This is a genomic window from Exiguobacterium sp. SL-9 (assembly GCF_004336985.1).
In the GTDB taxonomy this organism is placed as follows: domain Bacteria; phylum Bacillota; class Bacilli; order Exiguobacteriales; family Exiguobacteriaceae; genus Exiguobacterium.
Genome location: NZ_SJUO01000007.1, coordinates 1 through 57,671, shown reverse-complemented (window position 1 = coordinate 57,671; position 57,671 = coordinate 1). Strand labels below are relative to the sequence as shown.

Annotated in this window: 59 protein-coding genes (1 of these 59 running past the window's edge); 29 read left to right on the top strand and 30 right to left on the bottom strand. The window is 43.1% G+C overall.

Annotated features, from left to right (window positions below; all coding sequences use genetic code 11):
- The 5 genes from EVJ34_RS14510 to EVJ34_RS14490 form a co-directional block, all read left to right on the top strand.
- Window positions 1-631, top strand: partial view of a caspase family protein gene (locus tag EVJ34_RS14510; protein WP_161568928.1) — the end only. Its footprint begins 809 nt before the window's first position; the window shows 631 of its 1,440 coding nt (coding positions 810-1,440); its start codon lies beyond the left edge, outside the window; it ends in the stop codon at window positions 629-631.
- A gap of 59 nt (window positions 632-690) precedes the next feature.
- Entirely contained in the window at window positions 691-1,299 is a 609-nt protein-coding gene (locus tag EVJ34_RS14505) for a hypothetical protein (protein WP_131486111.1), read from the top strand.
- Window positions 1,300-1,587: 288 nt separating this feature from the next.
- Window positions 1,588-2,619, top strand: a complete 1,032-nt coding sequence (locus EVJ34_RS14500; protein WP_131486110.1) for a hypothetical protein — start codon at window positions 1,588-1,590, stop codon at window positions 2,617-2,619.
- A 241-nt stretch (window positions 2,620-2,860) separates the two neighbouring features.
- Window positions 2,861-3,433, top strand: a complete 573-nt coding sequence (locus EVJ34_RS14495; protein ID WP_131486109.1) for a lecithin retinol acyltransferase family protein — start codon at window positions 2,861-2,863, stop codon at window positions 3,431-3,433.
- 172 nt (window positions 3,434-3,605) lie between these two features.
- Window positions 3,606-4,232 carry a helix-turn-helix domain-containing protein gene (locus EVJ34_RS14490; protein ID WP_131486108.1) on the top strand — a complete coding sequence of 209 codons (627 nt, stop codon included), beginning with the start codon at window positions 3,606-3,608 and terminating at the stop codon, window positions 4,230-4,232.
- Between the two features lie 116 nt (window positions 4,233-4,348).
- Here EVJ34_RS14490 and EVJ34_RS14485 read toward each other — a convergent pair whose 3' ends face one another.
- Window positions 4,349-5,284 carry a tetratricopeptide repeat protein gene (locus EVJ34_RS14485; RefSeq protein ID WP_131486107.1) on the bottom strand — a complete coding sequence of 312 codons (936 nt, stop codon included), beginning with the start codon at window positions 5,282-5,284 and terminating at the stop codon, window positions 4,349-4,351.
- A gap of 116 nt (window positions 5,285-5,400) precedes the next feature.
- Here EVJ34_RS14485 and EVJ34_RS14480 point away from each other — a divergent pair, with 116 nt between their 5' ends.
- Window positions 5,401-6,705, top strand: a complete 1,305-nt coding sequence (locus tag EVJ34_RS14480) for a M20/M25/M40 family metallo-hydrolase (RefSeq protein WP_131486106.1) — start codon at window positions 5,401-5,403, stop codon at window positions 6,703-6,705.
- A gap of 76 nt (window positions 6,706-6,781) precedes the next feature.
- On the opposite strand, the gene EVJ34_RS14475 is transcribed toward EVJ34_RS14480, so the two are convergent.
- From EVJ34_RS14475 to EVJ34_RS14465, 3 genes are all read right to left on the bottom strand, one after another.
- Window positions 6,782-7,699, bottom strand: a complete 918-nt coding sequence (locus EVJ34_RS14475) for a DNA/RNA non-specific endonuclease (protein WP_131486105.1) — start codon at window positions 7,697-7,699, stop codon at window positions 6,782-6,784.
- Between the two features lie 55 nt (window positions 7,700-7,754).
- Window positions 7,755-8,135 carry a hypothetical protein gene (locus tag EVJ34_RS14470; protein ID WP_131486104.1) on the bottom strand — a complete coding sequence of 127 codons (381 nt, stop codon included), beginning with the start codon at window positions 8,133-8,135 and terminating at the stop codon, window positions 7,755-7,757.
- Window positions 8,136-8,259: 124 nt separating this feature from the next.
- Window positions 8,260-8,541 carry a hypothetical protein gene (locus EVJ34_RS14465; RefSeq protein WP_131486103.1) on the bottom strand — a complete coding sequence of 94 codons (282 nt, stop codon included), beginning with the start codon at window positions 8,539-8,541 and terminating at the stop codon, window positions 8,260-8,262.
- A gap of 143 nt (window positions 8,542-8,684) precedes the next feature.
- Here EVJ34_RS14465 and EVJ34_RS14460 point away from each other — a divergent pair, with 143 nt between their 5' ends.
- The 5 genes from EVJ34_RS14460 (at window position 8,685) to EVJ34_RS14440 (ending at window position 11,503) form a co-directional block, all read left to right on the top strand.
- A complete protein-coding gene (locus tag EVJ34_RS14460; protein WP_131486102.1) occupies window positions 8,685-9,527 on the top strand; it encodes a ComEC/Rec2 family competence protein in 843 nt (280 codons plus the stop codon).
- The gene (locus EVJ34_RS14455) at window positions 9,524-9,748 is read left to right on the top strand and encodes a DUF3006 domain-containing protein (protein ID WP_131486101.1); all 225 of its coding nucleotides are present in this window, start codon (window positions 9,524-9,526) and stop codon (window positions 9,746-9,748) included. The genes EVJ34_RS14460 and EVJ34_RS14455 overlap by 4 nt, the downstream gene beginning before the upstream one ends.
- 13 nt (window positions 9,749-9,761) lie before the next feature.
- Entirely contained in the window at window positions 9,762-10,523 is a 762-nt protein-coding gene (locus EVJ34_RS14450; protein ID WP_131486100.1) for a Nif3-like dinuclear metal center hexameric protein, read from the top strand.
- A 72-nt stretch (window positions 10,524-10,595) separates the two neighbouring features.
- Entirely contained in the window at window positions 10,596-10,781 is a 186-nt protein-coding gene (locus EVJ34_RS14445; protein WP_131486099.1) for a DUF3006 domain-containing protein, read from the top strand.
- Window positions 10,782-10,882: 101 nt separating this feature from the next.
- A complete protein-coding gene (locus tag EVJ34_RS14440) occupies window positions 10,883-11,503 on the top strand; it encodes a Type 1 glutamine amidotransferase-like domain-containing protein (RefSeq protein WP_236636723.1) in 621 nt (206 codons plus the stop codon).
- 116 nt (window positions 11,504-11,619) lie between these two features.
- Here EVJ34_RS14440 and EVJ34_RS14435 read toward each other — a convergent pair whose 3' ends face one another.
- The 19 genes from EVJ34_RS14435 to EVJ34_RS14345 form a co-directional block, all read right to left on the bottom strand.
- Window positions 11,620-13,056 (bottom strand): ImmA/IrrE family metallo-endopeptidase, encoded by a 1,437-nt coding sequence (locus EVJ34_RS14435; protein WP_131486098.1) that lies wholly within the window; start codon window positions 13,054-13,056, stop codon window positions 11,620-11,622.
- Between the two features lie 4 nt (window positions 13,057-13,060).
- On the bottom strand, window positions 13,061-13,348 hold the full coding sequence (locus EVJ34_RS14430) for a hypothetical protein (RefSeq protein WP_131486097.1): 288 nt from the start codon (window positions 13,346-13,348) through the stop codon (window positions 13,061-13,063).
- Between the two features lie 5 nt (window positions 13,349-13,353).
- A complete protein-coding gene (locus tag EVJ34_RS14425) occupies window positions 13,354-13,803 on the bottom strand; it encodes a hypothetical protein (RefSeq protein WP_131486096.1) in 450 nt (149 codons plus the stop codon).
- A 9-nt stretch (window positions 13,804-13,812) separates the two neighbouring features.
- Window positions 13,813-14,967, bottom strand: coding sequence for a MobP2 family relaxase (gene mobP2 / locus EVJ34_RS14420; RefSeq protein WP_131486095.1), 1,155 nt, complete (start codon window positions 14,965-14,967; stop codon window positions 13,813-13,815).
- Window positions 14,960-15,211 carry a hypothetical protein gene (locus tag EVJ34_RS14415; protein ID WP_131486094.1) on the bottom strand — a complete coding sequence of 84 codons (252 nt, stop codon included), beginning with the start codon at window positions 15,209-15,211 and terminating at the stop codon, window positions 14,960-14,962. The genes mobP2 and EVJ34_RS14415 overlap by 8 nt, the downstream gene beginning before the upstream one ends.
- 192 nt (window positions 15,212-15,403) lie before the next feature.
- On the bottom strand, window positions 15,404-16,243 hold the full coding sequence (locus EVJ34_RS14410; protein WP_131486093.1) for a hypothetical protein: 840 nt from the start codon (window positions 16,241-16,243) through the stop codon (window positions 15,404-15,406).
- The gene (locus EVJ34_RS14405; protein ID WP_131486092.1) at window positions 16,244-16,822 is read right to left on the bottom strand and encodes a hypothetical protein; all 579 of its coding nucleotides are present in this window, start codon (window positions 16,820-16,822) and stop codon (window positions 16,244-16,246) included.
- A 30-nt stretch (window positions 16,823-16,852) separates the two neighbouring features.
- Window positions 16,853-17,959, bottom strand: a complete 1,107-nt coding sequence (locus tag EVJ34_RS14400) for a lysozyme family protein (RefSeq protein WP_131486091.1) — start codon at window positions 17,957-17,959, stop codon at window positions 16,853-16,855.
- Window positions 17,959-19,911: a VirB4 family type IV secretion system protein gene (locus tag EVJ34_RS14395; protein WP_131486090.1), complete on the bottom strand. Its 1,953-nt coding sequence runs from the start codon at window positions 19,909-19,911 to the stop codon at window positions 17,959-17,961. The genes EVJ34_RS14400 and EVJ34_RS14395 overlap by 1 nt, the downstream gene beginning before the upstream one ends.
- A 17-nt stretch (window positions 19,912-19,928) precedes the next feature.
- Entirely contained in the window at window positions 19,929-20,549 is a 621-nt protein-coding gene (locus tag EVJ34_RS14390; RefSeq protein WP_131486089.1) for a hypothetical protein, read from the bottom strand.
- 1 nt (window position 20,550) lies between these two features.
- Window positions 20,551-20,850, bottom strand: coding sequence for a DUF5592 family protein (locus EVJ34_RS14385; RefSeq protein WP_131486088.1), 300 nt, complete (start codon window positions 20,848-20,850; stop codon window positions 20,551-20,553).
- A gap of 6 nt (window positions 20,851-20,856) precedes the next feature.
- On the bottom strand, window positions 20,857-22,806 hold the full coding sequence (locus EVJ34_RS14380; RefSeq protein ID WP_368665993.1) for a pLS20_p028 family conjugation system transmembrane protein: 1,950 nt from the start codon (window positions 22,804-22,806) through the stop codon (window positions 20,857-20,859).
- A 20-nt stretch (window positions 22,807-22,826) separates the two neighbouring features.
- Window positions 22,827-23,234 (bottom strand): hypothetical protein, encoded by a 408-nt coding sequence (locus tag EVJ34_RS14375; RefSeq protein WP_131486086.1) that lies wholly within the window; start codon window positions 23,232-23,234, stop codon window positions 22,827-22,829.
- 16 nt (window positions 23,235-23,250) lie between these two features.
- A complete protein-coding gene (locus EVJ34_RS14370) occupies window positions 23,251-23,493 on the bottom strand; it encodes a hypothetical protein (RefSeq protein ID WP_131486085.1) in 243 nt (80 codons plus the stop codon).
- Between the two features lie 16 nt (window positions 23,494-23,509).
- The gene (locus tag EVJ34_RS14365; RefSeq protein ID WP_131486084.1) at window positions 23,510-25,873 is read right to left on the bottom strand and encodes a VirD4-like conjugal transfer protein, CD1115 family; all 2,364 of its coding nucleotides are present in this window, start codon (window positions 25,871-25,873) and stop codon (window positions 23,510-23,512) included.
- Between the two features lie 14 nt (window positions 25,874-25,887).
- Entirely contained in the window at window positions 25,888-26,988 is a 1,101-nt protein-coding gene (locus EVJ34_RS14360) for a hypothetical protein (protein WP_131486083.1), read from the bottom strand.
- Between the two features lie 70 nt (window positions 26,989-27,058).
- On the bottom strand, window positions 27,059-27,283 hold the full coding sequence (locus tag EVJ34_RS14355) for a hypothetical protein (RefSeq protein ID WP_012390467.1): 225 nt from the start codon (window positions 27,281-27,283) through the stop codon (window positions 27,059-27,061).
- A 12-nt stretch (window positions 27,284-27,295) separates the two neighbouring features.
- Complete coding sequence (locus EVJ34_RS14350; protein ID WP_051627825.1) at window positions 27,296-27,478, bottom strand: hypothetical protein; 183 nt, start codon at window positions 27,476-27,478, stop codon at window positions 27,296-27,298.
- Between the two features lie 298 nt (window positions 27,479-27,776).
- Entirely contained in the window at window positions 27,777-28,265 is a 489-nt protein-coding gene (locus EVJ34_RS14345) for a helix-turn-helix domain-containing protein (protein ID WP_131486082.1), read from the bottom strand.
- A gap of 338 nt (window positions 28,266-28,603) precedes the next feature.
- Here EVJ34_RS14345 and EVJ34_RS14340 point away from each other — a divergent pair, with 338 nt between their 5' ends.
- Window positions 28,604-28,822, top strand: coding sequence for a helix-turn-helix domain-containing protein (locus tag EVJ34_RS14340; protein WP_131486081.1), 219 nt, complete (start codon window positions 28,604-28,606; stop codon window positions 28,820-28,822).
- 131 nt (window positions 28,823-28,953) lie between these two features.
- Here EVJ34_RS14340 and EVJ34_RS14335 read toward each other — a convergent pair whose 3' ends face one another.
- Complete coding sequence (locus EVJ34_RS14335; protein ID WP_161568927.1) at window positions 28,954-29,637, bottom strand: YiiX/YebB-like N1pC/P60 family cysteine hydrolase; 684 nt, start codon at window positions 29,635-29,637, stop codon at window positions 28,954-28,956.
- A gap of 72 nt (window positions 29,638-29,709) precedes the next feature.
- Between EVJ34_RS14335 and EVJ34_RS14330 the strand changes: the two genes are divergently transcribed.
- The 4 genes from EVJ34_RS14330 (at window position 29,710) to EVJ34_RS14315 (ending at window position 34,161) form a co-directional block, all read left to right on the top strand.
- Complete coding sequence (locus tag EVJ34_RS14330; protein ID WP_131486079.1) at window positions 29,710-30,072, top strand: hypothetical protein; 363 nt, start codon at window positions 29,710-29,712, stop codon at window positions 30,070-30,072.
- 913 nt (window positions 30,073-30,985) lie between these two features.
- Window positions 30,986-32,215 (top strand): hypothetical protein, encoded by a 1,230-nt coding sequence (locus EVJ34_RS14325; RefSeq protein WP_131486078.1) that lies wholly within the window; start codon window positions 30,986-30,988, stop codon window positions 32,213-32,215.
- A 48-nt stretch (window positions 32,216-32,263) separates the two neighbouring features.
- Window positions 32,264-32,863 carry a tetratricopeptide repeat protein gene (locus EVJ34_RS14320; protein ID WP_131486077.1) on the top strand — a complete coding sequence of 200 codons (600 nt, stop codon included), beginning with the start codon at window positions 32,264-32,266 and terminating at the stop codon, window positions 32,861-32,863.
- 269 nt (window positions 32,864-33,132) lie between these two features.
- Complete coding sequence (locus tag EVJ34_RS14315; protein WP_131486076.1) at window positions 33,133-34,161, top strand: tyrosine-type recombinase/integrase; 1,029 nt, start codon at window positions 33,133-33,135, stop codon at window positions 34,159-34,161.
- A gap of 2 nt (window positions 34,162-34,163) precedes the next feature.
- On the opposite strand, the gene EVJ34_RS14310 is transcribed toward EVJ34_RS14315, so the two are convergent.
- The 3 genes from EVJ34_RS14310 to EVJ34_RS14300 all read right to left on the bottom strand — a co-directional run bounded on the left by EVJ34_RS14310 (window position 34,164) and on the right by EVJ34_RS14300 (window position 38,219).
- Window positions 34,164-35,306, bottom strand: a complete 1,143-nt coding sequence (locus EVJ34_RS14310; RefSeq protein WP_131486075.1) for a hypothetical protein — start codon at window positions 35,304-35,306, stop codon at window positions 34,164-34,166.
- Window positions 35,293-36,993, bottom strand: a complete 1,701-nt coding sequence (locus EVJ34_RS14305; protein ID WP_131486074.1) for an AAA family ATPase — start codon at window positions 36,991-36,993, stop codon at window positions 35,293-35,295. Before EVJ34_RS14305 ends, EVJ34_RS14310 begins: the two co-directional genes overlap by 14 nt.
- A 107-nt stretch (window positions 36,994-37,100) precedes the next feature.
- Window positions 37,101-38,219: a sigma-70 family RNA polymerase sigma factor gene (locus EVJ34_RS14300; protein ID WP_161568926.1), complete on the bottom strand. Its 1,119-nt coding sequence runs from the start codon at window positions 38,217-38,219 to the stop codon at window positions 37,101-37,103.
- A gap of 55 nt (window positions 38,220-38,274) precedes the next feature.
- Between EVJ34_RS14300 and EVJ34_RS14295 the strand changes: the two genes are divergently transcribed.
- The 10 genes from EVJ34_RS14295 to EVJ34_RS14250 all read left to right on the top strand — a co-directional run bounded on the left by EVJ34_RS14295 (window position 38,275) and on the right by EVJ34_RS14250 (window position 50,688).
- A complete protein-coding gene (locus EVJ34_RS14295) occupies window positions 38,275-41,487 on the top strand; it encodes a DEAD/DEAH box helicase (protein ID WP_161568925.1) in 3,213 nt (1,070 codons plus the stop codon).
- A gap of 123 nt (window positions 41,488-41,610) precedes the next feature.
- Complete coding sequence (locus tag EVJ34_RS14290; protein WP_131486071.1) at window positions 41,611-42,465, top strand: HNH endonuclease; 855 nt, start codon at window positions 41,611-41,613, stop codon at window positions 42,463-42,465.
- Window positions 42,466-42,669: 204 nt separating this feature from the next.
- Window positions 42,670-44,004, top strand: a complete 1,335-nt coding sequence (locus tag EVJ34_RS14285; RefSeq protein ID WP_131486070.1) for a hypothetical protein — start codon at window positions 42,670-42,672, stop codon at window positions 44,002-44,004.
- An 850-nt stretch (window positions 44,005-44,854) separates the two neighbouring features.
- Entirely contained in the window at window positions 44,855-45,919 is a 1,065-nt protein-coding gene (locus EVJ34_RS14280) for a hypothetical protein (RefSeq protein WP_131486069.1), read from the top strand.
- A 700-nt stretch (window positions 45,920-46,619) separates the two neighbouring features.
- Entirely contained in the window at window positions 46,620-47,402 is a 783-nt protein-coding gene (locus EVJ34_RS14275) for a ParA family protein (protein WP_131486068.1), read from the top strand.
- Window positions 47,399-48,088, top strand: coding sequence for a hypothetical protein (locus EVJ34_RS14270; protein ID WP_131486067.1), 690 nt, complete (start codon window positions 47,399-47,401; stop codon window positions 48,086-48,088). Before EVJ34_RS14275 ends, EVJ34_RS14270 begins: the two co-directional genes overlap by 4 nt.
- On the top strand, window positions 48,085-48,861 hold the full coding sequence (locus EVJ34_RS14265; RefSeq protein ID WP_131486066.1) for a ParA family protein: 777 nt from the start codon (window positions 48,085-48,087) through the stop codon (window positions 48,859-48,861). Before EVJ34_RS14270 ends, EVJ34_RS14265 begins: the two co-directional genes overlap by 4 nt.
- A complete protein-coding gene (locus tag EVJ34_RS14260; RefSeq protein ID WP_131486065.1) occupies window positions 48,858-49,661 on the top strand; it encodes a hypothetical protein in 804 nt (267 codons plus the stop codon). The genes EVJ34_RS14265 and EVJ34_RS14260 overlap by 4 nt, the downstream gene beginning before the upstream one ends.
- Window positions 49,662-49,747: 86 nt before the next feature.
- Window positions 49,748-50,305 carry a DUF6036 family nucleotidyltransferase gene (locus EVJ34_RS14255; protein ID WP_131486064.1) on the top strand — a complete coding sequence of 186 codons (558 nt, stop codon included), beginning with the start codon at window positions 49,748-49,750 and terminating at the stop codon, window positions 50,303-50,305.
- A 32-nt stretch (window positions 50,306-50,337) separates the two neighbouring features.
- Complete coding sequence (locus tag EVJ34_RS14250; protein ID WP_131486063.1) at window positions 50,338-50,688, top strand: hypothetical protein; 351 nt, start codon at window positions 50,338-50,340, stop codon at window positions 50,686-50,688.
- 111 nt (window positions 50,689-50,799) lie between these two features.
- Here the strand turns inward: EVJ34_RS14250 and EVJ34_RS14245 are convergent, their stop codons facing one another.
- The 3 genes from EVJ34_RS14245 to EVJ34_RS14235 all read right to left on the bottom strand — a co-directional run bounded on the left by EVJ34_RS14245 (window position 50,800) and on the right by EVJ34_RS14235 (window position 54,571).
- Window positions 50,800-51,546, bottom strand: coding sequence for a hypothetical protein (locus EVJ34_RS14245; RefSeq protein ID WP_131486062.1), 747 nt, complete (start codon window positions 51,544-51,546; stop codon window positions 50,800-50,802).
- Window positions 51,547-51,692: 146 nt separating this feature from the next.
- Entirely contained in the window at window positions 51,693-52,481 is a 789-nt protein-coding gene (locus EVJ34_RS14240; protein WP_131486061.1) for a hypothetical protein, read from the bottom strand.
- Between the two features lie 278 nt (window positions 52,482-52,759).
- Window positions 52,760-54,571, bottom strand: coding sequence for a DNA/RNA helicase domain-containing protein (locus EVJ34_RS14235; RefSeq protein ID WP_131486060.1), 1,812 nt, complete (start codon window positions 54,569-54,571; stop codon window positions 52,760-52,762).
- A 63-nt stretch (window positions 54,572-54,634) separates the two neighbouring features.
- Between EVJ34_RS14235 and EVJ34_RS14230 the strand changes: the two genes are divergently transcribed.
- The 3 genes from EVJ34_RS14230 (at window position 54,635) to EVJ34_RS14220 (ending at window position 57,391) form a co-directional block, all read left to right on the top strand.
- Window positions 54,635-55,288, top strand: coding sequence for a hypothetical protein (locus EVJ34_RS14230; protein ID WP_131486059.1), 654 nt, complete (start codon window positions 54,635-54,637; stop codon window positions 55,286-55,288).
- Between the two features lie 126 nt (window positions 55,289-55,414).
- Complete coding sequence (locus tag EVJ34_RS14225; RefSeq protein ID WP_131486058.1) at window positions 55,415-56,323, top strand: protein rep; 909 nt, start codon at window positions 55,415-55,417, stop codon at window positions 56,321-56,323.
- A 417-nt stretch (window positions 56,324-56,740) separates the two neighbouring features.
- Window positions 56,741-57,391, top strand: coding sequence for a hypothetical protein (locus tag EVJ34_RS14220; RefSeq protein WP_131486057.1), 651 nt, complete (start codon window positions 56,741-56,743; stop codon window positions 57,389-57,391).
- The last annotated feature ends 280 nt before the right edge of the window (window positions 57,392-57,671 follow it).

Sequence of the window (57,671 nt, the reverse complement as noted above, 5' to 3'; positions counted from 1 at the left end):
CTACTCTTCCTATCGCTATAACCGTTCTGACAAAACACATATCTTAGTTCTGAAGGCCGAAAACAACTCGAAGAGGGTCGAGGAGACGTTCAAGCAGATGTGGAGAACAGAGCAACCGTTCGCAATCGAGGACTCGGCTGAATTTGTGCGTGTGGACGAAGTGGACATCGAAGTGGTCGGGGGCGAAAAAACAATCAATCTCAAGCTGGTCTCCATTGAAAATAAGCATGGGAATCCTATGTTTGATAACGCTTCGTTCAATGGCATCACACCTGATGAAATTGCCAAACTGAGAATCGACCATTATCTGTTCAACAAAGAAGTGCCAAGCCATATCAAAATCAATCATTCAGCGTCAATCATCTATGGGATGTCATCTGACTATGAAGTGTCCGATCAATTGATCCCTGACCTGCTCGATCAGCACATGGCCTTGGAATGTATCAGACTCCATCTCATCGCGGTTCTCGTCTTTAAATCCATCGTGGCTGAGGTGAACTCTTTGAACTTGTATATCGAAAATCACGCCATCACCCGAATTACTCTTGAAGGCAGACGTCCCCGTGTCTATACAAACGTCACCCCGACAATTATCACGGTGGACCAAGCTGTACACTTTTCATTGAAGTGATTGTGAAAGTGGGAAAACGCGAGACCAACAAGCCAAATCAAAAGAACTGGGGAATCGAGATGAAGCATGCGTTGCCGGACACACAATGGTTATACGAACATCTATTGAATCGAAATCAGAAGACCGCTGTCGACCAGGTCATGTCCGCTGTGAATCGAGACAGCCAGACGGAAGCGATGGCACTTCTTTGGACAATCGATGAAGAAATTGGAGGGGTGGGTGGATATTGTCTTCCCAAAAATCCGGTTCAAAACCCGTTCCCTGGGGGATACGAGCGACCGTTGTTCAGGCCGCTCCAGTATGCGGCGAGCGAGTTGGAGCGGGATGTGGCATATGGGGCGCGATACATCGTCCAATATGCTGGCATGCACCTCGAGGCCGTGACCCGTCAATATTTGAAGCAGGTACAGACGCTTGGAATGATACGACACCAAAACTCCACCTTGGGTAAAGCGGTCCATCAAATCGACAAATTGCGAACGATAGATGAAAAGACGGTGAAAAGCTTACTGGTATTCGTGCGCCTATATAACATGTCGAAACATGAAGTGAACCAGGACGAATCGAGAGACCGTCTATTTAGTACGGAAGACGCCCTGGTTGCTTATCTGTCGGCTAGAATCTTAGGCGCCGGGCTGTTGGCCGAGATTGATTTGGTCCCCTCATGAGCATGGAGATAAAACGATTGATGCCCCGACATCTCCTGATCAATCGTCAAGATGTCCAGACAGTCGTTCATGGAGACCATCAATCCTTTCAATACAGAGACGCTTACAAAATTAAAGAATTAGAGAAGGTGACGATTCACTTTCAATCTAAATATACCGGCCCTTTAGAATCATAATCCTTGGAGTAAACTGAAACTCAAAAAAAGTGATTTAAGAATGATGAAGTAAATGCCGTAAATCCTAGACCCCATCAGATCATCATGTTCAAGATAGAAGGGAATGTGTGACATGTCTCTAAGCAGCAAGTTACTCGGAAAAACGCAACAAGACAAAGCGTTTATGAACGTACTTCTCTCTGTTGCACCTAATAAAAGTGAGTACTACACTCAAAGTGGTAAAAAGGCATTTTCGAATGAGTACATGCTCAAAGTTCCGAACAGCTTAAGTGTGACTCGAAATGCAACGTTGCTAGGAACTGCGTTTGATTACTTGGCGCGCTTTAGGATTGCGAAATTTATTAAATCGAAGTACGTAACGTCTGGATTAGTATCACACAAAGGAATGTATAAGTTAGAAGACGTACCAACAATCAACGAATATCACTTCAATAAGTACTTGTCGTGGGTGGAACAAGTCGAAAAAGTAGTAATGGGAAGGGCACAGTTAGCCGAACTATATGAAGTTGCTGTGCGCTTAGCAATGTTGGAACAAATCGTAAGAGCAAGAATCAATCCGAGTACTGTAGATTTGGATTACTTGTTTAATGATCCAGTACCTGGTGACGTGATACGTGAATTGGAAATGATGATACATCTATTCGAAGAGAACTTTATGATTCCGGAAGTCATAAAAAAGAACAGCAGTGTGTCGTTCAATCCACATTTCGGTGTCTCCTCGCTATTAGTTGAAGGTGCAGATGCTGACATATATATTAATGGAACCTTGTATGACTTTAAAACTACCAAAGACCATTCACTCAAGAGAAAAGACAACCTTCAAATGATTGCCTACTACTTACTAGATGAACTCTCATATTATGCTGGCTCCGAGGAATTTGAATTTGGCGACTATCATTCTATAGACCGTGTTGCATTTTATAAAGCAAGATACGGTGAGATTGAATATTATGATGTGCAGAAGCATTTCACCCCAGAAGTCCTCAAGGAAACATTGATAGAGTTGACTAAAACTTTTGAAGGGAACGAGGGGAACTTAAAAAGGTACGTTGGGATTGGAGATGTGGCTGAAGTATTGAACAGATTAACTCAAGTACGAAACGGCTCTTTTGAAATCGTAACCTTACCTACTACTCATTCGTGAATCATCAAGCAGTCAGGTAATACATAAACTACAAACAGGCATCCTCCCATAAATAAAAAGATGCTTGTCTTCAAATCAACTTCAAATTTACTAGATTTATCAGTCGCGAGCGAATCCATCTTTATCTCAATCCATTAATGTACCTCAGTTTTTATCTTTATACTTTTACTTCATAAAGAATTCGACATCTTAGTTTTTGAATGATATTTGATAAAAAGAAAAAAAGATTGGAGATATACAGTTGAAAAATAGATTTTTAGATAAAATTAAAGTCACGGAATCTAACAAAAAAGCACTAAGAAATGTCGTTACGCCCATGTTATGGACAAGAGAAAAAACTTCAATACATAGACATTCCTCCCTTTTGAATAAATCATATGATTTTGTGCAAGAACCCGCTATTGGTGCATTGGTTTATTGCCAATTAGGTACAGCAGAACATTCTGGTGTATACATAGGAAATAAAAATGTTATCGACTTAAATCGAAAAGGAGAGATTAAAAAAGTTAGTTTGAAAGAATTTACCGGTAACATCTTTAGCACAGATAAAGACATCTTTATTCCAGTGATGAAGCATACAATGCGGCCATTAGGAGATGAAAATATAGCAAAAGAAGCGATTAAAAATCTGTCAGAAAGAAGAAAATACAATCTTCTTGATGATAACTGTCATCAATTTGTAGCAGGCTGTATCATAGGGAAGCTTGAAAATGATTGTAATTTTTTGTTTATGGTCAAAGAAGAGTTTTCAAAATTCTTGAATGTAGATGAATCTAACATTGTTTGGGTTCGCTGGAAGTGGTACTTAAGCTAGGATGGTCAAATCTTCAACCGAGTACATCGATGGATTAATAACTTAAAATTATGGCGTGTTTATCTACTTATGAATCAAGTGTACTTGTTTTATAAAGTATTCCTCTCACTTTTAATACAATGTTTATGGTATTATTTAATAAATTCATCATTGTGTTAAGAGGAGGTTTACCATGTATACAATTGACGAAGCATTTGAAATCTTATCGAAGAACAAGCTCACAAGTCACAAGGAGACGGTCCGCAACTGGGTACGAAAAGGCGTGATCCAGGCAGAACCGCTCGAGTCGCGTAAAAAAGGCTATCGGATCAGTGAGGATTCGCTCGAGCAGTTCATCAAAGAACGGATGCCCGAAGGGTGGGAGATATATCCGGAGTCGGTGAAAGGGGAAGCACGGGATGTCGTTAAGAATGAGGACGAGGTCCCGTATCACGTCGAAATTGACGTGGAAGCAATCAAAGAGCTGGGGCGCATTGAAATGTGGCATCAAGTGGCCGGCCGCTGGCTATGGGAAGGAGATTTTGAAATCAGTCGTACGATGGTGCGGAACGCCGTCGCGCATAGACGCTATTCAAAAGAGTTTGAACAGCTGGTCTGGGAACGTTGTCTAAAGAACAGTGCTCCCCGAAAAAAGCCACGTGTCCTTTATTTGATTGATGCTTTCTTATTTGAAGAAGAACGGGTGCCGTTTCACAAGGATTTTGATATGAAAGAAGACCAAATCATGCAGGCGTTAATCGAACATGTACGTAAGCATGCAAGCATAGGAAAATATAAGAATGAATCTGACACGAAATAAATGAATAGGAAATATGAATGATTGGAATGAAAAGGCGTACTCTCTTTGGCAAAGAGAATACGCTTTTTGCAGTCATTCTCATATTAAATGAAAGGTTATACCTGTATTTTTAAAGATCAGATTTCATTCTTAAGAAAATCATCAGCACGACACAGGATGGTGACCGTCCATTCATCGCTTAACTCGAAGACGTTGATTCGACTTCCTTCCTTGTCAGTCGTAGAGATTGTGTTGAAAAGGGTATCGAAGGAGATTATTTTCTTTTTGAGACGGGATATAGATTGGCGTAGGTTATCATTAGATATTTCTTCTCCATTAAGCTCCGTGAGCTGAGTTTGTAGGGACTGATATGTCGACTGAGAGCGTGTCGATAATAAGAACAACAAGTTAAAAAAAGTCATGTTCAATTCAAGCGGCATCTCCAAATGAATCAGGGCGTATCTCCCTTCTTCTGAACTTTTTAGCACCAGTTCACGGGGAGCAGGTGAGTAGTCATGAAATTCGGTCTCGGTGATGATCTTATCCTCTCCGTTCCGGATTTTTCGATAGTATAACCGATCAAACATCTCCCATTCTTGAACGAGCAGCTCATCCCGATAGCGCTTGATTTTTTCTGCGCCTTCGTCGTCAATCGGCTCGAATACGTTCTCCAAGCCTTCTATCTTGAAGAGCGCTTCGCGTGCGATATGGATACCGCAATTCGCCGAGAACATATGGGCCAGTGTTATCTGGACCTCACTCAACGAATTGGTCGTCTTCCGGCCTAAAGCGATATTGAAATGATGTACCGCACTCGCGTAACGACCGTCCCTGTAGTGGATATAGCCGAGGCGATAGTTCGCGAGCGGATGATCGACTTGTAGCTCGATCGCTTTCTCGAGAATCTGTCGCGCCACCTTGAAATCGGGTCGGTCGGACAGTTTGAAGTGCTCGGCCTGACGTACATAGAGTGCGACAAGTTCTTTCCGAAACTTCATTTTCTCTTCTTTTGATTTTTCATCACGTATGCGTCGTTTTAATGTCAACTCTTCCATATAACCGCTCGTCTCCATTTACAACCCTCTCCTCGTCAACCGTTTCTCTCATCATAGTTTTGTCTAGACCTGTGTGACAAGCTGTCACATCGGTATTGATATATTTGGCTCATCAAAAGAGAAGGAGCTGGATGATGATGAACCAAGCAGAGATGATGGCAAGACATGGATTGAAGGAATGGATGAATGAAACAAATATGGTATTGAACAAATTAAGTTATTCTATTCAAAAAAAAATCGCGGGTGAATTGGTGAAGGACGAACAAATCGTAGCGTATATTGAGAGTCTTCAGAATGAGGAAGGACCTTGGAATTCTGTCAGTCAGGAGCATCTGTTCAATTCGAAGACTGAAGAACTGCCTTATTATGCGTTTGACGCCTATATCCGTGGCATCGTTCGTTGGATGAACGAATTAGGAATGATGACGAGCATGTGTTGTGATGGACACGGAGAACGTCATGCGTACGTTGAAATGGACGGATTTTTGACTGACAAACAAATACATGTATTGAATCTTGCTGTCCCTTCAGATTCAGCGGTTCGTATCCGTATCCGTAAAAGTCGGCGTAGACATACCGTCCTCTTTGACTACAGTCAGACGGAGCGGAAAGCGTTGCTCGATATCGCGGAAATGCTATTCAAGATGTCGAGCGACGAACGGTATATCCAAATGCTTGAGACAGAACGGTTCAAACATCGCCTTCTCGACTGGCTCGAGGTGCCTGGTGAGAGTGGACGGGAACAGAAAGTTCGTCGACGGCTCACATCGAGTTTGAGAAAACTCACGGATGAACAACAAATTGATGAAGCAGGCAATTTACTGGCAACCGTTCGTCACGGAGAAGGGCCGACGATTCTTTTGTCGGCGCACATGGATACGGTCGAGCGTATCAAGAGAGGGCGCGTCATCCATCAGGAAGGTACTATACTCACGAGTTCGGAAGGGATTCTCGGAGCAGACGACCGGGCCGGCATCGCTGCTATTTTGGAACTACTCGAACGTTTGCCGAGAACGAATTTCAGTGGCACCATCAAGGTGGCGTTCACGGTCGAAGAAGAGACAGGGTTATGTGGTGCGCGTGGCATCAATAAAGAATTTATCCGTGACGTGGATGCAGCCATCGTGTTGGACCGTCGGGGTACACGCGACATTGTCACCGGATGTCGAGGCATGTTCGATTTTTGTGAAGCGTCTTATGGAGAACTGTTCGAAAGAGCGGGGCGATTGGTCGGAATGGATGATTGGGAGGCGACTCGTAACGGGGGATCGAGTGATGCAAAAATTTTTGCCGAATTCGGTATTGCATCTGTGAATCTATCTATCGGTTACCGTGACGAGCATACAGACTTCGAGGAAGTTGACTATTGTGCAACATTTGAGACAGTGGTACTTGTCGAGACAGTCCTTAGTCATCGTCTGATTCAACAAAACAGCTGAAAAAATAAGAAGGCAGCACTTGAAAAAATGCTGCCTTCTTATTTGCAATTTTCCTTGTATTAAAATGATTCTATTTTTATTCCCCTACCATTCCGTCATTGTCGTTATCACGCATATAAGGATAAAGCCAATGGTCGCTCATGATCGGCATCGTGTAACCGGCGTCTTTCGCCTCTTGGATCGTCACCTGACCATTGCCGTTCGTGTCTACGCTCGAGACATCGCCTGTGGCTTCGGGTTCCGGCTCACTTTCTGTGAGGCCGAGCGTCTCATTTACCTCGTCCGGGTTCACGTTGTCGAATGAGTCGGTGACGATGTTCCCTTTCACGGTATATGTGTATTCGTAGTGTGAAGGGATATGTGTGCTCGTGTCTGGGTATGTGATGATTGCCTCGAAGTCGGTCGCGCCGCCGGCCTTCCGGATGATGTCTTCCATATAGGCCTGATCGCCGTAACGGTTGAGCGTACTATCCTGTGGCGTGATGTTGTAGGCGTTCGAGACGCCACCTAGTGAGTCGGCGATGACATGACCTTCGTCGAGCTCACTGTGTTCGACACCTGGGACCTTTGCTTCGTCATTATAGTAGCGGCCATCCGAGGTCACGTCTTCCGAATCATCATCTTGCAGGATAATCTGGTCGGCGATGACACGAATCAATTGACCATGCTCGTTCGTGAACGCCCAATACTCGCGATCCCCATATCCGATATCGACGACGACGTTCGCCTCGCGGTAGCCGGACAAATCCCCGCCATCAATGTCAATCAGCTTATAACCAGAGAACAGATCGTTATCCGAACTTGTGACCGTTTCCTCGGCTTCTGCAGTCGTTTCCGTATTTGAATCGTCTGTGCTTGTTTCAGTCGTCTCGACGACTTCTTCTGTCTGAACAGCAGACTCCTCTGCTTTCTCACTTGTAGAAGGTGTGGCTTCACTGGTACATCCGGCCATCAGTAGGATGGCCAAAGGGAAGATTAAGTAGGTAAATTTCATTTTTTCTCCTTTTAGTATGTATATTCATAGATGAGTCAACATTACTGGTATTCAATTATATCCTCCGCATGTTTACGATGCGCCAATCCTTCACGTTTTGTTCACTCATATGCTGGGTCACGCGTTCAATCATACTAAACCGTTCACGCTGACAAAAGTTGTAGGCTTCTTCCGGCAGTGGCAACTCGACTTCAATCGTAACTTTTACTTTTTTTCTTCGTTTGTCGAATCGACTGAGCAAATGATGTTCCAGCTTCGTGACGAACGCGTCGTCGCCAACACCCTCTTCTGACTTCAGTACACCAGTGATTTCGGGACTGATTCCATCAAGGTGGTGTTTGATTTCAAATGGTGTCGCATCCAGGTACTCGCAGAGGTGATCAAACCGCAGTATCTCCGTATTGTGATATTGCTGAATCCAATCTTGAAGTCGCATGAGGAGAACCCCTTTTTAGTTCAAGTGTACCTCGTAGGGTTTTAACAAACAGTGACGAATCAGTGTACAGCGTGTATAAGATACCGCACATGAGACCTGTTCGATTTTATAATTCTATCATTCCTTAAAAACGGACTTTATTCTGAGTCTCCATCTCTATTGACTTTGCCTTTTTCACTTCAGGGTCAGTGGTGAATCGATAGCTGCTTCCCTCATAGATCCAGGTCTCGTCAAAGATGATGCCATTCATAATATGACGATACGGCATGGCCGTGCATAACGTGTGTCCCTTCAGATAGTGTGCGGCTTCCTGAATAGAGACACACTCTTTTAATTCCACCCCGTCTTTAAAAATCAGGACCGGTTTATACTTCTTGTTTATTGCGATGGGTTTTCGTAAATTCATTTCTCTCACTCCTCCTATCGTCACAGCCTAACTATTTATGTATAAGGTCAAACTCAGGAATTAGAAGCAATTTAACAAATAGCGGATTATAATAAAGGTGTGTTGGATAATTTTACAATAATTTTAAAGTGGAGTGATAAAAGATGAATAAATTGATCAAGATTGGGAGTGCCGTTCTATTTAGTGGAGCGCTATTGGTGTCGCCATACGGGGAAGCATCGGCCGCTGCGAGCATCAAAGTCCATTACATCGATGTCGGGCAAGGGGACGCCATCTACATCAAGATGCCAAGCGGTGAGGACGTCATCATTGACGGTGGGAACAAAGGTAAAGGGGATGCCATCGTCGCCTATCTCAAAAAACAAAAAGTCGACGATATCGAAGTATTGATCTCGACGCATCCGGATGCGGATCATATCGGTGGATTGGACGAGATATTGGATGCCTATCGTGTCGAGAACGTCTACGCGCCAAAAGTGAAGCACACGACCCAGGCTTACAAAGATTTTCTACAAGCCGTCAAACGGGAAGGCAAGACCATCAAAAAGGCACAGGCCGGTGTGAAACTGCCAATCAAAGGTGTCAGCGCGAAGTTTGTAGGTCCGGTCAAATCCTACTCGAACAGTGACTTGAACAATTGGAGTGCAGTCCTTCATGTCACGTACAAGAAGAACACGTTCTTGTTTACAGGGGATGCGGAACATGTTTCTGAGAAGGACATGATGGCCAAAAAGCAGACGCTCCGGGCGGATGTATTGAAAGTGGGCCATCACGGTGCCAAGACGTCGACTAGTAGCACGTTCCTGAACACGGTCAAACCGAAGCATGCCATCATCAGCGTCGGGAAGAACAGCTATGGGCATCCGACGTCCGAAGTGGTGACGAACTTGAAGCGACAAAAAGCGAACACGCTTCGCACGGACAAGAACGGTACGATCATCATCACGGGGAACGGCACAAGCTACGCCGTGAAGAAATCAAAATGAAGCGACGCAGAGGCATCATCGATCGATTTGAAGGGGATTTAGCTGTCGTCGAATTTGGGGAAGTGATGGAGGATATTCCAAAGTCACGACTCCCAGAACCGATTAAATCTGGAGATGTACTGTGGTTTTATGAGGATGGGCGAGTCGAGATAGATGCAGAGGAAAAGGAACGGCTATCGAAAGAAATCGATGATTTGATGGATGAGCTTTGGGAAAAATAAAGGGGAATATAGTATGAATTTACATGAGTTTGAGAAAACGATAAAAAAACTTTTCAGCTCGAAATTATTAGAAGAGCATGACGACTATGGTTTTACTAACACTTCAAATGACAACATTAACAAAATCGGCTATGCAACTAACCTTTCGCTTGAAACTATCGAACAAGCAAGTCAACTTGGGATTGATTTAATTGTTACCCATCATGATGCTTGGGATTTTCTTTACGGTTTAAGAGAAGAATGTGTAAAGAAGATGCAAGGACATAACATCAGTCACTTTTGGATTCATTCTCCTTTAGATTTTGTTGAATTCGGAACCTGCACATCTTTAATGAGAGTATTAGAAGTTGATAAAATCACAAAATATTCTTCATACGATAGAGAAGATGGGGAATTGCCTGGTATTGGAGAGTATAGCAATCCGCTTGATTTTGATCACTTTAGAGAACAAATGTGCATTAAATTAAATGAACCAGTACGGGCATGGAAAAACAATAATAAAAAAGTCCAACGAATTGGGGTTTTAACAGGAGCTGGCCATTCTTCGTCAATTATCCAAAAAGCAGTTGATGAGGGTTGCGATACGTATATAACAGGAGAAGCTACTTTATACTCGATTCAGTATGCAGAATTCGTAGGAATTAATTTATTAGTGGGAAGTCACACTTTTACAGAACTCTATGGGGTAGAAACGCTAGTGCAGAAAATAGTAGAATTACATCCGGGTATCATTGCAACAGAACTGAAGGAAGCCCACTTTGAATTAAATCATTAATCGATTATAGAAAATCCATTCCGAAATAAATTATCCTTTTAATTAATTAGAACATAGCATCAATGACCTTCCATGGATTTCAAAATCGGCTTTTCAAATCTGTTGAAGGATATTCCAAAGTCGAGACTCCCTGAGTCGGTTCAACCTGGTGACGTACTTTGGTTTTATGAAGATGGGAAAGTTGAAGTGGACGCCAAGGAACGGGAACGACTATCTGATGAAATCGATGAGTTGATGGATGAGCTTTGGGAAGATTGAATATGAAGGTGGTTGTTAGAAAATATGATTTTAATAAAAACATATAGCCTTTTTTTTTGAAATAAGGAAATTTCAAGAATTGAAGTGAGAAGAGAATGGGGTTGAATATTTTGAAATTGCTATTAACTTCTAATGGCTTTTACACTGACTCTATAAAAGGACACTTTTTAAATCTCGTAGGTGATGAAGTTTACGAATTGAATGTTGCTATTATCACAACAGCCTCACCACATAAAGAAAATAATAAATATGCTCAAAAGGCAAAAGAAGATTTTAAACAAATGGGGTTTCAAAATATTGATTTCATTGATTTAGAATTCGAGAGTCCTGAATGTCTTATACAGCAAGATGTCATATACATTGGTGGTGGAAATCCATTTAATTTGTTATTCCATTTTAAAAATAGTGGAGCAGATAACATCCTTAGACAATTAATCTCAAAAAATATAGTTGTTGTAGGGGTTAGTGCTGGTGCCATTCTACTTGGACCTAACATTGAAATAGTGAATTTTTTTACTCCACAGATGGATAAACTAAATACTCAGGATTATTCAGCATTAGGATTAACGGATAAACTTGTTTTCCCTCACTACGACAGAGAAGATTTATTCAAGAACAGTACAAACAAGACTATCGAAGATAGACTGAAAGAATTTGAAGCTCGCGAAAATTGTGAAGTTACAAGACTTAAAGAAGATGGTTATGTCACCGTACAAAAATAGGTTATTGACTTCAATCACTTAATTAACTTGATGTATCTAGAAAAATTTAAATATCAGCCGTAATTCATTGATAATTCATCTATGAAATTACGGCTTTTCAAATGAGCTTTAGGGCATTAAATTAATCGTTCAGTATTTAAAATGGCTGTCCTTGAAAGAGACTTTTTTTCTTCATCAAGTAGCACTTCATGCCAACGGTCTTCAAGAGACTTTAGAATCGGTATTTCTAACCGTTTGTTTTTTCCAAGGTCGTGTAATGGATGCACAGTTCTTTCAGGGTCGAAGTGACCACTAATCAATGGCTGATTCGGTAAGGCGATTGTGTAGGCGACAAGTGTTTCTTCAGCAAAGTCATGATTGTTGGCGACACCGAATGATTGGAACCCGAATCCTTTATCGTGAATATACATGAGCGGCTCATCGACACGATCCACCTTCAGGTTCGTCTCGAGGGCCGCTTTTGTGTTCAGATAAGGCTCCACCTCCTCGGGGAACAGACTCTGTACGGCATGCACCCGTTCATAAAGACTGAGGTCAGCGTCTTTCCATCCCATGCGCCGCTCCAGCTGTTCAAGGTAATCGAGAGGGCTCCGTTCTTTCTCCTGTTGTAAGGTGTGTACGTTTTCTAGGTGTGACTCGATATGGTTGAGGAAAGTCGCGGATGTCTGGTGGACCTCCTGCAACAACTTTTCCTTGTCGAGGAGTTCCTTGTCTTTCGTCCAACCGGCCAGGTAAGAAAGTGAGAAGTCGTCCGTCGGGAAACCGAGCTGATGCGAGACGACATAGGCGACCATCTCGGCTTGGAACTCTTTCTCGGGTGCGGTGAGCGGTTGGTCTTGTTCGAAGTTCCGCTCCTGGTTGTGCAGCTCCGCGTGGGCGAGCTCGTGGATCAGGACGCTGATGTCCTCGATCGATGTGTTCCGCGGGTTCAAGGCGATCGCATGTAGCTCTGGGTAATAACAGCCCTTCGCCGTCCCGATCTCGTCGAGCGGTTCCTCCAATAGCGTCACATTCCGGGCATCCGCGAGCGTTGTCAAGGCGTCACGGATGTCTTGTTCGTTCTCGAGCCCGCCGTCCCGATGATACCGTTTGAAGATGTCCGAGACCTCGATTCCTTTCTCGCGTGCGTCGGTCTGCGTGTATTCGAAGACGTGACCGATTTTGAAGTACATCATCTTGCGTGACGGAATGCGTCCTTGTTTCACGGCGTCTTTGACTGGCTTCGGTGCCTTGCTGAGCGGTACCCATTCATCTTTGTGTAAGGCGTACGTCACCGGGTTCGGGACGAACACCTTGATGCCACGCTCACCTTTTTGGACCTGCGCGCCTTGCTTCTCCCAGAACGGATAAGAACCGACCGCGATCGCGCCAGGGAACTGTGACTCGATCAAGACCGCGTTCCGCATCGAGTATTGATGGAACTTGCCGAGGAACTGCAGATGTTCCCGGATTTTCTCTGGACTCTCAAAGAAGCTGTCGATCTGTTGTCCCATCTGTTCGGTCAATGCTTCGAGCTCGGCTTTCCGTTCTTCGTTCGTCTTGATGTTGGCCATCGTGTCAGACTCCTTCCTTCAACAAGTCGGTGACAGATTCATCACTATCCGCAAATTCGTTCATTTCACGTTCGAGTTGTGGCGACGTTTCCGGGATGCCGAGTAACAGCCGTGTCCGCTCGAAATTGACGGGAAGCAAGATAATCTCGTCTTGCGCGATGGCAGTCAAAAGTTGATGCTCGGAAACGGACACCGGGATATCGTACCGTTTTCCATAGATGAGGACCGTGACGGTATCGGGTTGAAGCGTCAAAAATTGTCCCATCGTGAAGGGACGGTCAAGTGGTCGCATAGGATTCATCCTCTCTCAAAAGTTAGTGTGTCCTTCTTCTGTTTTTGGTGTTCGATACGTCCTTGGACGACACGTTCCGCCGTCGCGAGGAACGTCGGCTTGAATTGGTCGGTCGTCATGATGTCCTCGATGCCCTCTGTCTGCATGAGTGCCTGCAGGAGCTCAGTCAAGATTTGCCCGTGGCGGTCGGAACGGTTCGCGGCGAGCCGGATCCGCTCGAGTTCCGACGACACCTGCTCGATCATCAACTCCTCGATATGATGAGAGACCTGCGTGCTGATCGAGCGGGTGAGGAACTGCATGTCCCACTTCTCGTCGGCCAGTTGTTTATGCTCGTCTGCGATATGGTCGATGACCTGACCGAGGTGGCCGAAGCGTTTGTCGTCGGCGAACTCTTCTAAATATGCGACCGTCTCCGGCTTCAATCGGAGACGGATCTGTCTCAACTCTTCCATCGTCCTCCCTCACTTTCCATATTCGATGTCCCGTTCCAACTGTTCGAAAGCGCGTTGGTTCTTCAAGTGTTCTAATTCGTCGTTCATATGCCGCTCGATCCGGTAGAGTGATTCGTTGAATATCTTTTGTTGGTTGAATGCGCGTCTGACCGGATGTTTTGGGGCTCCATTTTTCTCAACTATCGTTTGTTCTTTTGACAAGTCGCGCATCTCGGAGAGGATGGCATTCCCCATCCGGGTGTAGAGGTCCTGTCGTTTCGTCGTCCGGTACCGCTCGGCCTTCTCCGTGTCGCCGTAGCTGCGACGATGGAACGACACCTCCTGTTCAAGTCGCTCGTTGAAGGCTTGGAACTCTGATTTGAAGTGAATGTCGATGTAGCGGTCGGTCAGACGGTCGAGCGACTCACGGAGCGGCTGCATCCCGTTCATATTGTAGCGCCACTGTCGTTTGTCTTCCGGCAACCGCTCATAGATGTCCTTGAACTGACGGACGAGCTCGGGATGCTGGACACGGTTCGGGAGCGTTGGGATCCTCCGGTTCCGTTTATGCGCGACCAACTCGTCGCGGATGAAAGCGTTCAGTTTCTCCTGTTCTTTCGTCCGGTCGGCGAGGGAATAGATGACTTTCGACTTCATCAGCTCGATCGATTTTGGTTTTCGTTTGCCTCGCTCGCGCATGTGGCTCGTCTCGACGATGGCGACATGCACGTGGATATTGTCGGTGTTGTAATGCACGGCACCGGTCCAGTAGGCGTGGACCATCTTCTCTTTTTGAAGCATTGAATCGATCGCGTTCCGTGTCGCCTGAATCAGCCGTTTCTCGTCGACGAGGTCGTCATGAAGCACACCGGTCTCTCGTAGCCAGGCGTTATCGAACGAGATGACGTCTTGCCAAAGGATGCTCCCGTTCTCTTGCGCGTTCTTGAAGATGTCGCGGACGGCGCGACGCTTTTGGTCGTCCAACCGGTCGTCCTCACGTGTGAACAGACCGCTCGATTTCATCTCGTCCTCCATATAATCATGGTACGTCTCAAACTGTTCGCGGCTGTCTTTGGCGTCCGGTCGATTGATGTAATCGAGGTACGTCGTGTAGCGACGTGACTTCTTTTTCGTGCCCGGTACCTTGAACTTCGACTTGATGACGACGCCTGGCGTCTCACGCATCCTGCATCACCTCATTCAACAACCGAGTCACTTCGGCGAGTTCGTCCGCGCTCCGTTTCAGGTGGAGCGTGTTCGCCTCGAGCTGTCGTTCGAGGCGCTCGATTTGCGTCGATTGGATGCCGTTCGTGCACCAGGAGGCGAGCAGTTCTTTCAAATATTGTTGCCGTGAGCGTTTGTGTTCCTTCGCCCATTCATCGATTTGCTTCACGATGACGGGGTCGATGTCGCGGAGTAACAGGTCCATCTGCCTGACCACCTTTCTAGAGGTTGTATATTGCCGAGGTCCTAAAAGTTCGTTCAAAGAGCATAAGGGGAAACTGCTATCACTTGTCGTGATAGCCCAGGCAGAGCCTGGGGTTTCCGTGATATCACCAAAAGTCCGAAAACGGCACGAAATGTGCCAGTAAAACCAGCGATTTGGCACGAAATGTGCCACTTAAATCGACAGTTCCCGGAGCCGGACGCGCAACTTGTCGTACTTTTCTTCGAGCGCTGTGACCGACTGTTCGAGCTTCTCGAGTTCCAGTGTGAGCTCGTCATGCTTCCGGCCGAGGTCGAAAATCTGGTTCTCCTGTTCGACCTGTTCGTCGAGCGAGAGGTAGGGGAGTTCGCTTTCAAGTTCCTCTTTGTCACGGTCGAGCCGCTTGATCTGTTGCCGTTGCGCTTCGACTGACTGCTGCGATTTTTCCAACTGTCTCTCGGTCTCTGTGAGCGCGTCCTCAATGAATAGTTTCGTGAAGTATGTCTCGTCAGATGAACTGTGGTTCGCCTGTTCGATGGTCCGACGGTCGGCATAGAGTGACGTCAATAGACCGTTCTCCCATTCCTCGGGTGTGAGTTCATCGATTGATTGTGAGTCGTCGACCCCATAGATCCGGACGGCGAGTTGGTCGAAATCGTTCGGCACGTCCTTCAATTCGAGCACGTATTGGTCGTTCCGTTCATACAGCAACGTGACTTCCTTCTCAGAATCCGGACGCGCCTTATAGACATAGCGATAGAGATGATTATTCGTGTTACCTGGTGTCTCATCGAGTGAGAGGCGGACACGCATCGTCCGTTTATCCATGTCATAATTCCAGGCATGGAGCGTCACGACCTCCCCGTTCGAGAGCCGGATCGCCTCGTTGATTGGCGTCTCATTGACCGGTGCCTCGTCGGCGAAAAAGAACGACGAGGTGCCAAAGAAGAGGAAACCGATGACAAAGAATACGCCGAGTCCGAGGTAGAATCGGGAGACGTTCTGGGTGAGGCGTCGTCGCGTTTGCCGACGCATCTAAATCCCTCCTTTCGGTGTCAGGTCTTCCATCTCTGTGACGACCAAACGCCCGTCGATGGACTCAAACGTCAAAGCCAACAGTTCTTGCGTCGTCTCTTCATAACCCGTCTCGGTGATCAACAGGTCTTGTTCGAACCGCACGAGACAATCTTCTCCGGAGACAGAAGGGAACACCTCGATATCGCGGACGGTCGTCTCGAACGTGCCGACGTCACTGCCGTTCGCGGCGAAGAGCGTGGCCGTGAGGTCCTCCGACATGACATCTTTCGCCTGTCGTTTTTGGGTCGTGTAACTGTCCTTCGTGATGGTGAAGGCGTACTCGACGAAACGCATCGCGCGTGTCGTCAGCTCCTCCATTTGTTCAGTGTCCGACGATGCGACAACGGGTTCAGTGTCTGACGGCGTATCTTCGGAAGTCACTGACTTAGAGGGAACGGTTCTCTCGTTTTGTGTCTCACTCGTGTTCGAGGGATTTGCCGCTGGTGCCGCGCGTTGATAAAAAAAGATGTTCGCCGCGAGTGAAATGAGAAGCAGTATCCCAAACAGATACGCAAGGTGACGTCCGGTGAAGTTCATTTTCCCTCCTCCTTTCCATACATCCATGACTCAAAATCCGAAGACCGGGGCGGGGTCGATATGGCCTGACCATTCACTCGTCTTGATCTCAAAATGCAGATGGTTCCCGCTCGATCGGCCGGTCGTGCCGCAGTATCCGAGCGCCTGCCCGGCGTCGATCTGTTGCCCGGTCTGGACGCCGAGACGACTCAGGTGCGCGTACGCCGTGATGTAATTGTCGTGTCGAACCTGGACGAGATTTCCGTACGGTCCGCGGTTCCCGCTATAGATGACGGTGCCGCTCTTGACCGCGTGGATCGTGTCGGATGGCGTGCAACTGAAGTCGATCCCGGTGTGGTTGTCCCGTTGTCCGAAGATGACGCGCCATCCGAAACGCGATGTCACGTTGAGCGGGATGGCGAGCGGGGAACGTAGTCCCGACAACAGTTCTTTCGTGATGACCCCATCGGCGACGGCGACCGGCGCAAGGTATTTCAACACCGCGTCGACATACTCGATGTCGCCGTAACAGGCACCGTGCTGGACCGCACTCGGACGATGACAGCGATAGATGCCGGTGTGTTTCACGCGCTGATACATCATCTGGGAGAACGAGATGGCGAGCTCTTTCGAGTAACGGCCGCTGTTCTCCTGGACATAATCGATAAAGCCGCCGCCGAAGTTGTAACTCTGTAACGTGAGTTGCACATCACGGTTCGCCCGTTCGAAGACGGAAGCGAAATGCTCGACGCCGTAGACGATGCTCTCCTCGGGGGAGGTGATACATCCGATGCGTCCACACTTCGATTCGCTCGCCTGCATCGGGTCGTTCCCGCGTCCGCCGCTCTCCTGCATCATGAGCGCGAGCACGAGGTTCGTCTGTTCGGCCAGCCCGTGCTTCGTCAGTTCACTTTCTACCAAGCCCCGATATTGGAGTACCTGGTCACTTACCTGGAGACCGCCTGTTGTGTCGAATGTGACGTCGGTCGGTTGTTCGTTCTGGACACCTGTGAGCGTGTCGAGGATTCCGACTATGAGGATGACCAGGAACAAGACGAGTGCCGCGATGCCGAGTAGGATGAGTCGCCACTTGAGCGTCGCGAGCTGCCATTTCGCCGTGACGGCGAAGCGGGCCGTCCGTTTCGCGGCCGCCCACATCAGGCACCTCCACCGAACAGGGCGAGCTCCTCGGGCGCGACATCGACGTCAAAGATGAGGTTCTGCACGCCCGAGATACTGAGGACGACACGCCCCGTCTCGAGCGAAGGGATGATGCGCATCTCGGAGTTCGAGAGCTGTCCATCGAACACCGTCTGGATGATCGGGATGCTCTCCGCGTCCTGTTCGCCGATGATCTTGTATTGCGTCAATTGGAAGAGTGACTTGACGTTCTCGGCGTTCTCGGACTTTGACCCGGCCGGCACGAAATCGGTGATCAGATGCGACACGAAGAAGATGCCACCGAAATACTTGCGCGCCTCACGCATACAGCGTTGCAGATACAGGATGGCCGGTTGCGCGATGTCGCGCGTGTTGATCAAGTGATGCGCCTCATCGATGACGATGAGGTACTTGCACGCTTCCTCGGTCCGGAGCACACCCTGGTTATAAGCCTTCAGTTGACTCGAACCGTTGGCGATCATCCCGTCCCACAGCATGTTCATCAGCGAGAACACTTGCGCCTGGAACACCTCGTCCCGCAGGCTCGTCAGGTTCCGGAGCGGGAACGAGACGATGAGCTCCTCGTCGAACCGATCGATCGAGGAGTGCCCGTCGAAGATGTTGCCATAGTTATGGACGAGGTTCGTGACGGCGAGCTCGATGTTCTCGAGACGCCGGACCCGATTCGGGCTGATTGCTTCCTTGATCGAGGTGCGCGTGTCGTCCGTGTAGAGCTCACGACGTACGAGATACAGGAAGTCGGAGAACGTCGGGTACCGGTTCGCCGGGTGCGTCGTGATCGGCAGCTCACCCTGTTCGTCCCAAAGTCCGTGCCGGACGTACAGGTCACGGAGCAGGATCTCGAACTCGTTCGTCTCTTCCTGCGTCGCTGCCGGGTTGATGTAGTGATAGAACACCGCCATCTTTGAGAGGTGCTGCATGAACGAGAGCGCCTCGTTGGCGCTGCCGTCGTTGTTCGTCACCGTCTTATAGACATGGAGCGGGTTGATGAGCCCGGCCGACCCGTCGAGCGCGATCTCTTTCCCGCCGAGCTGGCGCACGAGGTCGGAGAACTCGCCCGTGACGTCGAGGATGCGGATCTTGTTGCCCTTGATCGCCTGGTCGAGCACCGTCTTCTTGAGGAGCGTCGATTTCCCGGACCCCATCTTGCCAATCATGAGCGCGTTATAGAACTTGCGCTGTTTGTCCTTATGGAACAGGTCAAAGATGACGCTACCGTTCGTGTCGGTCGTCCCGTAATACGTGCCGGTCGCGTCCTGTAGCGACGTGAAGTGGAACGGATAGCCGCCGGCGATGGAGAGGGAAGGGATCTCTTTCCCACAGCGCCGGTTCGGCAGTCTCTGTTGTTGGTCATAGCTTGTGAACAAGCTCTGCCACTCCCATTCCTGTTCGTTCAGGAAGATCGTCGAGCGGAAATTCCGGGCCTCGAGTTCTTCCATCACTTCCTGCACCTTCACCTCGAGCGCATCGAGCGTCTTCGCTTTCACATAGAGGCGCAGATGCAGATATTTCATCGTCTCGCCTTGGGTGATCTGTTCGTAGAGCTCATTCAACTCCTTATACGTCTCCCGAGCATCGATGCGGTCGATATTGTCTTTCGCGTTCTCGAAGCGTGTGTTCTGTTCGGCCATCGACTTGTTGATGGTCTGGATGATTTCACGCTTGTCGGCTGTCCCGATGTCGAGCGTCGTCAGGACGCCCGGCATGTTCAGAATCGGTTCGAGCCAGTAGTCATAGACGAGCGACTGATATTTATAGACATGGAGACAGGACAGGTAGCCGTCCCCGAGCCGGACGAAGTTGGCGTCGAACTTAATGCCACCCTGTGGCTGGATCTTGGCGATGACGTCGGGGTTATAGCCTTTCTCGATCTTGACGGTCTCCGGGTCCTGTTGTTTGGATAACTTGGCACGTAGGCGCTGCCACATGCGCGTCACTCCTTTCTTCAGGCGTCGAGTTGCGGTTTCGTGTTCGGGTTGTTCAGTTGGTAGAGCACATGGACCTTCTGGTCGAGCGTCAGCTCGCGCATCGGGTTCGAGCGTCGGAGCAGTTTATAGAGGTGTGTCTTGCGTTCCCGTAGCGTCCGCTCGTCTTCGGCATAAAAAAAGAGGAGATAATCGCGATTGGTGCGATGCTCCTCGAGGTATTCGAGCTCCTGCTTCTTCTTTAGTAAGAAGGGCAGGTAGGCCGGTGTCTGATTTTGTCGAATCTGTCGTTCGATGCTGATCTTCTGCCGATCGAGACTGAGTGGCGTGTTCAACGGTACGACTTTGAGCGGGTGCGTATACGCCTGCAGGAGATAGGCGAGTGAGAACACGTCATGGTCCTTTTCCTCCTCGTTCAAGGAGTAGATGTCTTTCGAGGTGAGCTGGACCATGTCGAGATAGGTCCCGTCGCGCATCTCGAACGACTCGGTACCGGTGATGTCGACGACCGGCATCAGTTCGGCGACCGTCGGTTTGACGACGACCTTGTCTTTGACCTTCCGTTTCTCGACCACGTCCTGTTCGTCGAGCCAGGTGCCCGTGCGTCTCGGACCCTGTAGCGACTCCTCGATGAAAGCCATCTCAATCACGTCCTTTCGTGTGCGCGTCGAGCGCAAGATAGGTGTCTTTCCGTTTGATGAGCGCGTAATAGAGCGCGTGGACCATCCGCTTCTGTGGGTTTGTCGCCGGCCGGAGCACCATGAACAGTCCGAAGATGACGAGAAAGACCGTGAACGGGATGTGCAGCACCGAAGGGATGAACGGGAGTGTCACGAGCCGCAGCACGATGAGCCCGACAAGGAACAGGAAGTCATGCAGATAGAGCATCTTGTTGATCTTCAGTTCGGTCGTGACCTCGTTCGGGATCCGGTATTTGCTCATGGGTCATCACTCCTTTTTCTTAGTTTGGTCAGGTCGCGGCGACGAGGTCGGATAGATCCGTCGCGACTCCTCATGGTTCTGAGTATGACGGTGCGTCTGGCTCTCGCGCACCTGTTCTATGACCTCGGTCTCGATGTCGAGCACGGTGTCTTGATGGATGGTCCGGCGGGCGTGTCCTTGGCGTTTCTCTGTTGCTGTATCACTCGAATCTGTCGCAGACGACGAAGACGACGATGAATCGTTTGAATGTGGTGCCTCATGAGGTGTCGTCACGTCGTTTCTGGTTACCGATTCGTCGTGACGATGACCTGGTCCGGATGTGGTATCGGCGGATTCAGTGGCCGATTCGATTGTCGACGAAGCAGGGACTGGAGAATGAACAGAGCTTGAATGGTCGTGAATCGATTCCGGTCTTTGCGTCTCCGATGAAGTTGGTTGATGGTCGGGTCCACGTTCGACATTGGAGTCAGGGTTCGTCGCATGGATTGATTCGGGAGATGGGCGGCCCGATGCTTCGTTCACTTGTGGAGAACCGTCTGCTTCCAGCTCGGATTCTTGACCGTTGTTTGGTTGCACATCGTTCCTCGGATTTGTCGGTTTCTCTTGGTCGGTCTGCGTGCGACTGGCGGTCTGACCGATACCATCTGGATCGGTTTGCCTCTCTGTATCCGCTCTTTGTGGAGCTTGGCTCGCCGCATTAAGCGGTGAGCCATTTTGCGGTATAGCATTCGAATCCATCCGAGCCGTCGCGGCTTCATGGAGCGATGGCTTTTTCGGTGCGCCTTGTGCGGAACGCGCGACCTTCGAAACCGCATGGGCACCGGCCGAGGTCACGCCTTTCCCCGCGGCATAGGCGCCGAGCGCGACACCCCAGCCCCGTTTGAGCCCGGCATCGATCCCGAACAGCCGCTCGACCATGTTCGGTCCGTCAATCAACGCGACTGAGAAAGCGATGAGGGCGATTAGATAGGCGAACCCGTCCAACGTCTCCGCAAGATAGGCAGTCCCAATCGTATACAACTTGATGGAGACGAAGATCAGGATAATCACGAGGAACGTATTCAGAATGCTCTGGATGACCTTCTTCGTCTTTTGACCACTGTGCAGATCGGCCGGTGCGACGAGGATCGCCAAGACATAGTTGAAGGCGAGCTCGAACGACAGGCGCGCCAGTTTGTAGGCGATCGAGAACAGCGTAAAGCCCATGATCCCGAGCGTGACGAAAATGGTCAACCAATTCGGCTGATAGCGGTAGTAATACTGGTTGTTCCACTCGACGCCACCTTGGTCGAGTTTCGAGCTTCCCATCGTTTCACCATTCCAGGTTAGTTTGGACTGAGAGATTTGTTCGCCAGTACTTCCCAAGCGAAATTCATTACTATCGAATACCTCGTTGATATCAATATTTCGTAAATGACTTTGAGGTAAGGAGTTTAAAGCCGCACCTTCCAAATCAGAAAAATCATTTCGGTCATATTCAATCAAATCATGAATGTTTTCTCGTAAAATCTGATTTGATATCGATTCACTGGAAGAGTTTTCGTCAGAGTTTTGAGCTGTGAAATCAATCGCGGTATCACTGAATTCACTTACTTGCGTCATCGTTGGAGATAATAGTCCGAGAATGAGCAACGTGATAAACAGATTGATTAAAAATCCTTCTCGATCAAATTTCTTTTGAAAAATAATGAGATAACCCGTGAATAGGAAGCTAGCAGCTAAAAGAACGTACAAAAAAGGTTGAATCGTAGAAACGAATTCAACCACTTGAGAGTTATTAAAAAATGTTTTAGTTAGTAGTATGCTGTCAGTCACTTTTTCAAGTCCATCAATCAATACTGCTAAGCCACGTATTAAAATCCAACCCATTGAGCGGAGGGCATCCAGTACCAGTGTACTGAGACTAAGGATATCAGTGAACTCTTGTAGCTTATTTACGACTTCGTTATCACTCATGGAATCCCTCCATTCAAAGGCTATTTAATGAAGTTAGTGACTTGATCTTTTAATTCATCTTCTGTAAGGGCAGATACATTTAATTCACGACTGATTTTACCATCAGTCATCTCGTACAATCTGCCACCTTTAAGTTCAGGATGTTCTTGGGTAGAACGTTCTTCAATATCTTCCCCATTAGGCTGAAATGGATTGAATAAGAGAACGTCTTTCTTTTTTTCCGTGGCGACTTCTCGCACAGTATCAACGTAAGCCCCTTCATTACCTTGACTATCGCTGTCTACAAGAACGTATGCACTTTCTTGCTCAGTTTTAATATCTGCAATTTCTTCAACAGAAGTCGTAGAAAGATAATTCGAACTTTTGGCACCACACGATGCTAAAAGTAACGAACTCCCGAGTAGGACACCAATCAAGATTTTCCTCATAACGTTTACCCCTCCGTCAGACGATTTTCCCCTTCAATAGATCCGCGACTTTTAAATTGACGCGGAAGTCGAACTTATCTATTAGTGTAACAGTTTTTGGGATGTCTGAGGTGTCGTCCTGATAGACGGTCAGAAAGCCATCGGTCGTCTGAATATTGAGCACGTCGCCCCGTTCGAGGCGGACTCGCTGCGTCTCGATGATCCTCGCGACGACACGTAATTCGTTCTGGATTCTCTTCTCTCTCGCACTCTCGGCCATAGGTTCGGCCTCCTCTCTACGGTGTGCCTTGCTTCAGTTTCTCGAGTCGCTTCGCAATCATCGTGCTCAGAAAGCTCTTCTGGCTGTCGGTGATGTCGTATACTCCTAAGTTCAGGTTCGTCTCGAACTCAGGGAGGGACATCCCACCGATGTCATGTCCCTCGAACATCGAGCGGAGGATGCTGTCCTGCAGCACGTCACGTACTGTCAGTGGCTTTTCTTCCTGATTCGATGGAGTGTTAATTTCCGTTTCGTCTTCATGCTTCGCGAAACGGATACGGATCTGTTCGAAGTCGAGACCGGCGTGACGGCAGGGAATATCGATGTCATGCAGGGAGCGGTCCGTGTCAAAGTCGTCCGCCAGGTATTCGTAGCGGTACTTCATCGCTGTCTTGCCGCTCAGGAAGATCGGATATGACTGGATGCGCCGTTTCTTCGTGTCCTGACGCTTGATGACACGGATGATGAGCATCTCGCCTTCCTTTAACCCCATGACCTCAGTCGCCGTCATGAGCCGACGACCGTCCACATTCTCCGTCTTCGATTTCTTGAGTGAGAACGTCTGCCCGGACCGGGACTTAGTGACGATGGTCGCCTCACCAAGCTTCTTCGAGATCAGTTCGGCGGTCGATTCGTCCGCGGTCAACAGATAGTGCGTGTTCCCACAGTTGCCGTCGATCGTCTTCCAATCCTCCCCGTATAGGTTCTCGAGTTGAGAGTAGGCCTGGATGACGAGATTGAAACGCATGTTGCGGCCGAGGCAGACCGTGATGATGTTGGCCATACCCTCGATTGGCGGCATGTTGCCGAACTCATCGAGAAGGAAGACGACCTGACGCTCGCATTTACCTTGTTTCGTCTGCGAGGCGACACGAGCGAGCGCCGTGTATACCTGTTTGATATATAGGGACGCGATGACGTTGAATGTCGGGTCATAGTCCGGGACGATGAGGAAGACCGCCACGGGAAGGAGCTGGTGCATCACTTCACGGATCTGTATCGTCCCGTCAATTGCGTAGTGGAATCGTCCACTCTCCTCGTCATGCGCTTCCAGCTGGATCGTCGCAGTGCTTGAGTCGATTGAGATTTGAACGACGTCCCCAATTTGGAGTGTTGACGTATGGTATAGGATGAAGCTACCGTCGTCGTCCGTCGTGAGCGCATAGGTCGTCCCGTCGGGGAATCTGACCGTGAGCCGTGTCAAAGGCTCGCTCCGTCCGCTGATCCAGCGGTTGAATCCGATGCGTCGCATGTCGAGCGAGTTCATCGACGTCAGCTTTCCGGTCCCGTTCAAGGTGAAGATGCCGAGCTTCGCATTCGTGTTAGCCAGGATACTTGCCCGTGTCTGGCCACCAGAGAAGTGGAGCGTCGCGAATTGGAGCCGGGCCGGGTGATTCTCAGGAAAGCGCTGAAAGAACTCGTCGAGTGCCGAGATTTCCTGCCCTTGTCGCGTCACGATCGTCCGAGAGCCGAGGTCCGAGAGCATTAGGGCGACGTTGTACATGTTGATCTTCTCCGGAGTGTCCTTCGCCTCCTCACAGAGGCCGAGGATGAGCGCCGTACACAGGTCGATCGACGAGTTGGCCCAGAACGGGTCCCGTGCCTTCGGGTCATGGTACAACATGAAGGCGACCGAGCGCGCATACTGTTGGGCGAGCGAGTAGTTCTCTTCTAAAAACGCGTCAATCGTCAGCTGCAACAGGTTGTACGACATCGATTGGAGCGGGTTCATCAGGTTCAACACCTCGACCTGATAGCCACGTTGCTCGAGCGTCTCTTTCGAGGCGGCGAAGAGTTCGCCTTTCGGGTCGTTGATGATTAGGCTCGCTTGGTCACGCGCCCGACTGTACAGGTCGATCGTCGAGAAGACGAACGTCTCACCCTTACCGGACCGCGTCGTCCCGATGACCAGGTTGTTGACGGGCGAATCATCGATGAACAGCTCGTTTTTGACACGTCCGACGGGGACACCACCTGATTCGTCATACCGTTTCTTCCGGTCCGGTACGCGGCGGTACTGTTGTTTCAGTTCGTCGAACGAGGTGAAGCGGGCACTCCCTTTCTGGTTCTTTCGCAGGTCCCGAAAGTTCAGCCATACCTTGCCGAAGACAATCAGTCCGATGAACAGACTGAACGCCATCAGTCCTATCAAGACGGCCGTAGAGGGAAGACTTACCTCCACGAACATGGAGGGGGAGAGCGTCGGAATCGTCGCTCCGGCCAACAGCCCGTCGTGTACGATTGGAGTCATGATTTGTCGAATGATGTTGTAGACCCCGTTCAGCAGATAAAAAATCCCGACCGGTAACACCAACAGGCAGAACAGGGCGGGGAAGATCAGGCGTATCGAAAATCGTGGTGATAGAGACTGAGTTCTCAATTATTTCACCTACCTTAATCTGAATAAAGAACTGTTTCTAGTTCAACTTCTTCAGCAGCGATAGCGGCTTGAATCTTCTCACGGGCCGAAGTGTCCTTGCTAGAGGTCTTCTTCAGTTTCTCGTTCAGTCCGTCGATTGTGGTCGTAATGTCTTGGTACGCGTCGATTTTTTCTTGTACGTTAGGGTCGTTCGTCTTGGACGCCCATTCATTTGCGGACGCGATGTCCCCGAGAAAGAGATAGGCGGTCACTTTTGCAGAGACGCGGGGCGCGGTCCACTCCACGTCTTTCGTCTTGGCAACAATCTCATGGTTCCGTTCCAGTACGGCGATATCGAAAGCGCCCTCGTCGGTCGGATGTGACGCTTGGAAGTCATGGAGCCGTTCCAATTTCTCTGTATCGGATAGATCGAGCCCGGCCAGCTTCGTCTCGATCAGGATGGGGTCATCCGTGAGCTCGAGTGCCTTCTGGTCTTCTCCTTCTGCGAGATAGAGGTCGACCAATAAGGCATCCTCTTCCTCGGACCGGTCTTTCCGCTCTAGCAGTTGGATAAGTGAGGATTCCTCGCCTTGGAGCGCCTGGTCGTAGGCATCCAGCCACGCCTGTTCGCCCCCGGTTACCTGTTCAGCGTGTGCCTCCTTGTCGATGAACCATTGGGTGGCAGTGAACAACGATGTGAACAGAATCCCGGCTGCGGCCGCCCCGTAGATGAGGCGGCGCTGCAGTCGGGTCAGCCGTGACTGATAGGTTGACGATACAATCAGATTCGATTTGGCGGACGAACGCTTATAGTCGTCCGGTGTCTCGGTCTCGATCTCGTCTAGGAGCCACATCTTCTTCGCGTTGTCCTCCTTCTTCGTCCGGATCCGTTGCACGCGGTCCTTCACTTGATGATACAGGTTCGGATAGGTGCCTTCGGTTCCGAACGTGAACATCCCCCGATAGAGCAGTTCGTCTGTCTGGTCGAAGAGCCGGAAGTCACCGGAACAGCTCGTCCCTTCCTCGCTGAGTGCCTGGTGCAGGTCATGGGTCGCGATGACCGCCTCGGCGAAGGGGAGCCGCTCATAGTTCTGGATCCGTGTGTCGGGCACGTCCGTAAATCGTACAAACAGCATCGCGTTAGTTCCTCCTCTCATTTCAAGCAACAAAAAAAGCCTTCCGATTGGAACGCTGCGTAAGTGAGCATTAGAATTTGATGTTCTGGTCGACCATCTCGGCGAGCGTGAACGCGCCCATGACGATGATCAGACCGACGGCGCCTCCGACGAGCCAACCGACCGCCTTCGAGCGGCCCCGATCCCCGCCGAAGATGAAGTAGAAGCCCCCGATTGCGAAGGCGATGGCTGCGGCGATGACGGCGAGCCCCTGAAAGAACTGAAGCAAGCTGAGCCCTGTCTCATTGAGTCCCATGTCGTTCCCTCCTTAGTCCTGGTGCGCCGGCGACTTGAAGCTGAGCTTCGCCTCGAGCGCCTCCATGATGAGTTCCTGGTTGTCCTGGATGACCTGTTGATGCTGCTCGTCGAGCCACTCCTCATAGTCCTTCCCACGGATGCGTAAGAGTTTCTCGGCGAAGCTACGGTTCTGTTTCTGTTCTTTTGATGCCACAGTACACACTTCCTTCCCTTGATCTCGTGATGTGCAGCAACACATCATTAAGGACAGTCGGATTCGGTGCGGTGGGTTTCTAGCCGTTCCCCCACGAACTCTGCTCCTCATGAATCGAAGGAGCTGTACAGGGTTTTTCGATGACCCGGAACGATACGGTGACCTTGTGGCGAGTTTTAGGCGACTCTCGCCGAACCATCTGTGCGTAAATCCCGCCCACCCGGTCACTGGTGAGGGACACGCCGATATGTGATTGGAGGAGACCATCCTTAAGGATGTGCTGCTGCGTCGATGTCGGTTACTGTCGAACGTTTTTTCGCTTTTTGACGTGGACGAGCTCGTCATCCGGATTTTTCCGTTTGGCCAAAATATGTGAATCACTGACTACTGTGCGAATCCGGTAATAGAGTTGCGTCAGCTGGACCGCCTCGCCGCTCTCTTCCTCAATCCCGAGGAAGCCGTGCAATTCATACGTCTTCCCATCGAACGTGCGGACCGAGTCGGCCTGCGGGAGCTCTTTCAAGTCAAAACGGCGCCGTTCAAGTTTCGTGATACATCGTTTTGCCCCGTAACCGAAATCGATGGCGTCCCAAGGGACGGTAGCTAGTGTGTGTCCGAACGCGCGGGCCAGATGATCGATGTCTGCGATCGACGGCACCGAACGGTTCTGTTCATATTGGCTGATGGCGGGCTGCGAGATCTCCCCGAGCGTTTTCTCTGATAATTCGACCTGCGACCAGCCCGAAAGCTGGCGGTTTTCCTTCAACCATTCCCCGAATCGATACATAAGGCTTCCCCTTTCTGATAAACCAGAGCGGCGACCAAACAAATGTTTCCTTTTGTTGCTTAGAATATATCAGGAAATATCTATTTAGTCACCAGTTTTCTGATATGTCAGAATTTTATAGATTGCTATTTTTGTCGAAAAGCGCTCTAAAATGAGATTAGCAAGCAACAGAAACTCAATAATCATTAATTTGTGTTACTAATATACAAATTAATTTATGACTTGAGAAAAGAACTGTAAGTTCACGGATTTCAAGAGATTGATATAGGTAGAGGAATAGAAGCGTTTATAAAGAATAAGTAAGAATGTAGAGAGTATTATGATTGTGGGGTGAATGAGTGGAGTTAAACAAGGCAATCATCGAGCGGATGAAAGAACTCGCTGTTGAACGAAACATGACGATTAATCAAGTTATCCAAAAAGGCGGACTGAATCAAACTACGATTTCAGAATTAATGAATGGTCGTACCAAGCATCCAAAAGTTAGTACGATTCAAAAATATTGTGAGGGGCTCGGAATCTCATTAAGTGATTTTTTTAGTGATAAATTTAAATGAACTCAGAAAGGAAGGGACGATAAAACGTCTTTTTCCTTTCTGAGTTCTTAATATACGAATTCTAATTTTTAATCCCTTCCAAGGTACAAATCTATTAACTTCATATGTAAGAACTTTGTTCTTTAGCGAAGTTACTTGTAAGTTCCGATATAGTTCATGCCATATGCCAAATTATTTGGCAACATGTATTCAGTTTGGATTTGAGGTCCGCTAGGACTACCAGTCCTAGAAACTTTCCCTATACTCGTACCCGTCTGCTTATATGCCTGATAAACGAATTTTGAACAGTAATTCCAAGAGACACCGCTTAGGGTCGTTGTAAAAATATAAAAATTTACTTTACTTATGTTATTTGTAGCCCAAGTACTCGCTCGTGAAGATGCCGCACTACTTGAATGCCGATAAATTTTGACCGGATATCCACTTTGTGCAGCCAAGTGTGTTGCTAATGTCACATTACGTGAAGGATTTGTAGGTAACACCTCTTTTACTCGCAAATCATTTCCCACGATTGCTACATGGCCAACGAAATTTGTGGCATCCCAAGATTTTGACGAAATCAAGATATCGCCTGTTCGAACGGTTATATTGGAATTGGGGTATTTGATACTCCCTCCACTGTTACCACCTGGATCCGTAATTGCAAATGTCCCTGTGCCAAAATCGTTTGAATTTGTTTCAATCAATTCAAACGATTCGAAAGATATGGAGTCTTCACTTGTAGCATCCTCTTCAGCATATGAGTGAGCCATCGGATGAAGTGAACCTAAAATCAATGCAATACTGAACAAGAAAATCTTAAAGAAATGTTTCACTTGAAAACCTCCTGTCATTATTTTTTAATTACATTATAAATATTACAATTTTAATAAGGGGAGTGGTTTATTTTGTTAAAAAAACCATCAATTGTTTTCTTGATAATTATAACCTTTATGGCGATTTTGATTTTTGTTTATTATACCTCTGAGAAAAATAGCAGAGAAGAATACCTTATACAATTCCTTAGTGATAAATATTCTTATTCGCCCTCTTCCTATGACATAGAATCTGGAGGTTTTGACCAGTTCGGTTTTGCTTATCTTGTAACTTTCGATGATGAACAAACAATCACTTATTATCTCTACGTTCAAAAAACGGACGGTAAAATGAATTTCTCGTATGGGGGCTATGATCCGGTTGAAAAAATCTCTAAACGGGACAAACAATTCAATCAAACTATGCTCGAACAGATAGACAAGAACAGGAATTAAATCACATTCTTGAAAATTTATAAGGAAATAAAATATGTATTACCTACCCTTTAGTAGTTAATTGGATGATATCTTAAATCTATTTTTCATTAGGGATTTTTTTATATGAGATTTCATTTCATTTAATCAATCTTATCGAACTCCCTTAAAGACCTCATTTTTTTCCAGCCTAGTACCAAACTGCATGACTTAGACCATCTTGAGCATTTTTTTAAGAGTCCTCCCGAAAGACGAACATCGACCTTAGGCGTTATTTCTCACTCATCTATTTATGTGGTTAAATGTCTTGGTATTTAAAGCATGAACTTTCTTCGGACGTTGGCTCTTATCATACTAGAAGACTGCAATCATCAACTTGTCGATTAATTCTTTACAGATCCCTTTAAAATTTAATCTCTCTATCACAATGACTATAATGAACTGGATTCACGGGTACTTTATCGCATACGACATTTCAAAGATTGTCATGAACTTTTATAACCAGAGCCGCTGGGTCAATGGATCATTGGTATGTCATTTATCACCTCTTATCATCTATAAATCTAGAGCATGTTAAAGTTTAAATATAAGTAAAATTATAAATATGAATACATGGAAAAATAATTATTAATGAGTGAAGGATTGTAAGTTTTTAAGGAGAATATTAACTAATATTGGATTTTCAATATGCGATTGAACTACATAATTAAATGAATCAAACTGGTCAGTTGAAACATTCCCAAGCGTCAAAAGTCCGAATGATCAATCAGAACGTTTAGTTTCATATCAAAAGAGATGTTAGACCAATTAAATACATAAAGCATTTTTTGCAATTCAAATATGGTCAAGATCAAAAATTAAACGGAGTGATGCATCTAGGCTTTATATGATACTCTCTCACTTTTCTCTTCCATAACGAAAGGGGATTCATGAAATGTCTTTTGATCATGAGCTGTTCGAAGCGTTTAACAGCCAAATAGAATATCTATTGAACACATATGACAAGGTATATCGAAGACAGGAAGATACACAGAAACTCGTTTCTAAAACCGTTGACACCATTCAGAATTTCACGGGTATGGATGAACTAGAAGTCGTTAATCACATTTTCGAGAGGGCTAAACTTCACGTGTCACCTTTTGTTGGTGATAGAATCATCGCCGAATGCTTTCTTTATTTGTTCAATCGACAGAAAACCAATCTTGAATTTGTTCTTTATGACAAAGAAGAAAACTTGGTGATGAGTTATCTTGACCTGTTAAAAGAAAAAATTACTAAAAATATGGCTCAACATATGGTTGAAACGCACAATGGCAGATACCTTCTTCCTGTCTTTCACAGCTTAGGAGATCTAGTGCAAGGTGTGGAACTTGAAAAAGGATACTTTAAATCATTTGAATATAGATCCACTCGAAAGAATGGACCTAGCGATTATGACGATGAAGTAGATGACACAAATGAGGCTTTATATTGGATTGCCGTAGGAGAAGGTGAAATTGACCCGTCTGAATCTCGAGAAACCACCTATATGTCAAGGTATGATGAGGATGATGTGCCAATGTCAGACATGTACCGAAACGCCTTGAGATTCTCAGGATACGCTTTAGAGTTCTATTTTGATTTAATTTGTAATTCTCCTGATATTGATGACGGCTTCAAACAGCAACATTTGGAGAAAATTTTAATTCAATTAAAGGCTTTTATAGATACTTCTGAGATGCAGAAGTCGTTAAAAATGGTAAAAGAAAGAGTTATGAAGGATAAAATACAACCTTTCATTGCCGCCAAAACTGAACAGGATGACTCCTTCAAACAATTTGTGAGCGGTTATTCTCACGGCCTGTTAAAGTCAACTATTGATAATATTTATCACGTCCTGTCAACGAAACACGGGTCGAGGGTGAGTTTCGGTCCTGAAGGAGCCAAAGAGTTTATTGGTAGTATATTACTGGCTGAGTTTGACCCATCTACGCAAGAATATGTGTTCTTCGGTATCGAAAAGGTCTTTGAAGAAGAATGGGGAGCATTAACATTCAGCAACTACATGGATAACATCATCCATGAAAAGAGCGTGGTCACCTACAATTCATGGAGTGACGTATTTCACTATTTGAATGACCATCATCTTTGGATTCGGACTCATGAGTGTTCTAGAAACGGCTAACCTATTAGACAATCGATGCCCTAAAATTTAAAACGAGGTGAGAATATAATGGATAATCTTGAAGACAAATTCAAACGTTATTTTTCGAACGACAACGGTAAAAGCGTAGATGAGTTGATAAGACTCGGGTACTCTGCCCATCAGAACGGTCAAAAAATCGAGGCCATCAAGTATCTCGAAAATGCGTTAGGCAAAATCAACAGTTCCAGTCCGGCCAATGTCAAAAACGAGCTTTTTAACATCAAGTTGTACCTAGGCGTCAACTATAAACGTGTCGGTGACTACCAGAAATCTTATTCTATCTACAAAGAACTACTGCAGATGATTCAGCACCCGGATGATGCTTGCGAAATTCATAACGCTCTTGGGAAAATTTGTTATCTTTTAGGCCGACGGGAGGAATCGACGAATCACTATATGTCGTCCATCAAGTACGCAAACGATGATAATATAAAGATGAATCTCTTTCACCATTTGGGTCACGCAGCAATTGACTTAGGCGATACCCGACAACTTCCTCCTGAATGGAAGGCACAGATCATCGAATATAAAAAATCAATCAACGGGGAATCACATTCTTATAGTCCTAATCTCATTGAAACCTACATTAATTTCGGGATTGAGACTTGGAATCTAAACAAACGTTGATTTATCTATTTAGCAAACCGGGACATGGGATGAATGGTATCCTATGTCCCGTTATATTATTTCTTAACTTGTGATAATATAAGATTATCACAAGTATTAATAATTTAGTTGTATTTAAATATATAAATGTAATACATATTTATTTAATCAATTTATCTAATTACAAACGTATTTTAAATATAAATACATATGTATTACTTATTTTTTACCTCACATTTCAAGGACTACAGATATTTAGTTGAAAACAGAGAGCGAAAAGAGGGAGAAGCATGGAGATCGAGAAAAAACAGCAAGCGTTCGAGGTAGCATTGCGAGAACTGACCGGGGCCAACCCGAAACTGGCCGAAGCATTAAGGAAGGACCATATTGATCTCGAGACCTTGAATGATATCGAGATCATCGAATTGTTCTGGGCGACAGAACTGTTCCCGATCTATGCGGACAAGAGCCCGCACACGCGACGCGCGTATAAATTGGACCTCGAGTTCGTCCTCAGTTTTGTGATGACGAAGACAGATGGGTTAAAACACCTGACCGTACTCGACATCCATCGTTACCTGTTTGAGGTGAACGAACAGTATGCCCCACGCACGGCACAGCGGAAAAACCACATGTTAAAGCGCCTCCTGACCTACCTCCACGTCAACCAGTATCATCTACATAACCTGGCCTTCCATGTGAAGAACCAGCAGCGGCCTGAGTTGCTCCGGCGTGAGGTCGACTTCGACGAGATTGAGCAGATTGCCGAGTCGTTCCGCCACACTGTCAAACGGGCACAAAAAAAGGAGCTCATGGAGCTCCGGAACGAGACAATCGGGTATTTGTTGTTGACGACGGGCATGCGGGCGGCCGAACTGCTCTCAGTTAAGTTCACTGACGTCAAGCGGAATCAGCACACGTTCTATCTCGAGGTGAAAGGGAAGCGCGGCAAATGGCGCCGCATCCCGCTCACCGAAAAGGCGAGTCACCTCATCAATCGACTGCAGACATTGATGATGATTGAAGAAGAGACTTCTCCTTTCATCGCCTTCAGCACGAAGAAGCAAGGTCATCCAATGACCTATGAAGCCCTTCGCTTGATGACCCATCAAGCGGTCGAGCACGTAGCAACGGAAGTGAAAACCCCACCCCACTGGTTCCGTCGCGCCTATATCACAAAACTCTTAGCTAATGGCAGTCCGTTGATCGGGGTCATGCAATTAGTCGGCCATGATTCGATAAATACAACAAACGGTTATTTGCAATCGTTTAACCAGCTCGCAAACCTGTCCAACAACTTCGAACTACCCTTTAAATAGATTTAGTCCTGTGTGAGTTGATTAATTAAATCTAATTTAAATTTACCTAGTCGATTGTTTAAAATACTTGTTTCGTCAAAATCAATTCCGAAAATATATTGAATATATTCTTTTTCATTCATTTGAAGCACGTATGGTATTATTTCACCAATATATTCTCTATACTTTTCATTTAAATTATTCTGAGTCTTATCAAAATATCCTTTTGCAATCTTTTTAACATCAGAATGATTATATCTATTATTTAAATCAAACATTTCGATAGAACTATTAATCTTTTCACGATCTAAATATTCAGTATTATGAGCTACACTTATATCAACAGTTACGTCATTGTAGCTTAATAACTCAATTACATTATTCATCCTAAAATATGCCATTTTTTCAAACCCCTCTATTCTAGGGTTCATAATTTTTGTGATTGAAGATTTTTTTAAAGTTCTATTACATAGTAAACAACTAGGTATAAAATTATTAAATGACAAAGTGAATAGAGGAAAATTCGATTGACTATAAAAATGGTCTAAATCAGCGTAAGTACGGTCAGGCAACTTATGAATCAATGTTTCGTTACAATAAGGGCAAACTTCAAGACCTATAGCATTTAATAGACGTGATCTGATAGGTGAAATGAACGTATCATAATCGAAAAAAATCTTGAAATTTTCATTAATTGTTTTAATTTTAAAAAACAATTCATTATCGATATAATCTTTAAAATTATCATTATTATTAATTTTATTCATGAAGTACGATGGTTCAATGAATCTTTGGAAATTGTGATCAAAAGAATAAAAGCCAATATTATCAGGCATTTCAGCAAACTCTTTTAATCTCATTAAATAACATTCCCTTTGCTCCTTATTAGTAAGATATTTTGTTTGTCTATAGAACTCAGAAAAGTTAATGTACTCATAAAAAAAATAATCATCTTGATACTTTTCAAAATCAAAATCAAATTCAACAATATCCCTAACATTTTTTTTTATTGATACTGGTCTTTTTGTGATTTGTTTTAGATTACACCTGAAGTGTCTTAACTTCGATCTCTTCGTACTTATTTTCAAATAAAATTCGTCTAATAATTTGTCTTTCATAAAATTTAGTTGATCATGATTGAAATTACTAATATCAATTTTTATCATTTATGTTTTCCTCTATAATTAAACGTTTTAATAATTGATCATCAATTGTATCTATTACTTGATTACTATTAGTAACTTTTGAATTTTTAATGTTTTGGATTTTTTGCAATGCAAACTCACCGATTGGAGATTCCATAAAAAAAGTGTCAGATATCAGATCATAAAAATTTGCAGCGAATCCGAATTCAGGATTTGAAATCTCGTTAGTGCTTTTTTTATTGGTTTTTATTAAATAAATGTTTTCTTTTGGAAAATCAGTAACTATAAAAGGAGAATGAGAGGAAATTATTATCTGAACTTTTTTACTAAGGTATTTAGTTTGAATTATTCGAATTAAATCGTGAATAAATCTTCTCGCCCACTCTGGATGTAAATTAATATCAGGCTCATCTAGGAGAAGAATTGTATCGTGAGCATATGAATCTTCGATTGCCTTTGCTATTGTTGAAAAGACATTTAGATACACCAATTCTCCATCACTGAAGTTAACAAATGAAGTTTTAAAATAATTTGTATATTCTTCAATTAGGATTGAAATTTCATCGAGATGATAATTACCTTCTTGAGGGAAGACTATCTCATTGTAACTATAAAAAAACTTGTCAGGAATTTTATCAAGCAACTCAATTAAGTTATCTATCTCAATGATTGGTAAGTTAATTTCTTTGAAAGAAAAACTCATAAAATTCATCATATAAATTAAATAATTAATTTTAGTTTCTATTGAAGTTTCATTATCAATAATTTCATCATTCATTTGTTTAGATTCTAATATATTAAATAAAACATTGAATTTCGAGTCTTTATTTCTTTCTAAAGAAATTAAAGTAGATAATTGCTTAATTAGTATTTTTTCTAACAATCTTAAAATGAAATAACTTTTATGATTAGTATGATTTTCGTAAATCGAATTCTGATTTATTCTGGAGTATTCTTTATATATCAAATTATTTAATTCATTACTCTTATCATCTAAGAATAAGAAATTGTTTGAATCTCGACTTATATCTTTTGAATTAAAGTTATAAATATATGATAAATAACGCGAATTGTTACTATAAGTAATTTTTTGTTCGATTTTTATTGCTCGATTTTGATTTTCAAATAAGCCAAATTTATAATATGCGTTCAGCACATCTTTAAACTTAGAAGTTGGGTAAGAATATCTAATTAAGGTGTCATCATTTTTTCTAAAGATCTTTTTGGTTGAGCTCCATGAAAAATTTATTGCATTTCTAATATAGTGAATATGGATTTGATTCTGAGCTCTTGTGTTTGTTTCTTTTACAAATCCATCCTCAAATTTAAATAAAAAATTATTTTTCTTTTTTAAATTTTCATCAATATTTTTAATCTGATTACTCATTGTTCCTGAATAATAGAATAAATTATCTTGAATTTGATATATTTTGAAATACTTTCCTCTATTAAAATGAAGCCCTCTAGTTTTATTATTTAATCCTAACAGATCGAGGATGCTTGTTTTTCCAACACCATTCTTACCTAATAGCAGATTAAAATTGTAGACCCCATCCCCCCAAAAGCCTTTCAATCTGTTTGATTTTTCTTTAATAACCAATGTATTTTCCTTATTAAAATGTACATCAAACTCTTCACTAAAATTTAATTCTTGATTAGTTAACTTTCTATTTACACTTTTGATAAACAAAAATAGTAGTTTACCCATACGAGATCATCCCTTTGTAATTTAATATCTTCATAGAAATTATATGAATATTTATACTTGCGAAATATCTATGAATAAATATGCTAATATCTTCACGTAAATTATTATTATTCTTTAAGTGCAACTATATTTTTGCTATTTCTTAATTTCCGAATAATTTTTGCTTCAATTTGCCTAATTCTTTCCCTTGTCACTCCTATAACCTTGCCTACTTCCTCTAATGTTTGAGGGTCCCCATTCTCAAGTCCAAATCGCAGTACTATAATTTGTCTCTCTCTATAAGGTAATTGATTTAATTCGCTTTGAATTATGATTAATTTCTCATGTATTAAAGCAATCTCTTCTACTGAAGGATCTATTATAAAATCACTATTCATTGCTGGAATAAAGTCTATAATCTCATCGTTAGCATTTTCGACTGCAATTTTACCATTGAGCGAAACCTCGTGTAGGAATCGATGCTGGATTTCCTTCATCCAATAATATTTTTCTTTAGTTGTTTCCATTAAGCTACAGACTTCTTCTACACACACTTTATTTTTCAGTGATTCGAGCTCCCTCTCAATTCGATTCATTTTATTTATTTTTTCCATCATATGAACGGGTATTCGAATCAAATTGCTTTTATCTGCAATTGCTCGTGTAATACTTTGTCTAATCCATACAAATGCATAGGTCGAAAACGAGTTTTCCATATTAATATCGAACTTTTTAATAGCTTTCATCAACCCTAAATTTCCTTCGCTAATTAAATCTTCTAAGGTCATTCCCTTGCTCATAAACAAATATCTATTTGCTATCTTCTCTACTAGGAGTTGATTATTGACCATTAATTTTTCAAAAACTAATGGATCAAACTCAGAATTCCCATGAAAAAGTTCAAGCATTTTTTTATTATCACGATAGTCCCCAGCAATTTTCAAATGATGTTCACTGTCATAATCATCAAAAAAAGCATCTAATGTTAATTCTTCTTCTAATATAACTTCCTCTTCAACATTAATTTCTAAATCATTTTTTGTATTTTGTTGCACGCTCTGTTCTAGAATCTCAATTTTTTCAAATCCCAACTCTTTCAGGTAAATAATCAGATCATCATCTTTGATATTCAATGTATCCTGTTGAAAAAATATCATTAATTTCTGTTTAATGTCTTCTAATGAAATCTTTTCTTGAACTTTAAAATTATTTAGGATAAAACGCTTTAAAAATAAAGAGTTGTTCATGCTACACCTCAATCTTATTACACAATTTGATATACTCAAAAAAAGGAGAGATATCATGAGAACACTTACAAAAATCAACATTGAGACTTTACGAAATCAACTTGAGAATGCCCAGACCCCTAATAAAGTGCTATTTGTATTTTTCGGATTTAGTCCTGAGGATGTTCAAGACCTAAATGAATATAAACTATTAAATGATGCGTTTCCCCAACCGATAGAATCATTTAAAAATTCTCCAGATATTCTTACCCATGTTGCCCAAAAAATTGGAACTTCTAAAGATTTCTTTTGGTGTACTGCTGAAGAATATCAATTTTATATTCGTAATCAATTAGACAATTTTTTCGACATACACCTATTGTATAACAATCTTTACCATTCCACATTTCCAATTTTCTATACATTCGAAAATTTTAATGAAGTATTGAATGACTTTGAAGAAGAAGATAGAGAAATTACATCATCTAATTTTGAAGCCATAATCAAGTTCTATAGTAATGTTTTTAAATTAGATAAAGTGTATGCGTCTTATTCAATTGATCAAGATATTCTAGAAGCCATGACTCCATATTTTGATGGATTTGAAAAGGTAGATAAATTAAATAATACTTACCCGGCTTACGATCTCGTTATTGAGTTACAAGAGGATCAGACCGAATTTCTTCTTTTGACGGATAAATTACTAAACAGCCAAAGCAAACAAATCGTCAATATTGTTCATTCAAACCTCCAAGATATTTACATAAATCACTATTCAGACCGATTATCTGTTTTAAAAATGCTAAATGATAATATTGTTCTGACATTCACTCAGAAATCCTTGTCCGTCAAGAAGTTTGATGAATCAAAATACCTAAGTTTACTTGATGAATATTTTGGCTATTCTTCTTTTCGAAATTTGAGTATGTATAAAGATCCTGATCATTCAAAAGAACTTGTTGATGTTTCTCAATCACAAATCATCCATGACATCGTAGAAGAAATTGAAAATGCTCAAAAAGAGCTCCCTTTTAAAGATATTTTCATTACCTCATCGACAGGGGCAGGAAAATCTGTCATGTTTCAATTGCCATCTTTTCTGATATATAAAGAATATCAGTTACTTACAATAGTCATTTCTCCCTTAATTGGCCTAATGAACGATCAAGTTAAAAATCTAAAAGACAGAGGCATTCATAACGTAGCTACCATAAATTCGAATGTTACTCCCGCTGAAAAAGCCGCAATTCAAGAAAGAATTCGAAATAAAGAAATCGCAATTTTATATATTTCACCTGAAACTCTACTTGGTCGATCTGATATCAAAATGTTGATTGGTAATGAAACAAAAGTGGGGTTATTTATCGTAGATGAGGCACATATTGTGACTACCTGGGGGAAAGCGTTTCGTTCAGATTATTGGTATCTAGGACCGTATCTTAAGAAACTACGTAAAGAAATGAAATTCCCAATCGCAACATTTACTGCAACTGCGATTTATGGTGGAGAGGAAGATATGTATAAGGAAACACGAGATAGCCTCGGATTAATTAATCCAAAGTTTTATCTTGGAAAAGTCAAACGAGATGATATTGAAATGAAAATTGACATGCATACTAAAGATTTAAAAACAAATGAATATCAACGAGCAAAATTCGAATTCGTTTCAAGAAGATTGAAGGTATTTATGAAAGAAGAATCAAAAGTACTAGTCTACTTTCCTACCATTCCTTTAATCCGTCAATTACAGACCTATATAGAAGAGCATCATCCAAGATTAGCGAAAGAGATTGTACAGTATTATGGCAGCTTAGATAAAGCAAATAAGGACGGAAATCATTCTAGATTTTCTGCTGGAGATGCTAAGATCATGTTTGCCACTAAAGCATATGGTATGGGGATCGATTTACCCGATATCAATGTTGTATATCACTATGCACCTACTGGTAACGTTTGCGATTATGTACAAGAAATCGGTCGTGCCGCACGTGACGAATCCATTTCTGGTCAAGCTTATTTTGATTTTCTTAAAAATGATTTTTCACATATTAAACGACTTCACGGAATGTCTACCATCCGAAGAACTCAATTACAGTTAGTAGCACAAAAAATCTACAACATATATAAGGAGAAAAAGCGCTCAAGAAACTTGCTGGTAAACGTTGAAGATTTTGCTTATATTTTCACATCTAACAATCGTATAGAAGATATTGACGTTGAAGGAAAACTGAAAACCGCTTTGCTTTTAATCGAAAAAGATTTTGTAAATAAGATTGGCTATGCTCCTTTTGTGGCGCGTCCACGCGGCCTATTTTCAAGAGAGTACTTTACTGTCACAGCCCAAGGGGAAAAGTTACTACAACAAATTCAAAATCGACCATATGCAAAGTTTATCCGTTCTATTAAGTCTAACCTTCACACTGCTATTTACGAATTAAACTTAAAAGAAATTTGGGAAAAGAAATACCGTAATCTTTCCTTCCCTGATTTTAAAAGAAGGTTTCATGAACGCGATGACATGATCAAGTTGAATTTCTTAAATGAGATCGATCCTACGTTTGTGGTTAATTTCCAAAGCTCAAATAGCCTTGAATCTGCTTCTGCTCAGTTTAACCAACGTCTTCAAAGCATAAGTCAATTTTTCAGTCAGTATGCTTTAACAAATACCTATTTCACATCTGATCAACTAGCATTCTCTATTCAAAAATCACTTAAACTTCATAAATATGAAGCTGCTAGTTTAGCTCAAGTCTTCTTACATTCAATGGTCAGGTTTAATGTCATAAATCAAAATACGAATGCGAAATCGGTAATACGACACCATGAAGTTTCTGGTTATCAAGTTGGACCTGCATACGAAGACTTCTTCAAATTCTTACAGCGTCAAACTTTACAATATCTCACTTCTCAAGTAGACCAACAAACTGATGGAAGTTATAACATTTATCTATCTAAGAGCGTGCGCAACGCAATGGACCGTTTAAGTATCACATTTGGAATTCTTGAAGCTTTCAAGCTAATAACCTATCAAATTCAGGGAGGAAACACACCTGAAATTTATATTCGAATCAACTCCACATTAACATTAGAAAGTTTAATAAAAAATCCTGAAAAATATCAAAATCAAATTTTGAATAATGTCCATTATCGTCACAAACTTTCTATCGAAATGTTAAAGTACATTTTCGAAAACAAAATGGACACCGCTACCTTCTGGGAAGTTATAGAAGATTATTTCTTAGGTAGTATCCCTGAAGAAGTTGTTATTAACGCTAAAACAATAAAATAAAAGTGCTAGATCGTTCTCAACCCATTTACCTTGTATAAACAATTAGAGGTAAATGGGTCTTTAATTATAAAGTAAGATTGTATGTATACATTCAAAGTCAATGACGACAATTAAGGAGGATATATGAATTTCTATATCGTTTTACAAAATGAAAGCTTCGATGATCAATATAAGCCTGGCTATCTACAGTGTCCACAAAAGGATTCACTCGGCAATATTCCCCATTATTTTTCCCGTATGATTAATCTAAAAAAAGGTGACTATATATTTCACTATGCTAATGGTAGTATCCTTGCCATTGGGAGAGTAAAGTCTTCTACCTATGTAACCCAAGATGAATCACAAAATTACCCTGTCTTCAGAACTCTAGTAGACTATGATTTACTATCATATCCCTTACATATAAGAAGTCACTGGGAAGAAATTTCGAATCTCATCCCAATCGAGTATTCCCCTTTCCAAAAAGGGGGACGAGACAATAATGGTTACCTTTATCCATGTGATGATTACTTAGCTACTTTATTACTTCGAAAAATTGGCATCAAAAATGAGAGAAAGAATCTTAATAAAGCTTTATTAGTTACAGAAACAAAAGTTGAAGCTCAAGCACGCATCGGACAAAGCGTTTACAAAAAACAATTATCAGAACTCTGGAATCATCAGTGTGCAATATGCAAGGTGAATATCCCTGAAATTTTAAAAGCTTCACACGCCAAACCATGGAAAGATTGTACAGATCGAGAAAAAATAGACCCTTATAATGGTCTCTTATTGTGTTCCCATCATGATTCATTATTTGATTCAGGACTCATTTCGTTTGATTCTAGTGGGTATATGCTGGTATCAGATACTGTATCTAATGCAAATCCTCCTATTTTTGATGTCTCCGATTCGATGAACATTAAAATCTTCAATGAAAACTTAAAATACCTTTTATGGCATCAATCCTACGTGTACAAAGGAAATAAAAGCCCTTAACGAAAAAGTGTGCGCCAGCGCACACTTTACGGTATTTGAAATAATTAAATCATATTATGTTATGTGAAATATGCTATATTTAGTGCAGAAGAGGTGATTAATATGGAGAACCATTTATCCTCCAATAACCGCTCGCAACAACTCATTATTTCTCAGGCGGTCACAGCTATTCAAAGACATCGTATGGAAGAGATCCTCCACAGCGTGTCTATCTTTGATATCCAAGAATTCGTCACGTCACTTTATCAAGAGAACTATCAATTTGAAAATCTAGAGGCTTCATATAAGAAGATACGTTATCATTCATTCAACAAGCTAAAGAAACGATGGGTGCAGGCCGCCATCCGAAATTATGAAGAGGGGCGTGGCCCGAAAAAAGAATTGCGTGCCCGGTTCGAGATGATTACCGCATATCATCATTTGGTCGGCCCTGAAGCCTTCCTGAAAGAGTTTCACGTGAAAACCATCGAAGGTTATATGCAACAATGCATCTTGGAGTTGAAGGAATGGGCTGAGAATCCGAATCTGTTAATCCACACATATCCTTACTGGTCACAAAAGACGGTGAATCAGAAGAAGACCTCACTAAAGACGGACGTTTTGATGATTTTATGGGAGGTTGCCAAAGAGGTCGATCTCAATCAACCGACGGCGCATCATTCTCCGACACTCGCCGTTGATATCCCATTCTTCGGCATGTCCGACCGCATCAAGAACCAAACGGAACTGTTGGATGAGAAACTGAACGAAGCGTCGCAGTTGAACCTCGAGCTTCAGAACTATGACACGGTGATCCCGAAATATAAGAAGGGAATTCCAGACCACCTTTCGGTCCTCGTCAGCAAAGAGTTCATCCAAGAATTGAACGGGAAAGTGCCTGACCTTGACTCGAAAGACTTCGAGGCCTTCACAGAGATTCTGGCGTATCGGGACATGACGTTCCAGACAAGCCGGAAAATCATCTTCCCGCTCTCGCAGCTCGTCAAGAAGCTGTATGCGAACGATAGTGGGAAAAGCTACGATCTGACGACGCAACGTCTCATGAAGCTTGGTTATTATAGGGTCGCAGGACACAACGAAGACGGGGACTTCTTCATCCGAGGACTTTTCTCCTCGGTTACCATTAAAAATGCGACGACATTAGCCGAGAGCCAAGTCATCGTCACGGTCAGTGAGGAGATTTACGATGACCTATTGAAACAACAGATCGTCAGCATCTATGGGGAACAGATCGAACAGTTGAAAGGCAGCTTCGCCTATCATCTGGCCTTCGTCCTACAAAAAGAGCGGATGAGTTCCATCCAGACAGGGGAGCAACAACCCGTCCGAAGGCACTGGCGTCAGTTCACCTATTCGATTCGATTCAACAAGGTCCGAAAGGCCGACAACCTAAAAGAGCTTGAGTTGAATCTGGATCGGATCAAGGAACATGATTTCATCCTGAAGGATTGGCACCGTTCCGGCGATTATTACTTCTTCACCTTCTATCCGTTGGAATCTTGGGAATTGCCAGGTCATGCGGACACGTTACTGTTATAACTGTCGTCGCGGAGAGCCCAGTCTATCTGGGTTCTTTTTTAGTTTATCTACTTCATTGTTTCACATGAATCATGACGATTCGAATTTGACAGTGAAGTTGGGTCCAACACGTCCAATGATATCGAGTATCATCGAACATCCGGAATTATATCTTTGCTTGTCCCGTACCAAACCTACAAATTTCTTTCATTCTGCTTTATAAATGGGTTGGTTTGAATGTACCCTCTTTATATTCTCCTCTAAAGATTCGATAGATATTCAATCAAATCGCCTTTCTTGGTGAATATAGCTTTCCTTTATATCAGATTTCAACGATTTTGGTAACAGATGACCGTACTAAACCTGCACTTTGTGTTTTTTGGTAATAGATGACCGTACTGAAATTGCATTTTCTTATTTTTGTCACGAAACACCGTACCGAAACTACATTTTTGCCGATTCATCGCTCTACAAAAAATAATTTTTCGAGACTCTTTTTGCCTTTTTGGTAACAGACGACCGTACTGAAACTACATTTCCTTCTCTTTTGGTAACAAACGACCGTACCAAACTTACACTTTTGCTTTTTTGGTAACAAAACACCGTACCGAAACTACACTTTTCTCTTTTTCAACAAAAAAAATCTACTCTATTTTCTATAGGAATGGCACTATAGAGCGGACGAATCAATTTTGGTAACAAATGACCGTACTGAAAGTGCATATTTTTCTCGGTTCAAAATGGCTTTATATCAACGTATTTTTCATTTTGGTAACAAAATCCCGTACTGAAAATGCACTTTGACACTATCTTGAAAGAGCTGGATACTGAAACTAGCATATTTTAGGATAGGGGAGGTGTAGGAGAGATGATGGAGACGAATCGACATATTTTAATAGCCAATAAACTATTGGTCGCGATGAGCGGATTGACACGCTGGACGAAACGCGCCGATCATTACCGTTATGAGCAGCATCACTATAACATCCCGGCCTGTTTCACGGCCTTCAAATGGACCAAGTCTCGGATCCGCCATATGCTCTCTATTCTCGCCTACGCTGACGACCAAGGGAAGATTGAATTCATCGAAGACCACATGGTCGCGGATTTTGCCTGCACGTCGGTCCGCTCCTTACATAACAACTTGAAGACCTTCGAACAGAATGATCTCATGACGGTTGTCCGTCACTTCCCAGGAGTGATTTCAATCCAGTTGACGGATTACCTTGAAAACTATCGTGATTTGTTTGTAGATGGTGCTACGGTCAGTTCGAAGACCGGGTATACGTCTGTTTGGCACGGCCTCTTGTCCGAACTGATCTCACTCGATAATGTGAATACATTGCGACTCGCGCTACGGACAATCGTCCAGGTCGAAAAAGATGTTCATGTCCAAGAAAATGAACAGGCCATTCTGACCTACGATGAGATCAAAGGATTCCTTCCTAAATACTGTGGCCATAAGCTCGCCATCCAAAAGATGATGTCTGGTCTCAAATTCCTTCAAGTCTCGCTTGTCGAGGACAGTAAGCGTTTCTTGAACATAGTGAAACAAAATGTCTCGCTCAAGAAACGGGTTCAAGACGTGACACGACCGCTCTTACTTGAAATCCAGCTATCGGCTGCGCAAGACAGTAAGCAGATCAAAGAAAAAGACCGCACTGAAGTTCAGCTCCTTTGGTTTGAGCTGCGTAAGCGAGTTGGGGAGTTCTTCGACTTTGACGCACTCAAGGTTAACCGTGACTCACTCTTCTCGATGAGTGATACATTCGGGACCGAAACGTTTAAACAGGTCGTCGAAGAGTTAAAGCAAGCATTCCTACACCATCGTGAGGACTTGGTCCACTCGAGTACCCATAAGCTGTTCTTTGAGGAGCCGATTTTCTATCTTCACCAACGACTAAAAGAGAACCAGGCAAAATTGGCTATCGCATGATGGTCTATTTGTCATGCTCATTTTTGAAAAAAGATATGAAAATCACCTATTCTTACGAGTGGTTTCTGTCTATTTATTATTTTCAACTGTATTCGTAGGTAGTCAGTAGGTATCGACTGTCCTATTTTTAATTTTAGGAAAAAAATCAAAACTACTAACCACTTAATCAAGTTTTCATTGAAGTAAATCATCTTTTGTTTCTTTAATCCCAAATCCTTAGTGAAATAAAAAAAAACCTTGATGAAAGAAACAGTAATCCCATCGAAGTTTCTCTTTTCACTTAAACTGTCAGAGCGACTGGTATGACTGGGTTGGGAGATCCTCTACCTTTTCCAATTCTATTAATCTTTATTTAACTCTCTATAATCTATTTATATTTCTTAAACTCAGAAGAATACGGTTTGTTTATCTTCTTCTATTATTTAAAGCCAGAGCCAACTATATAACGTATTTCTTCTTTAAGAGATTTAGGAATCCAATTTGGTCATGTTCAATCAGTTTCTGACAAAACCACTAATAAAAATATGTATATAATTCGACGTCGAAACGTATACATTATCTATCGGCTAATAAGTATCGTATACAATGACTTTATTTTATTGTATACAAATTAAATCGGTATTTATTAAGCTCGTAATCGTTTTTATGTTGTAAGGAAAATAAGATTGTGACATGATATGAGAGAGGAAGGGGAGAGAAGATGAACATACTTACGTTTTACATATCGAAAGGTGGATCAGGCAAGACAACCTGTTCTTTAAATATGGCTTACGCATTGGGTGAGCTGGGGCAACGAGTCCTCATCATTGATTTGGATCCCCAAGGCTCACTCAGTAAGCTGATGTTAAAAGAATCCGACACGATCAAGTATATGACGATGTTTGATGTACATACACGCAATCTCGATATAAAAGAAGTCCTATTTGATGATGAAACGTATCACGTGAGTCTTCTCCCTTCGAATGAACGAAATGCCAGGTTAATCAATTTGATTTCCGAGCAAGATAAGCTCTTCTTATTAAAGGACATGATCGCACCGCTCGAGGATGAGTTTGATTGGATTATCTTAGATTCGGTTCCATCAATCAACGAACTCTCCAAAGTCGTGCTTTCGACGTCAAACATGACGGTCATCCCGTTCATGCCGAAAAAGCTCGTGTTCGATCAACTTGCGAGTACGGTACGGACCGTACAGAAAGTAAAAAAGTTCTATAACCCGGACCTTGTCATCACAGGTATTCTTCCCGTCGCCATGGATGCTTCTTTAAAGGCAGATAAAGAGTATTATGAGGCGATGGAAGTCATCGCGAAGGAAGAGGGGTTAGATATTCTTCCGATGATCAAGCGCTCCACATTTATCGAGAAAGCTGCCGATAGTGGAAAGAGTGTCATCCAGTACCGCTCCAAGGAATCGAAGGTACTTGCTGAACCGTTTCGACTATTGGCTAAGCAAGTCGTTGAACAGGCAGGTGAGACATCATGAAGGCACGGAACCGCAACATTCATAAAATCAAACCGAGTGAGCAGCACCCGTACCAGAGTGGTTTGACGAATATCAGCGCGCTCGTCCAAAAACTTCCGGTCTCTAGAGAAGTCGAGGACCTTGTTCATGAGATCAATGAGCTATCAAAAGTTCAAACAATTTCTGTATTCGAGATTGGGAAACGGCTCGTTATTGCTCGTTCTGAGATGAAAGACAAAAAAGAATGGATGGGGTTCCTCGAGGCCGTGTCGATGTCCAGTTCGCTTGCATCACGGTACGTCAAAGCCTATGAGACGTTACATCCACTCGAATCATCACTTGCGAGCTTACCGGCTTCCAAACTGTTTGAACTGATGTATCTCGACAACGTCGAAGAGGTAGTCGAACAGGGACTCTATATTGATGGAGAGTCACGAAGCGTTGACGAGTTGACGGTCAAACAAATCCGTGAGGCCCGTAAGACCCGTGAGCCTGTGCAACAGGTCAAAGTCAGCCCGTTTCAAAAAACAAAGAAACCATCTGCCGTTCTTTCAGCACGAATCCCGTCCGACCTGTCCGATCAATTCCAACAGTATGCACATGCTCAAAATCGTAGTGTGAGTGAACTTCTAACGGAAATCATCGAGCGGACTGTGAACGACAATATCATCGACGTCACAGACGAGAAGCGAGGAGACGAATCATGAAGAAAATCGCATTGTACAATCGAAAGGGCGGTGTCGGGAAATCGACGACGACCATCAACTTGGCTCATGCTTATGCTCGTGACGGATTACGTGTCCTCGTCATTGACGCGGACGATCAGGCCTCTTCGACGAATGGACTCGGTCTCACGAACGATTACGAAGGAAAAGTCTTACTCGATTGTCTACTAGAAGAGAATGACCCATTCTACACACCAATCGAACAGGTCATTGTGACATGCGAGTATGAGACAGGTACCGTCTATCTTGTGCCAACCAGACGTTCGGCCTCACCGAGTGACTTAACGAGTCAAATCGGATATGAATATCGTCTCAGTGAAGAACTCGCCAAGATTGACGAGCTGTTTGACATCTGTCTCATCGATTGCCCAGGATCGACTTCAGCGCTTAACCCGTATGCTCGCTGCGCACTTGTCGCCCAAGACCGAATCGTGATGCCTGTCCAAATGCAGAAATTCTCGATGGACGCCGTCTACTCGGCTCCAGAAGAGCTTGAAGAGATGAAGCGGTTCCGGGAAGACATCCATATCGCAGCGTTCATCCCGACAATGGTGAGCGCCCGCTCAAAAGGGGATGTCACGACAGTCGAAGAACTTGAAGAACTCGGAAAAGAAGTCGGTATTCCGGTTTTGACGACGATACCTTACGCGGTGAAGGTACAGACATTACAACGTGAGTCTCGTCCGGTCATTGATCACAAGAGCCCAGCAACCGATGCCTATCTACAACTTGCTCAGGAGGTCCTTTCGTTATGACACGCAACCGAAAGAAACATACACCGAAAATTTCTACATTTAGTGCCAACCTTCCGGTGAATCAGAATCAACAAGCGACGGATAGCCGTACGGAACAAGTCGAGGCTGTGAAAGAATTCTCCGCGACGACGACCGTGTCGAACCCTTATCAGGCCCTCCCAGCGACGGGATTGTCACGTATCATTACGAAGAGGCTGCCCGAGGACATGGATGGAATCGTTCAGTATTATAACCACATCGATGCGATTCAAGCGACGAGTTTTGTCGAAAAATGTCGTATTCTTGCACACGCAAATAGTCTGTTCCGTGATCCTGAGACGAAGAAAGAGTTCAAACAAGAAGAAGGAAATTGGAAAGACTTCTTAGCCAAAATTGGCATGTCACATTCTCAAGTGAATCGATTTGTCTCATTTTGGAATACATTTGGTCCGAACATCTTGGAGAAGACGCTCGAGCAGGATTTTAGCGCGACGAAACTTGCTGAGTTATTGTCGTGGCCAGAAGATCCAAAGCTCGCGCTACTCGAGAATAAAAAGTACTACACAGCTTCAGGAGACAAGACGGTGTACGAGATGACACGTGAAGAACTCCGTGAAGTGAAACGGATGTTGATTGAACGTCAGGAACAACGTGTGCTCGAAGTCGAAACTAAATCTGTGAAACCAATGCGTGTACAGATTCGTTTTGCTGATTTGACAGATCCTTTATACGTCGGATTAACACAAGCCGCGCAAAAAGAACACGTGTCAGAAGATGAGATTATCCGGCGGGCTCTCAGTGCCTATTTAAATACGAATTAAATTGAGAGATGTGAAATACATCATGGCCCACGAAGACTCCTAACATACCGGATCAGAGTGGGTCATTTTCATTAGGAGGGACATACATGACTTACTCCAATCAATACAAGGACGTTGAAAGTATTATCGATACCTTGCTCGTTCTTGATACGTTTTGCGCCTCAAGAGACATCGAAGTCGAATTTGTCGTGGTTGGCGCTTCAGGGATTCTTCTCTTCATTGAAATGATGAATAAAGATGCCGAGTATCGTCCGACGCGAGATATTGATATTCGCGTGACGGAGGGTGTTGTGACACCTGAATTGAAAGAAGCACTTTATGAATACGAAATTGAAATTGTCGAAGGGGTGATTCAGTTCCCACCTCGTGAAGACTTTAGAGAAAATGAATTCCGTCATAAGATTGAGGGTCTGTTTGAGGCGATTGACGTGTATATCCCTGACATTGAACTCTTAGCATGTACCAAGATCTTCTCCTCTCGCCAAAAGGATCTAGAGGATCTCGAAAAGACGAACCTATTGGAACTTTGCGATAAAGACAAACTTCTCGAACTTGTAGAAGAATACAAAGGTAACATGACGTGGGACGATCCATTTTGTAACGTGCATGACTTAAGTCGAATTTTTCAGGAAAAGGGTATATAATTAATCAAAAGAACAGTAGAGGAGGGTGACCGATGACAAACAAGGAAAATGTATTTCTGCAAAGCGAGCTAGCAATTGAACTGAATCGCATGCAGGGAGGTGGCACAAGCTATCGCTTAGAGACCGCTCAATTGGCCCTTGCATTAAGTCGTCATGTGAAAGTCCCTGAATCGCTACGTGATCGAGAAGTAGCACGTCAGTACGTGAGAGCTGTCTCGATGGATTTACAGGAAGATCGCGCGGAAGATGTGGCCAAAATGCTTAGTATGGCAGCGCGACGTGCCTACAATACTCCCGAAAGTGCGTTCTCGGTAGATATGAAAGTAAAATTAGAAGAAAAGCGTAACCGATTTAAAACTCACGGATTGCGCATGAAATCTTAATTGTAACTACTCGCTCATTCTAAGCAATGATTGGTTAGAATAGGATCGTATAAAAAGAAAAGGTACCTCGTTCATTCGCATCAGAATGAATAAGGTACCTTTTTTGTTGATTTAAGAGTTGTCTGGCTGATTGTTTCGTTCGCGAAGGACAGCAAGTTCAATCTGTTCTTTCATGCGATTTTCGAATGCTTCTTTCTCACGACGTAAAAGTTGAACCTCAAGGTGCAGCTTTTGATTTTCTTCTTCCAACTGATCTGAACGACGAGTTCGTCCTTTTAAATCGTCGACCACGTCCATCAAGCTTTGATTTTGACGATTGAGTTGAGTACGTTCATCTTCGAGCTGCTTCACTTTACCTTCCAGATCAAAAATCAATTTCTTATGTACCTTCAATTCTTCTTTGAAAGCCTTTTGTTCTGAATCTAATGTGGATTGAAGGAGTGTCTTTTCCTCAGAAAGTTGTGTTATTTGATTTTCAAGCTCGGCCCGTTCCTCATGAAATAACGCGATTTTCTTATCGTACTCCATTTTAAGCTCGTCACTTTCAGCGACGATGCTTTGTTCAAGTTCACGTATCGTCTCTATATATTTAGAATTGATTCGTCGGGTTTCTGATTGTTGTCGCTCGAGTCGAGTCGCGCGCTCGTTAAAGAGGGCCACAATTTGATTCAACGTCGACTCTAGCACGCTGTTCTCCTCATCAATTAAAGGGTCTGGAGCTTGTTTATTGGCTAATTGAATGAATTCTTCGAACAGCTGGTTAGTAGTGAGCTGTCGTTCCTCCATCAGACGTTGAATATGTTCGGTCACTTCTTGTGAGACACGAAATGATTTTACTTTTGTTTCGTTTGAGGCCATATAGTCTTCACTCCATATCATTTTTTACAAATATTTATACATATCAATGATTTTTTTGTTTCACTTCGTATTTATATTGTATCTTTCGAATTGATCATTGAGTCTACTAAACTCCTCAACTTACCTAGTGAATGAAATATTCTCTTTTACTTTTTCTTATTTTTTCTAGTACTTTTAAATGTCGACTTATTAGGTGGAATTTCATTAGCTGTATAATGTATTGAATATAACTCATTCGCGTTAGCTGTTTTTGATTCTATTGTATTTAATTGCTTTTGTTTTTCTTCTTTCAATAAATCAAGATAAATCTCTTGTAAGATACTTACTAACTCTAGAGTACGCTCTTTTTTGGTCGTATAAAAGAATTGTTTAGTTTTTTGATATAAAACGTAGCTGAAAAAGGATGGGAAAAAGATAACAATAAAAATTATGAGCCAGTATTGTCTGTTTTCTTCATTTGTAAAATTAATTATTAGAGGTAAAGAAATGGCAATGAAAATTGAAAATAATGCGTAGTTGATTGAAGTAGATTTACTCTTTTGAATTGCTTCTTCTTTCACAAAATTAGAAAGGTTTTTTACTTCATCAGAAGAAAACATCTGAAGTTCTTTTTGAATATATATTTTGTACTTGTAAATTAATTTGTCTAATTTTATCTTTTGGAACCGTTCGTACTCTTTATTAAGTCTTTTATCAAAATAAATAATCAAGGCTAGAAGTAAAAACAGCATAAGTATGGCAAGCAAAGACCATATAGGAGCCATGCTGGTCAAGTTTTCAATATTATAGCTCGTAATGGAACTAACAATTGAAAATAAAAAGATGGAGGCTAAAGAGAATATAAAGGTCTTACTTTTTTTCACGCTATAATCTGGATTCTTAGAATACTCTTTTAAAGAAGTCATGTGATGTTTAAGAATTTTATCGACTTTCAATAATACTCCCGCCTTTAGTAAAAGATATTAATTCACTTTTTTAATACGAAGTGTAATCAGATAAAGTTTCAACGAAAACTAAGTAGTCAATTTAGTTTAGTGAATTAGAAGCCTATACTAAATATGTTCAGTCTCGCATCTTTTCAAAAACATACTAATATTATTCGTTGTATACTTTCGACGTCGAAATGTTTTATATCAACGGTAGAATGATTTTGTTGGATCTAACCCCAATGCCTAGTGAAAAAGTATACGCTATTCATCAATAGCGTATACTTTTATAGCTCTGGAATTTTTAAATTTTTCGTGAGCATGTACCATGTTTCATCAAGTATTGATTTTGATGGAATGTATACAATAATTCCATCACGGCCGCGCGTTAAATTTACACGATAAGCATTGCGTTTGATTTGAAGCGGGTGCTCCACATTTTTTTGGAAGTATTGACCACGCCACTCACTATCTTTTATGTAGAAATCATCATCCCAATGTAAGAGAGCAAAATCGAGTTCAAGTCCTTGCGACTGAAACTCTGTAATAGCATAATTCAGTGTTCTACAGTGATATTCTGAGTCCGGTTTATTAAAAAATTGCACGATTTTTGAGGGTTTTTCATAGCGTGAGTTCCATGGAAGAGCTGTAACATGTTTTTGATGATCCCGTCCACTTGCATACACTACTCCTACTGTTTTGAAATCGTCAGTATACAACTCATTGATCACGGATAGGGCTTTATCCAAATCGCGTGTTACGCGCAAGTGGAAGTGTGAAGTGTCTAGATCCTGAGTAAATGCTAAAGCCTCTGCGAAGTTTCCTTCAATGAAACTGGAGACGAAGTTCGAATAGTTTAGCGCAGTATGTGATCGTAAAGACGTATTTAAGTGAAGATGTTCCTCTTTAGAAATGTGCATAGCATGTTTAAATAAGGAAGCGGGATCTTTGTAGTGGACGATTACATTCTTACCTTCAATAGCTTGATTCCATAAAGGAAGCCCACCTTCTTCTCCCGAGTATATTTCCTGTCCTTCACCAACGAGTCCGATTGTCACGCTCCAAGGTTTACCCTGCGTAGCAATATTCATGATAATATCGGGTTCGCTTAATTGACGCTTTCCAACTGTTGTTTTCTCTAAGGACGCGTCTACCTTATTCGCATCCCACGCCCGCTGTGCTTCATCAAAAATAATGATTTGTTCGTAAAGGACGCGTTCATGCTTCAAATACTCCATCTTGTAATTATAAAGACTTTGTACAAATGTCTCATTTTGGAGTGTATCTTGTAATACGTCTACTAGTGGGCCATTTCCTGTCAGATATACCGCATTATCAAATTCATGAGCCACTAACATCCCTAAGTAAGTTTTACCTGCACCGGGCTCGCCGGTTACTAAAACGAGGTGATGTTCATGATGTGCTTGCGCATGGTGAATAATGCCTTGTATTGTTTCATGAACACTTTCAAAATTTGAACTTTGTAGGGCTCGAACACGAGGTAACTCTTCATTCTTCATGATTGAACGAGCGGCTTCCAAAACAGATGGGGAGGGTTGATAGTGACCCGATAGAAAATCACTCAGACTTAATACTTGAGAATGATTTTCTTTGCTTATTTTTTGGATTACTCGAGATAAACCAATAAGTGAAGCAATGAAAATATTGTGGTTTGGATCGTTTGTCACGCGATCACTCGTATCACCTGTAAGTAACAAAATTCCTGAAACTTTTACGTTAGATGCTAAAACTGCAGAATGGTAGTTTGCAAGGTCACGAACATAAAGGGAAGTTTGAATGAGCTCTGCCTGGGAGACTTCATTGTAACTTTTGCACTCAATGACAATTAAATGATGTTCGATTAACAGGATGACATCGGGTCGTCGCCCACCTCCTCGAATTAACTGATACTCAAAAATAAGTGAACCTTTCAAATTAGGAAAAGTATAAAACAGCACTTGTAATTTATGAAATGAATCGACCCAAGCCTTAATCTGACTTTCCGATGCGTCTGGGATTGTTCGTTGTAACCGCTGAAGAAATGAGTCCTGTGAAACAGCTAAAAATTCTTGTATCGATCCTGACCAACCATGGTTCATGTTATTCACTCCTATACGGATAGTTAATAAATTGAAAGTGCTAGTTAAGAGGGGAGTAAGAGTATGCAGCAGCAGTTTGACATTTTAAAAGAGCTTTCACAGTATCGAACACCTTATGAGATGCAACTATATTTTGACTATGTTGTAGATTCTCTGAAAGAGGATAAAGAGGCTCTGAAGTTAGCTCGTTCTGGTACTGGTATCTTTAAAAAGTTTAACGAAGAGCTTGTGCCCGCATATCTATTTTCATTATCTCCACATTTTCCTCCTGCATCAAAAGTAAAACTGATTTTAGGAAAGCAAGGATATGATTTTATAGTGAAAGATCAACATGGGTATGAAGAGAAGTTTGAGGTTAGCGCGTTTCAAGAAGGTCAAAGAAATATGGAAATCGCAAAAGGGTTAAATGATGTTGGATATAGTCACGGTCGAGTAACGGATTATTCTGGATTGAAGCAACGAGCAGAATACTACATGAATGAGACAAAACAAAATATGTTAAATAAAGCGCAGAAGGATTACAAAGGAGTATCTTTGCTATTTAGCATTAGTACGTCTCAATTTTTTGATGTGCTCGAAAAAGAGTTTGAACTATCAGTTGAGAGTTTGATTCATTTTATAGAAACCACTCCTTTTCAAGCCAAAACAGTGTATTTAATTATTGATAATGGACATGATATGCCGGAGACTGCAGCAAATATTTTAAAAGTGAAATGAATACATTAATTGGCTCTACACATCTCGAAAAATAATCAATAGTTTACAGACATTTATAAAATTGGGTAAAATACTTTTCTGATATTATAATAAAAGAAAAAAATTACATTTTTATGAGGTGTCTATTTGAGTAATACAGCAAGATACAAGTCTTTTAAACAATTTCAAACAACCCAACAGCGACTCGCTGATGAATATCATAACATTGGGAAGCACAATGCTGCGGAGTCACTTCAGCAGTGTAGTGACGTCATAATGCACAGTCACTGTGGAGAACATGAGGCTCAATCTAAAGTAAGAATTCAGTATTGTAAGAATCGCTTTTGTCCGACATGTACAGTTCATCGATCTCATGTCCTTGGGCAAGAATTACGTCTGGTAGTAGATGATCTCCATGACAATGGAGTAAGGCAAGAAAATTGGATATTTTTAACGTTAACGATTCGAAATTGTGAAGTGAGCGAGTTAGCTGGAGAGATCGATAATATGATGAGAAGTTGGCAACGATTCTCTCAGCGAAAATCATTTAGAACTGCAGTGAAAGGTTGGTTTCGTGCTTTTGAACTTACCTATAACAAAGAAGAGCAGACGTATCATCCCCATTTTCATGTGTTGATTAATACAAATGCGTCTTACTTTTCAGGTAAGTACTATATATCCCAAAAAGAATGGCAGCGGTTGTGGAAAGAAAGTTTGAATGTCGATTATGATCCTATAGTTGACGTGCGTCGCGTGAAATCAAAAACACAACAGAGTTCTAAAGGACTGGTGGGGGCTATTTTAGAAGTGTGTAAGTACCCTATGAAAGTGAATGATTTATCCAGTATTTTGAGACAGGGTGATTTTCAAGTATATGAAGAAGCTCTTTTCAAACGGAGAATCATTGCTTTTGGAGGGAATTTAAAAGAGACATTAAAAGTGGTGAGAGCTAAGAAAGATAAATCTGATGGCACATGTGAAGTTTGCGGAATGACCATGCAAAAAGATGTCTATGTATGGTCTACAGAAACTCAGAACTATCAGAGTTGTTCATAACGTATCGAGTGAAGGATGGGATTGCCTTATGTACAGGCGATCTCATCCTCTTTTTGTATGCCTTGGTCCGGCTACCGCCGGCGAGAAGTGAATAAAAAGTTTGAAATCCGACAGTCCTTGTTGCGGCTTCTGCCGCCGGTAAAATTTGTGAGATTAATATATGTTTTAAGACTTTCCGTTAAAAACATACGTTGATCTATAAAAAAATCTTAGCGCGGTTAACATCGCCGAGAAGCGAATGGATTCCTCTAGGGTGAGTGTTTCCCTAAAGATCGCGTGCACTAAAGGGAGTCTTTTAACTTTGGGTGGGCAGGCATAGCTCTTCAGTCCATCCCACAAAGGTACTTGCGCGCGGTTCCCACCGCCGAGAATTGAATTTAAAAACTATACCCTTGTCTTTTGAAAGGAGACACTTCAATGAACACTTTACCTAATCAAGCGATCCGCATGATCGAACCTATCCATTCTGCTTTAGAAACCTATCACAACGCACCTGTCATGGTGATTTCACGTCGACGATTTGACAGTGGCCTTCAAAATCCGAATCGTCACCTGACGTACCATCAATTTATTCATCGCATGTTACCGAATCAAGAACGTTATGCGGGAGACTATATGAATGAGGCCATCTCGTCTGTATATCCTCAAGAAGCGACTATTTCCACAGCTCATTTCGCGAATTTATTCCGCTCACATTTGAACGGAAATACCGAAATTTTACGTCACTTTGATGCTCACACAGTAGCGGCCTTTGTACAAAAATACAAAAATAACTTGCGTCAAAAAACGGAAGTTGCTGCACCAATTGACTACGAAGACTTCTTTGTGATGGGAGCGGAGTATTTATTTCGACCAACATCGCGCATACCGTCGCAAGTTCTACTCATTCCGGATTATGAGATTCTACTCGAATACCCTGAGCTCAACCGCAACGCAATTCAATTCATTGAATCCTTGATTAAATGGTGCGTTGCCCAAAATCGACCAGTGTACACTTTGCACAGTCATGCTGTTCATTATCATCGACACGGAGGGCGCGAAGTATATGATGTCACTAACTTTGTCTAAACATGCAGTGAACCGATTTCGTGAGCGAATCGGTTCTGATTATTCATTAAGCTTTATGGAACAGTTTATCAATCAAGAGTTATCACGTGCCGACATTTCGTATTCTATGTTTGAAAAGGACTACTATATTCTCCGAGATATTACTTATGTTGTATCTCGGAGAAAGGTGGTGACGTTATTCATGACCGAGCAGTCATATATTGTACCGTGAAAACTTCTGAACAGCCTGTAATGAAGCTCTTCAACTGTATTTAGTGAATCAGAGTTACGTCTTATTTAT

Coding starts and splice junctions, on each gene's coding strand:
- EVJ34_RS14505 (WP_131486111.1), top strand. CDS start 691: ATGAAGCATGCGTTGCCGGACACACAATGGTTATACGAACATCTATTG.
- EVJ34_RS14500 (WP_131486110.1), top strand. CDS start 1,588: ATGTCTCTAAGCAGCAAGTTACTCGGAAAAACGCAACAAGACAAAGCG.
- EVJ34_RS14490 (WP_131486108.1), top strand. CDS start 3,606: ATGTATACAATTGACGAAGCATTTGAAATCTTATCGAAGAACAAGCTC.
- EVJ34_RS14485 (WP_131486107.1), bottom strand. CDS start 5,284: ATGGAGACGAGCGGTTATATGGAAGAGTTGACATTAAAACGACGCATA.
- EVJ34_RS14480 (WP_131486106.1), top strand. CDS start 5,401: ATGATGAACCAAGCAGAGATGATGGCAAGACATGGATTGAAGGAATGG.
- EVJ34_RS14475 (WP_131486105.1), bottom strand. CDS start 7,699: ATGAAATTTACCTACTTAATCTTCCCTTTGGCCATCCTACTGATGGCC.
- EVJ34_RS14470 (WP_131486104.1), bottom strand. CDS start 8,135: ATGCGACTTCAAGATTGGATTCAGCAATATCACAATACGGAGATACTG.
- EVJ34_RS14465 (WP_131486103.1), bottom strand. CDS start 8,541: ATGAATTTACGAAAACCCATCGCAATAAACAAGAAGTATAAACCGGTC.
- EVJ34_RS14460 (WP_131486102.1), top strand. CDS start 8,685: ATGAATAAATTGATCAAGATTGGGAGTGCCGTTCTATTTAGTGGAGCG.
- EVJ34_RS14455 (WP_131486101.1), top strand. CDS start 9,524: ATGAAGCGACGCAGAGGCATCATCGATCGATTTGAAGGGGATTTAGCT.
- EVJ34_RS14450 (WP_131486100.1), top strand. CDS start 9,762: ATGAATTTACATGAGTTTGAGAAAACGATAAAAAAACTTTTCAGCTCG.
- EVJ34_RS14445 (WP_131486099.1), top strand. CDS start 10,596: ATGGATTTCAAAATCGGCTTTTCAAATCTGTTGAAGGATATTCCAAAG.
- EVJ34_RS14435 (WP_131486098.1), bottom strand. CDS start 13,056: ATGGCCAACATCAAGACGAACGAAGAACGGAAAGCCGAGCTCGAAGCA.
- EVJ34_RS14430 (WP_131486097.1), bottom strand. CDS start 13,348: ATGCGACCACTTGACCGTCCCTTCACGATGGGACAATTTTTGACGCTT.
- EVJ34_RS14425 (WP_131486096.1), bottom strand. CDS start 13,803: ATGGAAGAGTTGAGACAGATCCGTCTCCGATTGAAGCCGGAGACGGTC.
- mobP2 (WP_131486095.1), bottom strand. CDS start 14,967: ATGCGTGAGACGCCAGGCGTCGTCATCAAGTCGAAGTTCAAGGTACCG.
- EVJ34_RS14415 (WP_131486094.1), bottom strand. CDS start 15,211: ATGGACCTGTTACTCCGCGACATCGACCCCGTCATCGTGAAGCAAATC.
- EVJ34_RS14410 (WP_131486093.1), bottom strand. CDS start 16,243: ATGCGTCGGCAAACGCGACGACGCCTCACCCAGAACGTCTCCCGATTC.
- EVJ34_RS14405 (WP_131486092.1), bottom strand. CDS start 16,822: ATGAACTTCACCGGACGTCACCTTGCGTATCTGTTTGGGATACTGCTT.
- EVJ34_RS14400 (WP_131486091.1), bottom strand. CDS start 17,959: ATGTGGGCGGCCGCGAAACGGACGGCCCGCTTCGCCGTCACGGCGAAA.
- EVJ34_RS14395 (WP_131486090.1), bottom strand. CDS start 19,911: ATGTGGCAGCGCCTACGTGCCAAGTTATCCAAACAACAGGACCCGGAG.
- EVJ34_RS14390 (WP_131486089.1), bottom strand. CDS start 20,549: ATGGCTTTCATCGAGGAGTCGCTACAGGGTCCGAGACGCACGGGCACC.
- EVJ34_RS14385 (WP_131486088.1), bottom strand. CDS start 20,850: ATGAGCAAATACCGGATCCCGAACGAGGTCACGACCGAACTGAAGATC.
- EVJ34_RS14380 (WP_368665993.1), bottom strand. CDS start 22,806: ATGAGTGATAACGAAGTCGTAAATAAGCTACAAGAGTTCACTGATATC.
- EVJ34_RS14375 (WP_131486086.1), bottom strand. CDS start 23,234: ATGAGGAAAATCTTGATTGGTGTCCTACTCGGGAGTTCGTTACTTTTA.
- EVJ34_RS14370 (WP_131486085.1), bottom strand. CDS start 23,493: ATGGCCGAGAGTGCGAGAGAGAAGAGAATCCAGAACGAATTACGTGTC.
- EVJ34_RS14360 (WP_131486083.1), bottom strand. CDS start 26,988: ATGCTGTTTGTACGATTTACGGACGTGCCCGACACACGGATCCAGAAC.
- EVJ34_RS14355 (WP_012390467.1), bottom strand. CDS start 27,283: ATGGGACTCAATGAGACAGGGCTCAGCTTGCTTCAGTTCTTTCAGGGG.
- EVJ34_RS14345 (WP_131486082.1), bottom strand. CDS start 28,265: ATGTATCGATTCGGGGAATGGTTGAAGGAAAACCGCCAGCTTTCGGGC.
- EVJ34_RS14325 (WP_131486078.1), top strand. CDS start 30,986: ATGTCTTTTGATCATGAGCTGTTCGAAGCGTTTAACAGCCAAATAGAA.
- EVJ34_RS14320 (WP_131486077.1), top strand. CDS start 32,264: ATGGATAATCTTGAAGACAAATTCAAACGTTATTTTTCGAACGACAAC.
- EVJ34_RS14315 (WP_131486076.1), top strand. CDS start 33,133: ATGGAGATCGAGAAAAAACAGCAAGCGTTCGAGGTAGCATTGCGAGAA.
- EVJ34_RS14310 (WP_131486075.1), bottom strand. CDS start 35,306: ATGATAAAAATTGATATTAGTAATTTCAATCATGATCAACTAAATTTT.
- EVJ34_RS14305 (WP_131486074.1), bottom strand. CDS start 36,993: ATGGGTAAACTACTATTTTTGTTTATCAAAAGTGTAAATAGAAAGTTA.
- EVJ34_RS14300 (WP_161568926.1), bottom strand. CDS start 38,219: ATGAACAACTCTTTATTTTTAAAGCGTTTTATCCTAAATAATTTTAAA.
- EVJ34_RS14295 (WP_161568925.1), top strand. CDS start 38,275: ATGAGAACACTTACAAAAATCAACATTGAGACTTTACGAAATCAACTT.
- EVJ34_RS14290 (WP_131486071.1), top strand. CDS start 41,611: ATGAATTTCTATATCGTTTTACAAAATGAAAGCTTCGATGATCAATAT.
- EVJ34_RS14280 (WP_131486069.1), top strand. CDS start 44,855: ATGGAGACGAATCGACATATTTTAATAGCCAATAAACTATTGGTCGCG.
- EVJ34_RS14275 (WP_131486068.1), top strand. CDS start 46,620: ATGAACATACTTACGTTTTACATATCGAAAGGTGGATCAGGCAAGACA.
- EVJ34_RS14270 (WP_131486067.1), top strand. CDS start 47,399: ATGAAGGCACGGAACCGCAACATTCATAAAATCAAACCGAGTGAGCAG.
- EVJ34_RS14265 (WP_131486066.1), top strand. CDS start 48,085: ATGAAGAAAATCGCATTGTACAATCGAAAGGGCGGTGTCGGGAAATCG.
- EVJ34_RS14260 (WP_131486065.1), top strand. CDS start 48,858: ATGACACGCAACCGAAAGAAACATACACCGAAAATTTCTACATTTAGT.
- EVJ34_RS14255 (WP_131486064.1), top strand. CDS start 49,748: ATGACTTACTCCAATCAATACAAGGACGTTGAAAGTATTATCGATACC.
- EVJ34_RS14250 (WP_131486063.1), top strand. CDS start 50,338: ATGACAAACAAGGAAAATGTATTTCTGCAAAGCGAGCTAGCAATTGAA.
- EVJ34_RS14245 (WP_131486062.1), bottom strand. CDS start 51,546: ATGGCCTCAAACGAAACAAAAGTAAAATCATTTCGTGTCTCACAAGAA.
- EVJ34_RS14235 (WP_131486060.1), bottom strand. CDS start 54,571: ATGAACCATGGTTGGTCAGGATCGATACAAGAATTTTTAGCTGTTTCA.
- EVJ34_RS14230 (WP_131486059.1), top strand. CDS start 54,635: ATGCAGCAGCAGTTTGACATTTTAAAAGAGCTTTCACAGTATCGAACA.
- EVJ34_RS14220 (WP_131486057.1), top strand. CDS start 56,741: ATGAACACTTTACCTAATCAAGCGATCCGCATGATCGAACCTATCCAT.